General features: G+C 72.7%; 20 protein-coding genes and 1 pseudogene. 11 read left to right on the forward strand and 10 right to left on the reverse strand.

Annotated elements, in window-relative coordinates:
• From ACIBK6_RS38285 to ACIBK6_RS38300, 4 genes are all read right to left on the reverse strand, one after another.
• Positions 1–330 (reverse strand): hypothetical protein (locus ACIBK6_RS38285; RefSeq protein ID WP_399057451.1); only part of this gene is annotated, 330 nt, incomplete at its 3' end.
• Between the two features lie 433 nt (positions 331–763).
• Positions 764–922 (reverse strand): hypothetical protein, encoded by a 159-nt coding sequence (locus ACIBK6_RS38290; protein ID WP_399057453.1) that lies wholly within the window; start codon positions 920–922, stop codon positions 764–766.
• Between the two features lie 80 nt (positions 923–1,002).
• Complete coding sequence (locus tag ACIBK6_RS38295) at positions 1,003–1,392, reverse strand: hypothetical protein (protein ID WP_399057455.1); 390 nt, start codon at positions 1,390–1,392, stop codon at positions 1,003–1,005.
• Positions 1,393–3,028: 1,636 nt separating this feature from the next.
• Positions 3,029–3,286: a hypothetical protein gene (locus ACIBK6_RS38300; RefSeq protein WP_399057457.1), complete on the reverse strand. Its 258-nt coding sequence runs from the start codon at positions 3,284–3,286 to the stop codon at positions 3,029–3,031.
• 706 nt (positions 3,287–3,992) lie between these two features.
• Between ACIBK6_RS38300 and ACIBK6_RS38305 the strand changes: the two genes are divergently transcribed.
• A complete protein-coding gene (locus tag ACIBK6_RS38305) occupies positions 3,993–4,898 on the forward strand; it encodes an SAM-dependent methyltransferase (protein ID WP_399057459.1) in 906 nt (301 codons plus the stop codon).
• Positions 4,899–4,901: 3 nt separating this feature from the next.
• Positions 4,902–6,011 (forward strand): hypothetical protein, encoded by a 1,110-nt coding sequence (locus ACIBK6_RS38310; RefSeq protein WP_399057461.1) that lies wholly within the window; start codon positions 4,902–4,904, stop codon positions 6,009–6,011.
• 40 nt (positions 6,012–6,051) lie between these two features.
• On the opposite strand, the gene ACIBK6_RS38315 is transcribed toward ACIBK6_RS38310, so the two are convergent.
• The 5 genes from ACIBK6_RS38315 to ACIBK6_RS38335 are packed head-to-tail and all read right to left on the reverse strand — an operon-like array spanning position 6,052 to position 10,201.
• A complete protein-coding gene (locus tag ACIBK6_RS38315) occupies positions 6,052–7,404 on the reverse strand; it encodes a cytochrome P450 (protein WP_399057463.1) in 1,353 nt (450 codons plus the stop codon).
• Entirely contained in the window at positions 7,401–8,030 is a 630-nt protein-coding gene (locus ACIBK6_RS38320) for a GTP-binding protein (protein ID WP_399057465.1), read from the reverse strand. Before ACIBK6_RS38320 ends, ACIBK6_RS38315 begins: the two co-directional genes overlap by 4 nt.
• Positions 8,011–8,376 (reverse strand): DUF742 domain-containing protein, encoded by a 366-nt coding sequence (locus ACIBK6_RS38325; RefSeq protein ID WP_399057467.1) that lies wholly within the window; start codon positions 8,374–8,376, stop codon positions 8,011–8,013. The genes ACIBK6_RS38320 and ACIBK6_RS38325 overlap by 20 nt, the downstream gene beginning before the upstream one ends.
• A complete protein-coding gene (locus tag ACIBK6_RS38330; RefSeq protein ID WP_399057469.1) occupies positions 8,373–8,780 on the reverse strand; it encodes a roadblock/LC7 domain-containing protein in 408 nt (135 codons plus the stop codon). The genes ACIBK6_RS38325 and ACIBK6_RS38330 overlap by 4 nt, the downstream gene beginning before the upstream one ends.
• Complete coding sequence (locus tag ACIBK6_RS38335) at positions 8,777–10,201, reverse strand: ATP-binding protein (RefSeq protein WP_399057471.1); 1,425 nt, start codon at positions 10,199–10,201, stop codon at positions 8,777–8,779. The genes ACIBK6_RS38330 and ACIBK6_RS38335 overlap by 4 nt, the downstream gene beginning before the upstream one ends.
• A 1,194-nt stretch (positions 10,202–11,395) precedes the next feature.
• On the opposite strand from ACIBK6_RS38335, the gene ACIBK6_RS38340 reads away from it, so the two are divergent.
• The gene (locus ACIBK6_RS38340; protein ID WP_399057473.1) at positions 11,396–11,821 is read left to right on the forward strand and encodes a hypothetical protein; all 426 of its coding nucleotides are present in this window, start codon (positions 11,396–11,398) and stop codon (positions 11,819–11,821) included.
• 1,427 nt (positions 11,822–13,248) lie between these two features.
• On the opposite strand, the gene ACIBK6_RS38345 is transcribed toward ACIBK6_RS38340, so the two are convergent.
• Positions 13,249–14,058, reverse strand: coding sequence for a 4'-phosphopantetheinyl transferase family protein (locus tag ACIBK6_RS38345; RefSeq protein ID WP_399057475.1), 810 nt, complete (start codon positions 14,056–14,058; stop codon positions 13,249–13,251).
• A 366-nt stretch (positions 14,059–14,424) separates the two neighbouring features.
• Between ACIBK6_RS38345 and ACIBK6_RS38350 the strand changes: the two genes are divergently transcribed.
• The 8 genes and pseudogenes from ACIBK6_RS38350 to ACIBK6_RS38385 form a co-directional block, all read left to right on the forward strand.
• Positions 14,425–17,292: an AAA family ATPase gene (locus ACIBK6_RS38350; RefSeq protein WP_399057477.1), complete on the forward strand. Its 2,868-nt coding sequence runs from the start codon at positions 14,425–14,427 to the stop codon at positions 17,290–17,292.
• Positions 17,293–17,384: 92 nt separating this feature from the next.
• On the forward strand, positions 17,385–20,255 hold the full coding sequence (locus tag ACIBK6_RS38355; RefSeq protein ID WP_399057479.1) for an AAA family ATPase: 2,871 nt from the start codon (positions 17,385–17,387) through the stop codon (positions 20,253–20,255).
• Positions 20,252–23,032: an AAA family ATPase gene (locus ACIBK6_RS38360; RefSeq protein WP_399057481.1), complete on the forward strand. Its 2,781-nt coding sequence runs from the start codon at positions 20,252–20,254 to the stop codon at positions 23,030–23,032. Before ACIBK6_RS38355 ends, ACIBK6_RS38360 begins: the two co-directional genes overlap by 4 nt.
• A 289-nt stretch (positions 23,033–23,321) precedes the next feature.
• Positions 23,322–24,500 (forward strand): cytochrome P450, encoded by a 1,179-nt coding sequence (locus ACIBK6_RS38365; protein WP_399057483.1) that lies wholly within the window; start codon positions 23,322–23,324, stop codon positions 24,498–24,500.
• Positions 24,501–24,657: 157 nt separating this feature from the next.
• Positions 24,658–24,828, forward strand: a pseudogene (locus ACIBK6_RS38370) (transposase); the annotation flags it as partial.
• Positions 24,829–24,896: 68 nt separating this feature from the next.
• Entirely contained in the window at positions 24,897–26,498 is a 1,602-nt protein-coding gene (locus tag ACIBK6_RS38375; protein WP_399057489.1) for a GMC oxidoreductase, read from the forward strand.
• A gap of 152 nt (positions 26,499–26,650) precedes the next feature.
• Positions 26,651–49,804: a type I polyketide synthase gene (locus ACIBK6_RS38380; protein ID WP_399057485.1), complete on the forward strand. Its 23,154-nt coding sequence runs from the start codon at positions 26,651–26,653 to the stop codon at positions 49,802–49,804.
• 103 nt (positions 49,805–49,907) lie between these two features.
• Positions 49,908–52,222 (forward strand): type I polyketide synthase (locus ACIBK6_RS38385; RefSeq protein WP_399057487.1); only part of this gene is annotated, 2,315 nt, incomplete at its 3' end.

Genomic DNA, 52,222 nt, shown 5'->3' on the forward strand with positions numbered 1-52,222 from the left:
GGTGGTGCCGTTGCCGGTGAGGTTGCTGGTGGTGCCGGTGACGGTGCCGGTGAGGTTGCCGGTGGTGCCGTTGCCCGTGAGGCCACCGGTGGTGCCGGCGAGGTTGCCGGTGGTGCCGCTGCCGGTGATGCCGCTGACGGTGCCGCCGACGCAGCCGCAGCCGGTACCGCTCGTGGTCGAGCCCTGCGCGAGAGGGGTGGCGAGGACGCTCTGGAGCGCGTTGGCGGGGGTCTTGTGGGGCTGGGGCCCTGTGGTGGCCGAGGCGGGTGCGGCTACGGCCATCGTTGCGGCGGTGGCGAAGGCCGCCCCGGCGAGAACCTGCTTGATCACGTTGTGCTCCCATTCGGTGGATCGGTGAGGGGTGACAGGCCCGCCTTGTGAAACCTGCCGCTCCTTGAAACGAGGAACGTGCAGAACACGTCACAAAGTGCGCTCATTCGGACCAACACGTAGTGGGGGCTGGTGCGCCTGCTGTCCGCCGGTGGCCTCCCCGGGCCGCGGGCGCACCCGCAAACGCGAAGGGTGCGGCTCTTGTTGAGTGACCGTGATCACGCAGCCTGATCACGGTCACTCAAGAGGAGCCGCACCCGAAAGTGAATGTCTTGACCGTCGGTGCCACCGGCATGGACGCGTACATCCGGTGCCCCGGCCCGGCCGGCGGGGTCTTGAGTGTGCCGGGTCCCGGGGCCGTGTCCGGACCTCGGGACCCTTGGGGGCACTCTCCATCCTGATCCCCGGGTGCAACGACTCTCCGCAGCCCCGGTCACCCCGCTTCCCCCGCCCAGCCCAGCGCGCGCTCGGCGAGTTGCCCACTACTCAGCTTGTCGCAGCGGCTCTTCTGGTGGAACACCCGCACCCCGAGCCGTACGGCGTGGTCCTGGCCGTCCACAACGGTCTGTTGGGTGTGCCGGCACGGGATCACAGTGTGCTGCTCGGGCTGGACGTTACGGGCTGTGCGAGAGGCTGTGCTGCTTGTGGGGGGCGAGGTCGGTGGCCGAGGCGTCAGAGGAGCTTCTGCGGGCCCTGGTACTGGTTGACGGGTGCGATGTTGCAGGCGGCCTTGGGGCCGCCGAAGGCGTGTCCGCCGATGCCCTCGCCCTCGGGCAGCGGTACCGCGCAGCGGAGGTCGATGTTGATGAGCGGGGCGCCGTAGGTGTTGAGGATGCCGCCCGCGTCGCCCGCGATGGCGGTGTCGCCGTTGCGGGTCCCGAAGTCCGTGGCACCGGTGCCGCTCACGGTCGTGCCCGACGCGATACGGGCGGCGCGGATGGCTTCGTGCGCGTTGGTGGGGGTGGTCTGGGCCTGGGGCCCCGTGGTGGCCGAGGCGGGCGCGGCTACGGCCATCGTTGCGGCAGTGGCGAAAACCGCCCCGGCGAGAACCTGCTTGATCACGGTTGTGCTCCCATTCGGTGAATCGGCGAGGGCTGACAGGCCCGTCATGGGGAACACCTGCCGCCCCGAGGGGCAGGTGGACCACGGGCGGGGGCGCGGTGTCCGGCACGCCACCTCGCCGCGTTGCCGAACCGCCCCGACAGCTCCGCCATCAACGCGCTCCGACGCCTTGCGATGCGCCGCACCAGACACCGCGCCTGTCCAACCCTGATCCACCAGACACCCCCTGGAGCGATGAACATGCACAATACGTGATAAATAGTGCCCATTCGGGCCAATACTCACCTGGCGGGCCTGATAGTGGCCGCCTGCCCCGGCACTCTTCTCCTTGACAGCTCAGAGCCTGATGCGGAAGGCGTCTGCACGTAAGCCGTTGCCATCGGTGGTTGTTGCTCTGGCCATGGGTGACCGTTCGGTGATCCAGTCGTGACGCAAGGCGGCGCAGCCAGCCGCTGACGGGACCAGGCTGCGCCTCTCCTCTTCTCGCGATCCCTGGGTCTGCCTGGCGGACACGGAAGCAGCCAGTCGAAAACCGGCGCGCCCCGCAGCGACTGTGTGTGCCCCGTCAGGGCCGGACAGGAGGCGGGCCGTGGGTAGTGGCGGGGGCTGGTGTGCGTGCTGTCCGCCGACGGGTTCAGGGGCCGCAGGCGCATCCGCAGAAGCGAACGTCCTGACCACCGATGCCACCGGCACGGACGCGCATGTCCGGTGTCCCGGACCGGTCGGCGGGGTCGTGCGCGTGCGAGGTCCCGGGGGCTGGAATGGTCAGACCCCGGGACCCTTGTGCATCTCCGCCCGGCTCAACGACGCTCCGCGGACCCTGTCACCCCGCTTGCCCCGCCCAGCCCATCCCGAGCCCGGCGAGCTGCTGTTCGTTTCGGCTTGTCGCGCCGGGACAGGGCCCGGAAGCGCTGCGGCAGCTCGCAGAGGGCCGTACCCAGGGCAAGCACGCGCGATAGGGGAGACTGGGCGGGTGACCACAGACCCACGCAGTCCCCTGGACAGCGACGCCCCTTGCTTCAGTTCTCCCGAGCCGGTACGCCCGGGTTGGGCCCAGCCTCGCTCCGCGGTCGGCGCTCCGCCCGCCACTTTTCTTGAGCCCCGGCTTCGGCCGGACCCGTCGGCCGACGCAGCCATATCCTGATTACTCCGCAGGGCCGCCCGGCCCAACTCCGGCCTGTAGCACAGCAGCCGTTCCCCCGGGAAGGTTCCACCCTCACGGATGAGGGAACGCTGGCATCCGCCCACGTGACGGTGGCGCGGACCTGATGGTCGTGCATACCAAATAGCACGCGTCTGCTCCACCGCATGGCGCTCGTCCGGCGAAGCCTTTCCGAGGCGAGAGGAAGACGAACGCCGGGTGCCGCGGCCGAGGATCGGGGTTCGCGCCGGGCTGCGGTGGCCAAGTCGAGTCGGCCTGGGGCTCGTTCACCGCTGTGCGTGAGAACCGTGGTCACCACACCGGACGCCGCTGCTGTCGCCGCGCCGGTCCTGGGCCGGCCGTGCGCCCTCCCTGCGGCGACGCGCGGCGAGATCGCCGATGCCGCGACGACTGCCCTCGACGCCTCGCGCTACGGCGGCGCCGCCCCGAACTCCGACCCTGCCGACCTGGCGACAACACCACAGCTTGCGGGGCCTACGGACCGACGATCAACCAGGTGACGAGCACCGCATCCATGTCCCGGTGATACCGGTACAGCACCGAGACACCATGCCCCCGCGTCTGTTCGGTGGTGAGGCGTACGACCCGCTCCTCGACATCGGGGTCATAGCCGGGGCGGGGGTCACCCCTGTGCGGGTCCAGTTCCAACGACGCCCGGACATCCGCGACGGCCGCTCGCTCATCCCGGGTGAGTTCGGTGCGTACCTTCTCGGCCTCGTCGGAACAGTGCACGGGAATCAACGCCCGCCCCCGCGACCTTGCGGCGCAGCACGGCGGCGGACTCTGCGGAGGACATCGTCAGCGCGGCACGCAGCTCGGGCAGCGTGCGCCACACGGCACTCCGCATCCCCTGCCCGGCGAGGCGATAGCGGGCACGAAGGAGGCCGTTCATACCTGAATGTGCAGCCAGGCCGCCGACTGAGCTGATACTCCGTCAAGTAGCTGAAACAACACTAGCGTTGGGCGGCTTATGGGGGTGTCAGGGGGAAGGGGAGCCGCTGGCTACCCGGTGGAGCCCAGCCCGGCTGAACGCCCACCGCCGTACTTCCTGGTCGATACGGTGCGGCCGGTGTGTTTGAGGGCAGGTGTGGGTGGTCAGGCGGGCCCAGTCACGGAAGTTGGCGTGCGGGGTAGCAGCCGAGGACCGGGACGCGCTGCGTGGCATGCTCAGCGACGCACACGGTATCGGGGGCCGGCGGTGATGTCGTTGACGTGGATGGGTGGACGCCTGCCTCGCCGCGGTACGGCGTGGAGAGGAGGGGTCGGGGTGTCGCGTGCGCTGATGGCGCTGCGGCATGTCGTCGGCGTACGGGGCACAGGAGGGGGTTCCTCCGGATGTGACGCGTGACGGCAGAGACAGGGGTGACGGAAACGATCGGATTCGGGCAGAGTTGAGCCCGGCGTGACACCCCCCGCGGCCAGCATGACCGGAGAATTGATGGACAACAGAAGCCTCGTCGCCTTCGACGAGACACAAGTGCCCCTGTACTACTCGCGCAAGACGGCCGACATCCTCTACAAGTACGGTCCAGGTCCGCGCGTCCACTTCCACATGGGCCTGTTCGCCGCCGGTACCACCCCCAACACCACCGTCTCGCAGGGTGTCCTGAAACAGCGCATCGTGGCATCGCAGGAAGCCATCGTTGACTACGCTGCGCGCAGCTGGGGCGCCTACACCACCCCGCCCGCCAGCGTCCTCGACATAGGCTGCGGCATCGGCGGCGGCTCGCTCTACTGGGCACAGGAGCACGGCGCCACCGTCACCGGCCTGACCGTTGCGGCCGAACACCTTCCCCTCATCCGGGACTTCGCCCGCCTCGGCGGGGTCGGGGACCGGGTCACCCCGGTCCTCGCCGATGTGCACGACTACACCCCGGACCGGCGCTACGACGCCGCGTACGCCAATGAGTCCTCCGGCTACATGGACCGCGAACGCCTCTTCCAGGTCGTTGCCAACTCCCTCGAACCGGGTGGCTGGTTCGGGATCCAGGAGCACTTCATCCGCCGCCCCGACTGGACCGAATTCATCGACGGCTACTACAAGACCCGGCTCGGCACGCTCGGCGAGTACCTCCATGCCGCTGAGTCGGCCGGCTTCGCACTGGAGCGGGACGAGGACGTCACCGACCGGGTGGCCGAGTTCTGGGTGCAGTCCATGGCCTGGAACACCGCCGAACTCGACCGGATCGAACGCGGCGAACAGCGGACGGACCGCACTGCCTGGTCGCGCGAGCGGCTGATGGAATCGGCCGTCACCCACGGCAAGCTCTTCCGCATCTGGCGCGACCACGCGATGGAGACCCGGCTGCTGCTCTTCCGCCTCGGTGCGGCCGGGGGCCGGTGACTCATGCCTGCGGTGTACACGGCGAACAGCACGCCCTCCCGGATCGGCTGGCAACTGCCGCCGTTCTACTGCCCGTTCAACGAGCGGCTCATCCACCCCAAGGCCGCCGAACTGGAAGCCAGGGCCGTCGAGTGGATCGACACCTTCGGGATCTACCCCGATGCCACCGAGCGTGCCTGGGGCCTGGCCACGCACAGCGCGGAGTTCACCGCGCGCATCATCCCGTACGGAGATGTGGAGCCGGTGCTGCTCTTCACCGAGTGGAACTACTGGGCCAACGCGGTTGATGACTGGCAGGACTCCGGCTCCACCGCCACCAGCAGCGCGTCCATCGCCGACCACAGTGCCCGCCTCGTACGGTCCATCGAGGCACCCGGCTCCCGGATGCTGCCGCCCGGGCCGCTGACCCTCGCCCTCGACGATCTGGTGGCCCGTACGAGGGCGGTGCTCACCCCGTTCCAGCTGCGGCGGTTCACCGAGGGAACGCGGGACTGGCTGTTCGGGGCGGGATGGCAGACCGCCAACGCCGAGCGGGGCGTGATGCCGTCGCTTAACGAGTTCGCGGCGATGAGGATGTCGGTCAACGGCACCCGGTTCACGCTCACCTGGTGCGACGCGGCGAACGGCGTCCACGTACCGGCCGACGTGCTGTACTCACCGCAGGTGCAGGCGCTCACCGACGCGGCCGGGTTCATCGTCTCCTGCGACAACGACCTGTTCTCGTACAACAAGGAGGACCACCAGGACCCCTGGGAGCAGAACCTCCTCAACGTCGTCGCCCAGGAACGGGGTTGCACCCCGCGCGAGGCCCTGCCGCACGCGGTGGCACTGCGGGACCGGGTGATGACACTGTTCGTACGCCTGCGAGAACGCCTCCGCCGGTCCGGGGACCCGGAGCTGTGCCGCTACGTGGATTCGCTCGGCCACTATGTGAGCGGCTGCATCGAATGGCAGAACCTGGCGCCGCGATACACAAGCCCGCGCAACCGGAACCCGCTGCCGGTGGAGGGGTCGTCGTACGACATCACCTGGCGGGCGACCCCCTCCGACACCACCGTAGAGCCACCGCCGATCCCGGCAATCGCGTGGTGGTGGGACCAACTGGAGGTCTAGCCCCGCCCTTCCCGCCGCGGCGCCACCCGGCGGGAAGGGCTCAGCGGCCGCCGAACAGCCGTGCCCACAGGGACCGCTTCGGCGCCGAAGGCGCAACCGGGGCCGAGGCGGAGGCCGGAACGGTGACCGGGGGCTCGGTCTCGCGGGGGGCGGGGGTCGCGCCCGTGGTCGAGGGCCCCTTGGGTGTGAAGGTGACCGGCAGCGCGGTCAGATGACGGGACATCAGCGAGGTGTCCCACCGCAGCGCCGCCTCGTCCACCGCCAGGGCCACATCCGGCAGCCGGCTGAGCAGGGTGTCGATGCCGGTGTCCGCGATCGCCCGGCCGATGTCCTGGCCGGGGCACTCGTGCGGGCCGCCGCTGAAGGCCAGGTGCGAACGGTTGCCGTGCACCGGGACAGTGAGGTCCGGGCGGATGTCCGGGTCCAGGTTGCCCGCCGCGAGGCCGAGCAGCAGCATGTCGCCGGCCTTGATCTGCTGCCCGCCCAGGACCGTGTCACCGGTGGCCCAGCGGCCCAGGATCGTCGTCAACGGCGGTTCGTCCCACAGGACTTGTTCCAGCGCGTCGGGCAGCGTCATGTGACCGCCTGAAAGGCGCGCGCGGAAGCGGCTGTCCGTCAGGACCATCCGCAGTGTGTTGGAGATCAGGTTCGCGGTTGTCTCGAACGCCGCGATCAGCACCAGCCGTAGATGCTCGATGATCTCATCGTCCGTCAGGGGCGTGCCGTGCTCCAGGAGCCAGGAGGTGAAGTCGCGCCCGGGCGCGGCCCGTTTGCGTTCGAGGAGCTGGCGCAGCACCACGGTGACGTACTCATTGCTGGCGACGGCGGTCTCGGTGCCCTTGATCATGTCGCGGGCCGCCTCCACAAGGCGCGGCCCGTACTCGTCGGGCATGCCCACCAGCTGGGTCATCACCAGCATCGGCAGCGGCTCGGCGAAGTCCCGGACCAGATCGGCCCGGCCCTGCTCGGCGAAGGCGTCGATCAACTGGTTCGAGAACCGGGTGACATAGCGCCGGATGCCACGACGGTCGAAGCGTTCGAGGGACGCGGTGACCGCACCGCGCAGCCGCTCGTGGTCCGCCCCGTCGGCGAAGTTGCACACCGGTTGCCAGGCGGCGATCGGGGTCAGCGGATGGTCCGCCGGAACCCTGCCCTCCCGCATGTCCCGCCAGCGCCGCGAGTCGCGCGAGAAGCGGGACGGGGTGCGGGCCACATCCAGGTTCTCCCGGTGCCCCAGGACCAGCCAGGCCGGCAGGTCGCCCGGGACGAGCACCGGGGCCACGGCGCCGTGCTCGGCGCGCAGCTTCTCGTACAGGGTCGTCGGGTCGGCCTCGGCCTCGGGGCCGAAAAGGCGGTGGGCGGGGCAGCCCGGCGGCGGGGTGGGCGTGCTCATGACGCTCCCTGGGTGGTGGCGAGGGACTGGAGATAGCGCATCAGGGTCATCAGGACGTCCCGGCTGGACGCGCGCTGCCGGACGTCACACAGCACGATCGGTACGTCGTCGGGCAGGTCGAGCGCGCCCCGCAGCTCCTGGACGGGGTAACTCGGCGCCTGCGGAAAGGAGTTGACGGCCACCACGAAGGGCACGCCGCGCTCTTCCAGACGGCCGATGACGTCGAAGCTCACTTCGAGTCGGCGGGTGTCGACCAGGACCACCGCACCGAGGGCGCCCTCGAACAGCCCGCGCCACAGGAACCAGAACCGCTCCTGCCCGGGCGTGCCGAACAGGTAGAGCACCAGCTCCTCGTTGATGCTGATGCGCCCGAAGTCCATGGCGACCGTGGTGGAGGTCTTGCCCGCGAGGCCCCGGGTGTCATCGACCCCGGCACCGGCCTGGGTCATGGTCTCCTCGGTGGTCAGCGGCCTGATCTCGCTGACCGAGCCGACCAGGGTGGTCTTGCCGACTCCGAAGCCGCCCACGATCACCACCTTGACGGCAGCGGCGGCGGTCTGCGGCAGGGCGTCCTCGCTCCGCGGCCCGACGGCCACCGGGGCCTGCTCAGAGCTTCTGAAGTCCATCGATCACTGCCTCAATCAAAGCGCGGTCGGGGAGTTGGGCGGGGGGCACGGGGGCACGGGCGATCAGTCGGCCGTCGTCGATGAGATCGCCCAGCAGTACGGTGACGATGCTCACCGGCAGGCTCAGGTGTGCGGAGATCTCGGCGACCGACAGCGGCGCCTGGCAGATGTGCAGTATCGCCGCCTGTTCCGGCTGCATTCCGGGCCTGGGACCAGACCTGGCCACGATCAGTGTGACCAGGTCGAGTTCGCGGTCGGCGGTGCCGGATCCGCTGCGGCCGCCAGTGATCACGTACAGCCGCTCGGGACTGCTCTCCTGCCAGTCCCGGCCGCCGGGGTGGCTCACCTGTCCTGCCCCTCCTGACGCGGCGGGCTGCTCAGGTGTTCCCCGATGCGCAGGACGAGGTCGCGCATCCGCTGGCCCATCAGGCCGGCGTCCACGCCCTCGTCGGCGAGGACCGCGAGATAGGCCCTGGCGCCGGCCGCCATCAAGTAGAAGAAGCCGCCGTCCATCTCGATCACCACGAGCCTCATCTGCCCGTCGCTGTGCGGGAGTTCGGCGCCGACGGCACTGGCGAGGGACTGGAGTCCGGCACAGGCGGCGGCAAGCCGGTCGGCCGTGTCGGTATCGGTGCCGTACTGGGCCATGCGCAGACCGTCGGCGGAGAGCACGACGACATGCCTCGTCTGCGGCACGCTCTCCGCGAGGTCCTTGAGCATCCAGTCCATGTTGGCCTGTTGCTGGATCATGGCGTCGTGGTCCCCTTGTCTGTGGTCTCTCCGGACAGGCCGCTCTGGAACGCGGCCAGCCACATGCCTGGCTGCACCTGCGGTGCAGATGTGTCCGGCTTCGGCGTGGTCGGCGCCGGGTCATGGGTGGCGGCGGGCGCGGTGACGCGGGTCTTGCGGTGCCGTTGCGGCAGTCCGCCCGTGGTCCGCTCGGTGACCTGCAAGATGTCGTCCGCGACCGGCCCGGTTGCCGCGCGCGCAGGGCCCGCGGTGACGGCGGGGCGTGGACCGGAGGCGGCGCCGATGCCGTGCGCGAGGCCGGTGGCGGCGGCGCTGGTGGTGATCAGTTCCTGCGGTACGACCAGGACGGCGCGGACACCGCCGTACGCGGACGAGCGGAGCGAGACCTGGAAGCCATAGGCCTGGGAGAGGCGGCCGACCACAGCGAGCCCCAGGCGGGGCGTCTCGCCGAGGTCATTGAGGTCGATGCCCTCCTGGGCCTGGCGGAGCATGCGCTCGGCCCGGTTGCGGGCCTCCTCGCTCATGCTGACGCCGCCGTCCTCGATCTCGATGGCTATGCCCGACTGGACGTCCACGGCGGTCAGATGGACCTTGGTCTGCGGCGGCGAGTAGCGGGTGGCGTTGTCCAGAAGCTCGGCGAGCGTGTGGATCAGCGGTTCGACGGCGGGGCCGGTGACGGCGACCTCGGAGACCGAGTGGAGTTCGACCCGCTGGTAGTCGATGATCCGGGACATGGCGCCGCGCAGGACGCTGTACAGCGGTACGGCCTTGGACCACTGGCGGCCGGGGCGGGCACCGCCGAGCACCGCGATGGAGTCGGCGAGGCGGCCGATCAGGGCGGTGCCGTGGTCCAGCCGCAGCAGGTCGCCGAAGACATCCGGGGCCTTGCCGTGCCGGTCCTCCATCTCCCGTAGCTCCTGGGCCTGTTGGTGAACGATGGCCTGCACTCGGCGGGCGATGTTCACGAAGGCGCGCTGCGCGGACTCGCGCAGGTCCTCCTCGGCCACCACGGCATCCAGCACGGCGCCGACGACGGCACGGTGCTCGGACGGTGCGTCGAGGGAGGCGAGGACGTCCTCGGGGAACTCGCCCTTGCGCAGCCGCTCCACCACCTCGGGCAGCAGTACCCCCGCGAGGCGCGCGGTCTCGGCCTTCTGGCGGGCGAGTTCGGCGCGTTGCTCGTCGACGGTCCGCCGCAGCCCTGCGATCGCCCGGCCCCGCCGTCCTACCTCTGCGCCGATGAGCGCGACCACGATCACAGCGATCCCGCCGATCACGGCCACCGGGGTACGGGCCGCCCGGTCGACCAGGACGACAGCGACGCCGGATGCGGCCGCGGTCAGGAATGCGGGTGCCAGCCAGCCGAAAGAGGCCGCGGACCGCTTGCCTCCGCCTCCGGGTGACGATTCCTCTCGGACCATCAGGAGCCTCAAACCCATCGAGTACGAATGATCATCGGACGATGGACGTGAGCATAGCCCGGGCACCACAAAGGGGTTGACGGCGGCTCACCGCTGTGACAGGTCCTTAACACATCCCGCTCCGCAGCGAGCCGGGCCGCAACGGGCCCCGACGCCGATGCGGTTGACCGAGGTCGCCGCGGCTGTCAGCGAGGTCTTCGACCGCTTCTCCGGCACCTACGGGCTCACCACGCCCACCAGACGGAACTACCGCACGCATCAACCGGGTTGGCCATCAACTGCACCTCACGATCCACCACGGGCCATGCCGCATCTGGGGCATCCTGCTGCCGCCACAAAGGCCCTGCTGATCGCGCAGGAACGGTCGCGCTCTGGCGGCTCGGGGGCCCGAAGACGGCAGAGAGCCGGTACTCCTGACGCAGAAGTAGCCGCCCGCCGGCGGCTACTTGGGAAACCAGTAGCCGTGCCCGTGCTGGACGTCCAGGCGCAGTGCCCGGACGTCGGTGTAGCTGTTCGGGGCGGGAGATCCCCGCTGTGGGCTTGGCCGTCCAGTACGCCGGGCTGGAGCTGCCGTCGTCGGCCGGGGTGCCGGCGGAGTCGCTGGGGTAGCTGCCGTTGAGGTGGGGGCAGCCCGGGGGTCTGGAGCGGCTCAGCGGCGGCCTCGCCGGTAATTCGGGATCCCCGCCGGAGAGCCAGCCGAGTGCCGCCGCGCGTGCCTCGGCGGCCCCGCCATGGGCTGGGCGGGGGAAGCGGGGTGACCGGGGCTGCGGAGAGTCGTTGAACCCGGGGCAAGATCACGATGGAGAGTGCCCCCAAGGGTCCCGGGGTCTGACCAGTCGCCCCGGGACCCGGCACACCCACAACCCCGCCGGTCGGGCTGGGGCACCGGATAGGTGTGTCCGTGCCGGTGGCGTCGGCGGTCACAACAATGGCTCCTGCGGGTCCGCCCGCGGCACAGGCCGCGGGCGGACAGCGGGCCCACCACCGACAGCCCGGTCTCCCGCCCGGCCCCGGCGGGGCAGGCAGAGATGTCGCGGAGCGCCCGGGCCTTGTGACTGCTGCGTCGGCGAGTTGAGCGTTGGTCCGAATGGGCACAATTTGTGACGTGTTGTGCAGGTTCCTCGTTTCAGGGACGACGGGTTCCCATGACAGGCCTGTCACCCCTTCTCTGACCCACCGAACGGGAGCACCACCGTGATCAAGAAGATCCTCGCCGGGGCGGCCTTCGCCACCGCCGCAACGATGGCCGTCGCCATGCCCGCCTCTGCGCAGGCCCCGAAGCCCCAGGCCAACACCACCCCACTCCAGATCCCCACCAGCACACTCCAGACCCTCCTCGCCGCCGCTGCGCAGGGCGCGACCGCGAGCGGCACCGGCACCGGTGCCATGGGCGGCAACGGCGCCACGGACTTCGCAACCCGCAACGGCAACACCTCCATCGCGGGTGAGGCGGGCGGCATCGGCAACACCTACGGCGCCCCGCTCATCAACGCCGACCTGCGCTGCGCGGTACCGTTGCCCGAAGGCGAAGGCATCGGCGGACACGCCCTCGGCAGCCCCAAGGCCGCCTGCAACCTCGCACCCGTCGACCAGTACCAAGCCCCCCAGAAGCTCCTCTGACAGCGGCCGGCGTACGGGTCTCCCACCAAAGCCCCACACGGCAAATGAACGAACAACAGCCCGCAGAACGCGCAATGGGCTGGGTGGGGCAACCAGGGTGACCGGGGCTGCGGAGAGCCGTTGAGCCCGGGGCATTGGAGAGTGCACAAGGGTCCCGAGGTCCGGATGCGGCCCCGGGACCCTGCACCCTCCAGAGCCCCGCTCGTCGGGCCGGGGCGCCGGACATGCGGGTCCGTGCCGGTGGCACCGGCGGCCAAGAACGTTCGCTTTCGGGTGTGGCTGCGCCTGCGGCCCGGGCGGCCACCGACGGACCGCGGACGCACCTCGGCTGGAAGGAAATCGGGCGCTGGCCGGGAGCTCTCCGCTTCGGGCCCCCCTTGGGCACTGGCTATGCGCACGTAGAAGAGCGGGTTGTGGCTCTACGGTCATGACTCGCTCTTTGGCGTAGTAGGTGAGTTTCAGCCCGAGAGTTTCGTACAGGGCCCGTAGATTGTCCGGGGCGGCGGCCGCCGGGGCGCTGGGGATGTTCCCGAGCTGGGTGACGGTCCGTGGAGGTCGTGGGTGATCCCGCCGCCGGCTTCGTGAACTCCGCTCGGCCTGGACGATGGGTGCGGACACGGGATCGGGCACGAGCCGTTGCAGACGCTTGCCGTCGGCGGCTTTGGCGGGGTTGGGGTGGGGGCCTGCGTCGTCCAGCGTGTAGCCGTACGGTGGGCGTCCGCCTCTTGGCGCGGAGGAGTTGCCAGTTCTTTGAGGCTTCCGGGTCTTGGAGGTCTTCGGCCGAGCAGCGTCCGGCGAAAGCGAATCGGGTCACGTCGTGATGGTCGACGCCGCCGAGCCGCTCCCCGGCATCCGACCCGGACAGCACATGCCAGCCGCACCGTAACCCGCCTCGACGTCACCGTCCTTGAACCCGTGGATCAGTCGCCCGCGCCGCCGACCGCATCCCGGGACGACCGGCACGTTACCCCTGCCTCGCGGCGCCGACACCGCATCCTGGCACTGCTCCAGGAAGAGCCCACGTGTCTCTGGCAACCCCGCGACATCGCAGCCCACTTCGGCGATATCACCCTGGAGACCAAGTACAGGCAACTGAATTGATGGGCCGTCAGCAGCCTCGTTCACAAGCTCGGCCCCGGCCTCTACGCCGCAACATCCTGCTCTCCAGCCCCCACTTGCGGGACCTGCGAAAGCGTTGACTACCCGGCATTGGGCCGGGGCCCCGCACAGTCCACCCCTACGAGTTCAAACTCAATCCAGGGATCGGAGGGAGAACACGGCCTCCTTCCGAGGGAGTTCCGGAGCAGGCTCCGGGAGTTCATTCCGTTGCTGCCTAAACTTTCCGCCGGGACGGCTCGCTTGCACGGATTGCGTGAAGTCCGCTCCCCGGAACTCGTCCTGTACGGGCAAAACCCGAGGAGCCCCGGTCAGGAACTGGCCAATGCCAGGGCGGCGGCCCGGTCCAGCGATCCGAGGAAGTGGGTGCGCACCGCGACGTCGGGGCCGTCGGCCGACGCCCGTTGGAGGGCCAGTGCCGCCGCGTGTTCCGGTCCGACGGGTATGTCCTTGACCGTCCAGCCGGGCGGCCGGGCGGGGGCGCCGGGTGCCGGGTCGCCGAGGTAGTCCAGGTCCGGGCTTCGGCCGACACCGGTGCCGAGGCCTTTGAGGTACGCCTCCTTGCGCGCCCACAGCCGGGCGAAGACCGCGGGACGCAACGACGGCGGTGCGGCGTGGATCGCCCTCCGCTCGGCCGGGTGCAGCGCTTCGCTGACGGTGGTGGCCTTGTGCGGCGCCGGGAGCCCCTCCACGTCGACGCCGACGGGCTGCCCGGCCACCGCGATCAGCACCAGGCCACCGGTGTGGGACAGCGAGAAGTGCGGCGCGTCGTGGCCGGTCAGGGCGGGTCGGCCGTGCGGTTTGCCGCAGCAGGGGCAGGGTTCGCGCAGGAACCTCAGCTCCGCTGGGGCGACGCCCCGGTAGGCGGAGAGCACCCGGCGCAGCGTGAGGTGCGCGGCCGTGTAGCGGTCACGGTCGACGGGGTAGACGAAGGCGGAGACCCGGGCGCGTTCCTCCTCGTCCAGCGGGGACCGGTCCAGGACGACGGACCGCAGCCCGGCGTCGGGAACGTGCAACAGCCACAGATCCAGGGAGCCTTCGGCCGGCCGGGGCCGCGCCGCGGGCCAGGCCGAGGCGGCCCAGCCGGGCGGCGGGCAGGCGAGCTCCAGGGAGGACTGCACGGGACACTCCGGTCTGTCGGCGTCGGCGGACGGCTGCCCGGGCACGGTAGCGCAGCCGACAGGGAGGAAATTGATGGCCGAATATCGGCCGAGCCGGCCGTCCGGCGTGGTGATACTCCGGCCGTTTCTCCGGGTGCACCGGAATTCGGCGGAGCGGAACGGCCGAAATGAGGTGCACCCTTTACGGCGGCTGTCGAGGGGTGTGGGGCGAGCCTCGGCCAAGTGTCAGTGCATTCTGGCTCAAATGCGGTGGATCTCCTCCGAGTTCCCCCTCGGTATCGCTTACGATCTTGTTGTCACAGGGGGATTGCGGCGTTCGGGCACCGGACGCCGGGAGAGGTTTCACGGAGGAAGAGGGACAACGCTGTGGTGGTCACCGCCGGCGCCGTCCGGGCCCACGGCTCGACCCGCACCCTGGACACCCAAACCGCCGAGCTCGACGCCCTGCTGCGCCATGCCGCCCACGCCCGGGCGGGCGCGGCGCGCGCCGTCCTCGTCCGAGGGCCGGCCGGAATCGGCAGGACCCACCTGCTGAACGCCGCGAGCGAGCGCCTGGCGGCCGAGGGCATGACCGTACGACGTGCCACCGGCCTTCCCGACGGCGCCGCCGGGGTCCGTGCGGTCGATGCCCTCCTCGAACCGCCGCCTGAGCAGCCCCTCGCGACGTCACCCGGGACGACGCCCGCGCGGCCGACCGCCGCAGCCGGACCGCACGACAGGCACCGCGACTGGCAGCGGCTCCACCGGCACACCCTGGACCTGCTCGCCGGCGGCCCCACCGCGCTGGTGATCGACGACGCCCAGTGGTGCGACGAAGCCTCCCTGCGCTGCGCCGACTTCATCCTGCGCCGGTCCGCCGCCCAGCCCCTGCTCATCGTCCTCGCCCAGCGCACCGGTGCCCCGGGCCCCGGAACCCAGGTGCTCGCCGAGATCCTCGCCCAGGACCGCTGCGCCCTGCTGGAACTCGGGCCGCTGGACGAATCCGGCACCCAGCGCTTGATCACCCGCGTATTCGGCGGCCCGGCCGACCAGTTGTTCGTCCGGCGCTGCACGGAGATCACCGGCGGCAACCCGCTGCTCCTTGACAGACTGCTCAACACCCTGCGCACCGTGGGGATCCCGCCCGACGCCGACGCCCTGCACCAGCTGACCACCGTCCACCAGACCGTGCTGACCTCCCTGATCCCCGACTTCCTCGCTGCCGGGCCCCGCCCCGCCCGGCAGGTCGCCACCGCCCTCGCGGTACTCGGCCGCGCCGCCGTCGAGCCGCTCGCCGCGCTGAGCGGGCTGAGCGGTCGGCGGGTGGAGTCCGCGCTGAGCTGCCTGCGCCACATCGAGGCCGTACTGCCGGGCTCTCCGCCGCGGATGCGCGAGGGGATCCGTACGGCCGTCCTCGCCACCTTGGGCGGCCCCGAACTGCAGGAGCTGCGGGTCCGGGCCGCCCGGGTCCTCAGCGACGCCGGGCGTCCCGCGGCCGAAGTCTCCGAGCAACTCGCCCTGCTGGACCGGATCGACGAACCCTGGATGTTCGCGGTGCTGCGCGACGCCCTCGCCGAAGCCCCGACCCGTGCCACCGTCAGGGCCGCCGGCCGCTGGCTGCGCGGCGGCCCGGGTCGCCAACTCACGCCCACCGAACGCAGCGACCTGCACGTCGAACTGGCCCGCGCGGCCAGCCGTACCGTCGTCGCACCCGCGCACGCGCTGTGGCACCTCCGCCAGGCCCTCGCCGTGACGCCCGGCCCGCGCGAACAGGCCCCCGTCGCGGTGCAGTACGCCATGATGGCGCTCGGCACCCGCAGGGCTCCCGAGGCGCTCCGATTACTGGAGCGGGTGCTGGATGACCTGCGCGCCGCGGCGGGCGCCGACGCCGAGCCCGCCGACCGCGAGGTGCGGGTCACCGTCGAATCCGCCCTGCTGGCCACCGCGGTGAACGACCGGACCGCGCTGCCCGCCGCCCGCGTCCGGGCGGCCGCCATGCCCGTGCCGAGCGGACACAGCCCGGCCGACCGCCGGCTGCTCGCCGCCCTGAGCGCCTTCGCCGCACTGGACGGCGGATCCGCCCGCCGGGCGGCCGCGCTCGCCCGGCAGGCCCTGTGCGCTGATGAGCCCGGCACCGCGGGCTGGGGGGTGTTCTGCTCCTCCGCCGTCCTCGCACTCGCCGACTCCGTCGACGAAGCACTGGCCGCACTGGACCAGGCGCTGTCCCCGGCCGAGGCCCACCCCCCGCTGTGGCCGCGGCGCGCCGCGCTGGCCGGCCGGTCCCTGATCCTGCACGGCATCGGCGACGTACCCGCCGCCGCACGGGACGCCTGGGCCGCCGTCGAGGTCGTCGGACCGGCCGGCGCCCCGCCGATCGCCCACATCGCGCTGAGCTCCGTACTCCTCTCCCAGGGCGAGGCCCCGCAAGCGGGCGCCGTGCTCGACGCGCTCGCGCGCACCGCCCCTGACCTGGACCGGAGCGTATGGGAGTGGCACCACTACCTGTACACGAAGGGCCGGATCCTGCGGGAACTGGGCGACCTGGAAGGCGCCCTCGAACTGTGGCGGCGATGCGGCCGGAGCCAGCAGGAGGCCGGCATCGCCAACCCGGTGCTGGCCCCCTGGTGGCTGCCCACCGCGACCACGCTCGGCCGCCTGGGCCGGGGCGCCGAGGCCGCCGGGATCGTCGCGGCCGCCAGGGAACGCGCCCGGTGCTGGGGCACCGCGCGCGCCCTGGGCCTGGGCATGGTCGCGGCGGCCTCGGTCGTCGAAGGCCGCGGCCGTACGGCTCTGCTCGCCGAGGCCGTCAGCCTGCTGGCAGAATCCCCGGCCCGGCTGGAACTCGCCAAGGCCGAATACCAGTTGGGCCGTGAACTGCTCGCACTCGGGGACGCCCGCGGCGCGCGCGGTCATCTGCGCCGGGCCATCGGCCTCGCCACCCGCTGCGGCTATCACGTGCTCGCCGCCATCGCGCGCGACGCGCTGGTGACCGCGGGGGGCCGGATGCCGCAGCTCGCCGCCGTCCCCCTCGACTCCCTCACCCACAGCGAGCGCCGGATCGCGACGCTGGCCCAGCGCGGCCACAGCAACAAGAAGATCGCGGAAGCGCTGTTCATCACCCCGCGCACGGTGGAGATGCACCTGACCAACGTCTACCGGAAGCTCGACGTGCGCGGCCGCGCCGACCTGCCGCGCGGCCTCGACGGCCACCCCGGCGCGCCCAGACCGGCCGACGGCCTGTCAGCCACGTCCTGAGTCCTCGGGGAATGTCGCGGAGCCCGGGGGTGCGTCCCGGCAGCAGCCGGGGAGCCCCGATCGACAAGACACCCCCTGGAGGACGGACAGCCATGGCGCGGACGACAGCGGCGCACCCGGTTCGCCGGACGCAGCCGGGCAGCCCCGGGGAACCGGCGGCGCCCATCGGGCGGGACGCGGAGGACGGGCTGCTGCGCGGCCTGCTGGCGGACGTACGGGTGGGACGGCCCGCGCTCGTCGAGGTGAACGGGCCGCCCGGCATCGGGCGCAGCGCGCTGCTGCACCACGCGGCGGCCCTCGCCGAAGGAGCGGGGATGCGGGTAGCCGTCGCCCATGCGGTGCCGGAGGAGGCCGGACTGCCCTATGGCGTCGCCGCCCAGCTCCACGCGCGGCTCCTTCCCGCGCTCGCCCAGGCCGGCCCCACCACCCTGCGGGAAGGCCCCGCGCATCCAGGCGGCGCGTGGACCTGCCGTCCCGCGGACTTGTGCGCCGTCTTCATCGAGGCGGCCCGCAGCCGGCCCCTGCTGCTCGTCGTCGACGACACCCAATGGGCCGACTCGCAGTCACTGCGCTGGCTGCAGGCGCTGGCCCGCCGGCTGGCCGGGGCGCCGCTCATGCTTCTCACCTCCCGCAACAGCGCCGTACCGGCCACCGCGCACGACCGGATCGAGCCCTGCCCACTGGCCGGTGAGGACGCCGTGGCCCGGCACGCGCTGACGCTGGCCCCGCTGTCGGCCGACGCCGTCGCCGAGGCCCTCGCCAGGACCTGGCACACCCCGGTGGACGAGGCCTTCCTGGCCGGCGCCGTCCAGCACCTCGAAGGCAGCCCGGCCCTGTTGCGCTCGGTCGTCGGACGGTTCGTCCGGCACGGCTGGACGCCCGGCGCCGACCACCTCGGCCGGCTGGCCGAGAGCGCGGCCGAAGCGGTCCGCGAGCGCACCGTACGGACCCTCGCCCTGCTGCCCGACGAACTCCTCGGCGTCCTGCGCGCCATCGCCGTCGCCGGACCCGACTGCACGCCCGGCCTGATCGACGCGCTGGACGGCCCCCGCACCCTCGGCACCGCCCGGGCCCTGGCCCTGCTGTCCGGAACCGGGCTGCTCGCCCCGGGACCCCGGCCCGCGTTCCGGACCGCCGCAGCGGCCCGGGCCGTCCTCGCCGATCTCGGCACCGAACACCGCGAGGAACTGCACGCCCGGGCGGCCGAGTGGGCCCACCGCGCGGCCCTCCCGGACCGCGCGCTCGCCCGGATGCTGCTGGACGCCCGCCGGATCGGCGCGGCCTGGGCGGCCGAGGCCCTGCGCCGCGAAGCCGCCGAATGCCGGGCCACCGGCAGGCCCGCCCGGGCCGCCCGGCTGCTCGAACGGGCGCTGCGCGAGCCGGTGCCACCGGCGCTGCGGGTCCGGCTGCTCACCGACCTGAGCGCGGCCGTCCTGCCCACCGCGCCCGAGGCCGCGAGCCGCCACCTGTACCGCGCCCTGCACACCCCCGGCGACGGCTCCGGGGCCGCCACCGCCGACGCCGAGACGGGCCGCGCCCGGCTGCGCGCCGCGGAACTCCTCGTGGCCCGCGGCGACATCGTCACCCCCCGCTCCCGCATCGCCCGGGCCGCTGCCGACGCCCGCACGGGCACCGCCGAGCACTCCGGACTGCGTGCCCTGTACTGGATCACCGAGTACAGCCGGCCCGACCCGGCGGACGGCTGCGCGCCGCCCCTGCCCGACTCCTGCCCGCCGAAGCCGGAACAGGCCGCCGAGGCGGCCGTCGCCGCCTGGCGCACCGCGCAGCGCGGCCGGGACATCGCCCGGGCCCGCCGGCTCGCCCGTGCGGCGCTGGCCCCGCGGGCCCGCGAGCACGTCCCGCTCACCGTCCGGGCGGCGGCCGCACACGCACTCGTCCTCACCGGGGACACCGTGGAGGCGCGGGGCGCGCTCGACGAGATCCTGGTGTGCGCCGAACAGCGCGATGCCCGCGCGGTCGCCGGCCTCGCCCTGCTCGTCACCTGCCTCGCCGAACTGCGGGACGGCCGCGACACCGCCGCGGCCGAGTCCCTGGACCGGTGTGAGGAGATCATGCCGAGCCGCTGCTGGCACCCGCTGATGGCACCCGGACCCCTCGCACTCCGGGCCCTGGTCCACCTGCGGCGGGGCGACCGGAGCGCGGCCGAACGGGTCCTCGGGACGGAGCTGCCGCCCGGCGCCGAGGGCGGGCTGCCCTGGGCGTACCTGCTGTACGCCCGCGGCCGGGTCCGGCTCGCGGGCGGGCTGCGCGAGCCGGCGCTCGCCGACCTGCTGGAGTGCGGGCGGCAGCTGCTCGCCCGGCAGGCGGCCAACCCGGCCCTGCTGCCGTGGCGTTCGGCCGCCGCGCAGACCCGCGAGCCCGGAGATCCGGTGGCCGTGAGCCTGCTCGCCGAGGAGCGCCGGCGGGCTCTGCTGTGGGGTTCGCCCGCCGCCATGGCCGCGGCGCTGGGGGAGGGCCCCGGGCCCGGGGAGGCGGGGGCGACCTCCACTCCGGGCCCGGGGAGGCCGGCCAGCTGGCAGTACCGGCAGGCGCTGGTCGCCCTCGGCACGGCCCCGTATTCCGGCCACCTCACCGTCGACTCCCTGCTCGGCAGCGATCGGGTGGCGGCCCTGCGGCCCGCGGCCGCCGAGCCCCCGCCGCCGTCCGCGTCCGCGTCCGTGCCTACGCATGCGCCTGCATCCCCGTCCCCGGCCGTGCCGCCGTCCCAGGGCAGCGCGCCCCCGGGCCGGCCGGCGGCGGGCCCCGGGGCGCTGACCCGCGCCGAGCTGCGCGTCGCGGCACTCGCCGCCGACGGCCGGGCCAACCGGGCCATCGCCGAGGAACTGGCCGTCACCCCCCGCACCGTGGAGCTCCACCTGACCAAGGCCTACCGGAAGCTCGGCATTCAAGGACGCCCCCAGCTGGCCGCGGCGCTGGGGCGGACATCGAGGGAGAAACCATGAGGCCCCTGCTGCACCGACAGAAGGAACTCGACCTGATCACCGGCGCGTTGGACGCCGTACGCCACGGCGCCGGCGGCGGCTCGGTGGTGGTCGTCACCGGAGGCCTGGGGATGGGCAAGACGGCCCTGCTGCGAGCGCTGCCGGCGCTCGCCGAACGCCGTGGCATGCGCGTCGTCACCGCCAGCGGAGCCGTGCACGAACGCGACTTCGGCTTCGGGGTGCTCGGCCAGCTGCTCACCCCCGTGCTACCGGGCACCGCCATCGCGCCGCCCGGCGACTGCGCGGGCCCGTCGGCCGGATCCGAGCACGATGGCGAGCTTCTCGCCCTGGTCGCCGAGCACAGTGCGCGCACGCCGCTGCTCATGCTGGTCGACGACCTCCAGTGGGCCGACGCCCCCTCCCTGCGCTGGCTCGGCCGGCTGGCCGGCCGGGTGGCGGAGCTGCGCGTCACCCTGGTCGTCACGCTGCGCGAAGGCGACCCCGGCGAGGACGGACCCCAGCTCCATCAGCTCGCCGAACAGGCCTCCCGGGTCCTGCGGCTGCGCCCGCTGCCCCCCGAGGGCACCGCCGACCTGGTCGGCGCCCATGCGGGGCGCCCCGTCGACCCGGCGTACGCACAGGCCTGCCACGAGCTGACCGGGGGCCATCCGCTGCTGCTCACCGCCACCCTCGACGCGCTGGCCGGCGCCGGCGAAGGCGCCGCGGACGACATCCGAGCCATCCACGAGGCCCGGCCGGCGGCCCTGCACGAACGGTTCGCCGTCGTCCTGCGCGACCAGCCCATGCCGGTACGGGAGTTCGCCACCGCCCTCTCGGTCCTCGGCGACGGCGCCGACGAGGAGCTGACCGGCCGGCTCGCCGGCCTCGACGACACCGGCCGGACCGAGGCCGTCAGAGTGCTGCGCAGACTCGGCCTGCTCGCCGAAGGCCCCGTACCCCGGTTCGTCCACCCCGTGGTGGGCGACGCCGTCGAAGAGGCGATGACCCCCGGCGAGGCCGAGAGCATCCGGGTACACGCGGCTCTGCTGCTGCACCAGGGCGGCCACCCGGCGGAGCGGGCCGCCGCCCAACTGCTCGCCGCCGCCTCCTGCCACGAGGGCTGGACGCTCGACGTACTGCGGGCCGCGGCGAGCGCAGCCCAGCGGCGCTCGGCCCCGGACACCGCGGCCCGCTATCTGCGCCGCGCCCTGCTCGGCTGTTCGCCCGAAGGGCCCGACCGCGCCGAGCTGCTGGTCGAACTGGCCTCGATCGAGCGTGACTTTGCGCCCCGGGCCGCGTTACGGCACTTCGCCCAGGCCCTGCTCCTGTTCCCGGACACCGACCAGCGTGCCCTGGTGGCGGGCCGGATCCCGCCGTTCCTGCTCGACGGCTGCCCGCCCGCCACCATCGACACCGTGGTCAGGACGGCGGCGGAACTGGGTGACGCGGCAAGGCTCACCGGCACCGCCCGCAGGCACGCGCTGCGGCTGGAGGCGCGGCTGCGGCACGCGGCGTTGGCCGGTCCGGGAGAGCTGGCCGGCTGCGCCGACCGGCTGCGGGCCCTGGGCCCGGCCCCCTGCCTGGACACCGCCGCCGAACGCGAACTGGTCACCGTACTGCTGCACGGCGCCGCCATGGCCCAGCAGGTGACCGCCGCGGAGGCGGTACCGCTCGCCGAGCGCCTGCTTCAGCACGAGCCCGCCGCCCCCGGCCACGTGCACACCGCGCTGCCGCTGCTGACCGACATCCTGATCGCCTCCGACTCCCTCGGCGCCATCGGCCCCTGGCTGCACACCGCGTACGACCGGGCCGGCCGGGAGAACGCCGACGTACCGCGCGCCGTCATCGCCGTCGAACTCAGCCATCTCGCCCTGGCCCGCGGCGAACTGACAAAGGCACGGGCGTACGCCGGAGAGGCACTCGCCCTGGACATCACCGACTGGGCCACGCTCCAGACCCTGGCCGCCGTCGTGCTGGCCGCCCTGGAGGCCCGGGACACCGCGCTGTGCGAACGGCTGCTGTCCGGGACCCGGGAGGACACCGTCCAGGGCTACCGGCCCTCGCTGCGCAGGCTCATCCACGGCTCGGCCGCGGCACTGCGCGACGACCTGCCGACCGCCCTGGACTGCTTTCTCGACTGGGGCCGCACCGCCGAGCGCGCCCACTGGCGCAACCCGGCCATCGCGCCCTGGCGTTCGTGGGCGTCCGCGCTGCACTACCGGATGGGCAGGCCCGACCGGGCCCACGACCTGATGGACGAGGAGTACGCGCGCGCCCTGAGCTGGGGCAGCCCGGTGGCCATCGGCCGTGCCCAGCGGGGCAGGGGCGCCATCACCGAGGGCGCGCGGGGCATAGGGCTGCTGCGGGAGTCCGCGGCCACCCTGGAGCGGACGGTCAACGCCCTGGAACGGGCCCGTACCTCGCTGCTCCTCGGCCGGCGGCTGCTCGCCGCGGGACGGGAGAGAGAGGCCGAGCACCGGCTGACCCGGGCCCGCGAGGAAGGCCTTGCCTGCGGCGCGCCCTGGATCGCCGAACGAGCCGGCCGGGCGCTGCACGGCATCGCCGGTTCCCAGGGCGCGGACGCGGTGGCCGCGCTGACCCGTACGGAGCGCCGGGTGGCCGGCCTTGCCGCCCGCGGAGCCTCCAACAAGGCCATCGCCGAGCGGCTGGAGGTGAGTTCGCGCGCGGTCGAGAAACACCTCACGCACGCCTACCGCAAACTGCGCATCGACGGCCGCACCGGACTCGCGGCGATGGCCCGGCTGCTCTCCGACGAGACCGGCCCCGTCCGCCCGTAGCGCCCCGGGCGGCGGGGGACAACCGAACCGAACCGAAGCCCCTACGGTACCGCCGGTAACCGTACCTCCCGCCCCGCGCCCACAGGGTTAGCGCACCGGGGATTGATTTCGTTGACACTCTTCACCGCATCTTCATACCTTCATTTTGGCGGTGATCGAACTGCCTGGCCGAGGCCGTGTTGAGGCCGGATTCCGACGGAGCCTCAGCCGAACGCGCCTCGGTCGAAGACGCCGCAGTCAAAGAATGCGTGCCAGCCAGGAAAGGGCGGAAATGAGCCAGGGTGCACCGGTGACTTTTTCCACGGTCCGAGACGGATACTTCAATCCGCCGTCGATGACGCAGTCGCTGCGCCGGACCGAGCCGATTACCCGGATGGAATTCGCCGACGGACACCTCGGCTGGCTCGTCACCGGATATTCCGCCGCCCGAGCCGTCCTCGCCGACAACCGGTTCAGCGCCCGCGGGGAACTCAAGCACCCGCCGGTACCGCGTGCCGCCACCCTGGACGAGGCCCCGGCCGCGCCGCCCGGCATGTTCATCCAGCACGACGACCCCGAGCACATGCGGTACCGGAAGCTCCTCGTCGGGCAGTTCACCGTCCGCCGGATGCGGATGCTCACCGAATGGATCGAGCGGATCACCGCGGAGCGCCTCGACGCCATGGAGCGGCTCGGTTCCGCGGCCGACCTCTTCGAGCACTTCGCGCTGCCCATCCCGTCCCTGGTGATCTGCGAACTGCTCGGCGTGCCCTACGCCGACCGCGCCGGCTTCCAGCACGACACCCACGTCTGGAGCAGCTTCGGCGAGTCCACCGAGGTCGTGACCGCGGCCTTCATGTCGCTGGGGGCGTACCTGCAGGGCCTGGTGCAACTCAAGCGCGCCGAGCCCGCCGACGACATCCTCAGCGGCCTGATCGCCGCCGCCCCGGGCCTCACCGACGAGGAACTCACCTCGATCGCCTTCCTGTTGCTGGTCGCCGGCCACGAGACCACCGCCAACCAGCTCGCCCTCGGAACCTTCGCCCTGCTGCGCCACCCCGAACAGCTCGCCGCGCTGCGCGCCGACGCGTCCCTGATCGAGGGCGCCGTCGAGGAGACGCTGCGCTACCTCAGCATCGTCCACCACGGCCCCACCCGGGCCGCCCTGGAGGACGTCGAGATCGACGGCGTCCTCATCAAGGAGGGCGAGGTCGTGATGGTCTCCCTCGCCGCGGCCAACCGCGACCCCGACCGCTTCGACGACCCCGAGTCCTTCGACGTGACCCGGCGTGCCGCCGGTCACCTCGGCTTCGGACACGGCATCCACCAGTGCCTCGGCCAGCAGCTGGCCCGCATCGAGCTGCGTGTCGGCTTCACCGCCCTCCTGGAGCGCTTCCCCGCACTGCGCCTGGCCTGCCCGCCGGAGGAGATCAGGCTCCGCCACGACATGCAGGTCTACGGCGTGTACACGCTGCCCGTCGCCTGGTGACCCGCGGCCCATCGAGGGCCGACGTCGGCCGGCGGCCGTGCTGCGGCGAGGGCGTGTGCGCCCTGCTCGCCCCCGAGGTCTTCGGCCAGAGCGACCAGGGGGTCGTGCCGCTCACCGGGCCGGAAGGCGCCGGTAGATCGCTGACAGGGGCAGGAGCGCCGCCCGCACCATGCCCCACACGCTCCGCCCGATCGAGCTGACGGACGAGACCGTCGCCGAACTCCACATGATCGTCGGGTTCGACGACGACCCCGCAGGCGAAGTCACCCGGGTCGCCAACCGGCTGCGCGGCCTGCTCACCCAGATCCATCCCCAGCTGGAACGGGTTCACCACCGCTCGCACCACCTCTGGAAAGCCAGGTACACACAGTGGAACAGCACCTGTCACGCCGCCGCATGCTCGGACTCGCGGCCCTCGGCGCCGCCGCCCTGGCGGGCAGCCCCACCATCGGCGTCACCCGGGCGCTGGCCGCCGACCGCTCCGGCAGCCCGGCGTTCGTCCCCGCCGTCGTCATCGGGACGGGCTACGGCGCCGCCGTCACCGCCCTGCGCCTCGCCGAGGCCGGCGTCTCCACCGTCATGCTCGAAATGGGCCAGTTGTGGAACCAGCCGGGCCCCGACGGCAACGTCTTCTCGGGCATGCTCAAGCCGGACAAGCGCTCCAGCTGGTTCAAGACCCGTACCGAGGCACCGCTCGGCAGCTTCCTCTGGCTCGACCTGGCCAACCGGGACATCGACCCGTACGCCGGTGTCCTGGACCGGGTCAACTTCGACCAGATGTCCGTGTACGTGGGCCGCGGCGTCGGCGGCGGCTCCCTCGTCAACGGCGGCATGGCGGTGGCCCCGAAGCGCTCGTACTTCGAGGAAGTGCTCCCGCGCGTCGACTCCGCCGAGATGTACGCCCGCTACTTCCCGCGCGCCAACGCCATGCTCCGGGTCAACAACATCGACAACGGCTGGTTCGAGAGCACCGACTGGTACAAGTTCGCCCGGGTCTCCCGCGACCAGGCCCAGAAGGCCGGCCTGGGCACCGTGCACGTCCCCAACGTCTACGACTTCGACTACATGCGACGCGAGGCCAACGGCGAGGTCCCCAAGTCCGCGCTGGCCGCCGAGGTCATCTACGGCAACAACCACGGCAAGCAGAGCCTGGACAAGACCTATCTGGCCGCCGCCCTCGGCACCGGCAAGGTCACCATCGAGACGCTCCACCAGGCCAGGACCATCCGGCAGCAGAAGGACGGGACCTACCTGCTGACCGTCGAGCAGAAGGACGCCGACGGCAGGCTGCTCGCCACCAAGGAGATCTCCTGCCGCCACCTGTTCCTCGGCGCCGGCAGCCTCGGCTCCACCGAACTGCTGCTGCGCGCCCGGGAGACCGGCACGCTGCCCAACCTCAGCTCCGAGGTCGGCGCGGGCTGGGGCCCGAACGGCAACATCATGACCGCCCGCGCCAACCACGTGTGGAACCCCACCGGCGCCAGCCAGTCGTCCATCCCCGCGCTGGGCATCGACGACTGGGACAACCCCGCGGCCCCGGTCTTCGCCGAGATCGCCCCCATGCCGGCCGGTCTGGAGACCTGGGTCAGCCTCTACCTGGCGATCACCAAGAACCCCGAGCGCGGCACCTTCGTGTACGACGCGGCCAACGACCGGGCGAACCTGCGATGGACCCGCGACCAGAACACCCCCGCCGTCAACGCGGCGAAGTCGCTGTTCGACCGCGTGAACAAGGCGAACTTCACGATGTACCGGTACGACCTCTTCGGCAAGCAGCTGAAGGCCTTCTCCGACGACTTCTGCTACCACCCGCTCGGCGGCTGCGTCCTGGGCAGGGCGACCGACGACTACGGCCGGGTCTCCGGCTACAAGAACCTTTATGTGACGGACGGTTCCCTCATTCCCGGCTCCATCGGCGTGAACCCGTTCGTCACCATCACCGCACTCGCCGAGCGGAATATCGAGCGCGTCATCCAGCAGGACATCGCCGCGTCGTAAAGCGGCCGCCGGCACCGGTCCGGCCGGTCTTCCGGGCCGTCCGGGTCATCACATCGGGAATCAGCACGGGGTCCCCCCGGCATGCCCGCACGCCGAAATGCGCTGCGGAACCAGCAATTTGGCAGTAGTTCAACGGGTCGATGGAGCACATTATGCGCGAGTCTGTTTCGATGCCGGACGAATCCGGGATCAGCACACACGACGTGATCGTGGTGATCGGATCGGCGCACCGCCCGCCGGGCGGGACCGACGCGTCCCAGGCATTCGACGCGGAATTCGTCGCGGATTCCACCGGAGCCCCGTTGGACCACAGCCGAACCGGGGTGCTGCCGTACGGGCCCGCCGCGGCGGAGGCGTGGTGGCAGGCGCTGGAGGACGCCGGCGTCGTCCTGGCGGCGAAGCCGGGCGTGCGGATCGGCGCCTTCCTCGCCGTACCCGAAGGCGCGGAACTCCCGCAGGACGACGAGGCGGCCGCCGCCGTCAGCGCCGTCCTGCGGACCGCCCCCGGCGCCGTCCCGGTGATCCGGCGCGTCCCTTCCGGCGCACACGCGCTGCGGGCGGCCCACGACAGCCTCTGCCAGGGCGAGAGCGCCCTGGCCCTGGCCGCGGGCCCGGACGTCCTGCTGCCGGGTGCCGGGACCCCCGGGCCTGGGAGCAACGCGCCCGAGGCTACTGCGTCCGGCGGCTACGGCGCCGTCCTGCTCACGTCCCTCGCACGGGCCATCGCCGACGGCGACCGCGTACACGCCGTACTCTCCGCCGACGGACGGCTCACCGCCCCCGGGGCCGCCCTCGCGGCGGACGACGGCGACACCGGCCGGGCCGGGGACGGCGACACCGCCGTCGAACTCCCGCTGCCCTGGATCCTCTCCGCCGCCGGGCCCGAGGCTCTGCGCGCCCAGGCCCAGCGGCTGCACGACCACCTCACCGCACACCCCGGCCTCGACCCCGCCGCCGTGGGGCGGGCCCTCGCCGACACTCGGCACCGCTTCTCGCACCGCGCCGTCGTCCTCGGCGAGAACACCGGGCAGCTCCTCGACGCGCTGGCCACGGTGGCCGAGGGCGGTTTCGCAGCCGAGGTCGTCCGCGGTATCACCGGCCCCGCCGCCGACCGCCCCGCCGCCTTCGTCTTCCCCGGCATCGGCGCACAGTGGCCCGGCATGGCCGTCGAACTCCTCGACTCCTCACCGCAGTTCCGCGCCGCCGCGCTGGACTGCCAGGAAGCCCTGGCCCCGTTCACCGGCTGGCTGCTCACCGATGTGCTGCGCGGCGCCCCCGGCGCCCCGGGCCTCGACACCCCCGACGTCAGCATGCCCGCCACCTTCGCCGTCCAGGTCGCGCTCGCGCGGACCTGGCTGGCCTACGGCGCCCGGCCCGCCGCGTTCGCGGGGCACAGCATCGGGGACATCGCGGCCGCCCACCTGTCCGGGGCACTGACCCTGCAAGACGCCGCCCGGGTCATCACCTCCTGGGGTGACGGCCTGGCCGAACTCGCCGCACGTGGCGGCGACATGCTCGCGGTGACCCTGCCCGGCCACCGGATGGCCGACCGTCTGCGGCCCTGGGAGGGCAGGCTCGGCGTCGCCGCGTACAACGGCCCCGAGTCCGTCGTCGTCTCCGGCGACACCGACGCCGTACACGAACTGCGCGCCGCGCTGGAGGCGGAGGGAATCCGCTGCCGCCGCGTGGCCGTCGGAGCCGCCGCCCACTCGTCCCACGTCGACGGCGTCCGCGACCGGATGCTGGCCGAACTCGCCGCCGTCGCCCCGCGAGCCACCCACACCCCGCTCTACTCCTCGGCCACCGGCGGCATCGTCGACGGCCGCACCCTGGACGCCGGTTTCTGGTTCGAGGCCCTGCGCCGCCCGGTGCGCTTCGAGCAGACCACGCACGCGCTGCTCGCCGACGGGCACGAAGCCCTCATCGAGGTCAACCCCCACGCGTCGCTCACCGCCGCGATGCAGGAGACCGCCTCCGCCGCTGCCCTGCCCGCCGTCACCGTCAGCACCCTCCGCCGCGACCAGGGCGGGCCGCGCCGCTTCCGTACCGCACTCGCCGAGGCCTACGTACAGGGAGTGCACATCGACTGGGCGCAGGCATTCCCCGCCGGCCCGGCCGGCCGGGTGCCGCTGCCGACCTACCCCTTCCAGCGGCCCGGCGCCGTCGCGGACCGTCCGGCCCTGCGCGGCCGGCTCGCCGCCCTGCCCGACGCCGAACGCGAGCGCGCCGTCGCCGGACTCGTCCGCTCCGTCACCGCCGCGCTGCTGAGCCTGCCCGACCCGGCGGCGGTCGGCGCCGGGCAGGCCTTCCGGGACCTGGGCCTGGACTCCGTCACCGCCATCGAACTGCGCAACCGGCTGAACGAGGCCACCGGCCTCGCGTTGCCGCACACCGTCGTCTTCGACCACCCCACCCCGCGCTCGCTGACCGGCCGCATCATCGCCGAAGCCCTCGGCACCCACGACGAGACCGCCGACGACACCACCACGGCTGCCTGGGACGAACCCGTCGCCATCGTGGCCATGAGCTGTCGGCTGCCCGGCGGCATCGACACCCCCGAAGCCCTCTGGCAGTTGCTCGCCGAAGGCGGCGACGCCGTATCCGCCCTGCCCGGCGACCGCGGCTGGGACGTCGAAGGCCTCTACGACCCGGAGCCGGGACGCCCCGGCCGCTACTACCAGCGCGAAGCGGCCCTGCTCCACGAAGCCGCCGATTTCGACCCGGAGTTCTTCGGGATCTCCCCGCGCGAGGCCCTTGCCATGGATCCGCAGCAGCGGCTCCTCCTGGAGACCGGCTGGGAGGTGCTGGAGCGTGCGGGCATCGACCCCGGCACGCTGCGCGGCACCCGTACCGGCACGTTCGTCGGCGCCATGACCCAGGACTACGGGCCCCGGCTGTACGAGGCGCCCGAGGACGTCAGCGGCTACCTGCTGACCGGCAACACCGCCAGCGTCGCCTCCGGCCGCCTCGCCTACACCTTCGGGTTCGAGGGTCCCGCCGTCACCGTGGACACCGCCTGCTCGTCCTCGCTGGTCGCCCTGCACCTGGCCGCCCAGTCGCTGCGCACTGGTGAGTGCTCGCTGGCGCTGGCGGGCGGCGTCACCGTCCTGCCGTCGGCCGGCTCGTTCATCGAGTTCAGCAAGCAGCGCGCGCTGGCCCCGGACGGCCGCTCCAAGGCCTTCTCCGCCGACGCCGACGGATTCGGCCTCGCCGAGGGCACCGGCATGGTCCTGCTGGAGCGGCTCTCCGACGCCCGCCGCAACGGGCACCAGGTGCTGGCCGTCGTACGGGGCTCGGCGATCAACCAGGACGGCGCGTCGAACGGGCTCACCGCCCCGAACGGTCCGGCGCAGCAGCGGGTGATCCGGCAGGCGCTGGCCAACGCGGGCCTGTCCGCCTCCGAGGTCGACGTGGTGGAGGCGCACGGCACCGGCACCAAGCTCGGCGACCCGATCGAGGCGCAGGCGCTGCTCGCCACGTACGGCCAGGAGCGTGCGGAGGACCGGCCCCTGTGGCTCGGCTCGCTCAAGTCGAACATCGGCCACACCCAGGCCGCCGCCGGCATCGCGGGCGTCATGAAGATGGTGCTGGCCCTCCAGCACGGGCAACTCCCCAAGACCCTGCACGCCGATACGCCGTCCCCGCACGTCGACTGGGCCGGCGGGCACGTACGGCTGCTCAGCGAGGCAGCCGACTGGCCCGCGACCGGCCGCCCGCGCCGCTCCGGCGTGTCCTCGTTCGGGATCAGCGGCACCAACGCGCACGCCATCATCGAAGAGGCCCCCGCAGACCCCGAAACGGTCGTTGACGCCGCTGCCCCTGACGCCCCGGCCGATGAAACCGCAGGCCCGAGCGCCGTGCCGTGGCTGCTGTCGGCCCACACCGCCGAGGCGCTCACCGCCCAGGCCCGCGCCCTCCTCGCGCACACCGGGGCCCACCCGGGCGCGCACCCCGCCGACATCGGCCACTCGCTCGCCACCACCCGTGCGGCCTTCGAGCACCGCGCCGTCGTCGTCGGCACCACCGACGCGGAACTGACCGAAGGCCTGCGGGCGTTGGCGGAGGGCGGCTCGACGCCCCGCACCGTCCAGGGTGCCGCCGCCGACGACCGCCGCGTCGTCTTCGTCTTCCCCGGCCAGGGCTCCCAGTGGGCCGGTATGGCCGTCGAACTCCTCGACAGCTCCGCGGTCTTCCGCGAGCGGCTGCGCGCCTGCGGCGAGGCCTTGGCCCCGTACGTGGACTGGTCCCTGGAAGACGTGCTGCGCGGTGCACCCGGCGCGCCCGCCCTCGACAGCGCCGACGACGTCGTCCAGCCCGCACTGTGGGCCGTCATGGTCTCGATCGCCGAACTGTGGCGCTCCTTCGGCGTCCAGCCCTCGGCCGTTGTCGGCCACTCCCAGGGCGAGATCGCCGCAGCGGCCGTTTCGGGCGCTCTCGGCCTTGACGACGCGGCCCGCGTCGTCGCCCTCCGCAGCCGCCTGCTGGGCAGACTCGCGGGACTCGGCGGCATGGTGTCCGTGCCCGAGCCCCTCGCCGACGTCACCCGACGCCTGGAACAGTGGGGCGACCGGCTCGGCATCGCCGCGATCAACGGACCCCGCTCCATCGTCGTCTCCGGCGACGCGGACGCCCTCGACGAACTGCTCACCACCTGCACCGCCGACGGAGTCCGGGCCAAACGGGTCCCCGTCGACTACGCCTCGCACTCCGCCCACGTCGAGATCATCGAGAGCGAACTCGCCGAGGAGCTCGCCGGCATCACCCCGAAGCCCCCGCAGGTGCCCTTCTACTCCACCGTCACCGGCGAGACAGTCGAGTCCGCGGACCTCGGCGCCGCCTACTGGTACACCAACCTGCGCACCACCGTGCGGTTCGAGCCCGCCACCCGTCGGCTGATGGAGGACGGCCACCAGGTCTTCATCGAGTGCAGCCCGCACCCGGTGCTCGCCATCGGCCTCCAGGAGACCGCCGAGGCAGCCGGCGCCACCGTCGACGTCGTGCCCTCGCTGCGCCGTGGCGACGGCGGCTCCGCCCGCTTCCTGACCTCGCTCGCGGACGCGTACGTCCGCGGCGTGCCCGCCGACTGGTCCGCCGCGTTCGCCGGGCTGCGCCCCCGGATCGTCGCCCTGCCCACCTACCCCTTCCAGCGGCGCCGGTTCTGGCTCGACGCCACCGCCCCGGCCGCGCTCGCCGCCGGTGCCCACAGCGACGAAGAGGCCCGCTTCTGGGCAGCCGTCGAGAACGCCGACGTACAGGCCCTGACCAACTCGCTGGACCTGGCCCCCGACGCCTCCCTCGACAGCATGGTCACCCGGCTCGCCCACTGGCGGCGCCAGTCCACCGAGACCACGCTCATCGACAACTGGCGCTACCGCGTCACCTGGACGCCCACGGCCACCCAGGCCCAGCGCGGCAGCCGGTCCCCGCTGACCGGCACCTGGCTGCTCGTCACCGCCGCCGCCCACCGCGACAGCGCCGACACCACCGCCGTCCTTGACGCCCTCACCGCGCGCGGCGCCCGCGTCGAACACATCACCCTCGACCCGGCCACCGACAGCGACCGGAAGACCGTAGCCGGGCTCCTGACCGACAGCCTGAGCCAGTCCGGCCTGGAGAGCGACGCGGTCAGCGGAGTGCTCTCGCTGCTCGCCCAGAACCCCGAAGCCGCCGACAGCCCGCCCGGACACCGGGTCCTGCCCGCCCTCGCCGCCACCCTCGCCCTCGTCCAGGCCCTCGGCGACACCGGCATCGGCGCCCCCCTCTGGTGCGCCACCTCCGGCGCCGTCGCCACCGGACCCGCCGACCCGCCGCGCCACCCCGCGCAGGCCCAACTGTGGGGCCTCGGACGGGTAGTCGGCGCCGAATCCCCGCAGCGCTGGGGCGGCCTCGTCGACCTTCCCGAAACCCTGGACGAGCGCGCCCTCGACCACCTCACCGCGTTGCTCGCCGACTCCGACGGCGAGGACGAGATCGCCGTGCGCGCCACCGGCACCCTCGCCCGCCGCCTCGTACGGGCGGACCTGAACACGAGCGCGCCCACCCCCGAGTACGCCCTCGCACACCCGCACGGCACCGTCCTGATCACCGGCGGCACCGGCACGCTCGGCGCCCACGTCGCCCGCTGGCTCGCCCGGTCCGGAGCCGCGCACCTGGTCCTCACCAGCCGCAGCGGCCTCGCCGCCCAGGGCGCCGCCGAACTCCGCGACGAACTCACCGCACTCGGCAGCCGCACCACCATCGCCGCCTGCGACGTCACCGACCGGGACGACCTCAGCCGGCTCCTGGACTCGCTGCCCGGCGAACACCCCCTCACCGGCGTCATCCACGCCGCGGGCGTCCTCGACGACGGCGTCCTCGACGCCATGACCACCGAGCGCCTCGAACACGTCCTGCGCCCCAAGGTCGACGCCGCACTGCACCTGCACGACCTCACCGCCGGGCACGACCTGGACTTCTTCGTACTCTTCTCCTCCATCGCCGGTGTCGTCGGCAACGGCGGCCAGGGCGGCTACGCCGCCGGCAACGCCTTCCTCGACGCCCTCGCCCACCAGCGCCGCGCCCAGGGACTCCCCGCCACCGCCATCGCCTGGGGCTCCTGGGGCAGCGGCCGCATGATGGGAGACCTCGCCGAACAGCACCTCACCCGGCGTGGCATCCTCCCCATGCCCGCCGACCTCGGCATCGCGGCACTGCGCCGGGCCATCGAACACCACGACACGGCCGTCACACTCGCCGACATCGACTGGGACCGCTTCGTCCCCGCCTTCGCGATCAGCGGCGACTACCCGCTGCTGCGCCGGCTCCCCGAAGCTCAGCGCATCCTCGACGCCGTCGGCACCCCCGCCACCGCGGGTGGCCCCGCGCTGGCCCAGCGGCTGGCCGGACTGTCCGACACCGAACAGCTCCGGGCCGTCCTCGAACTCGTCCGCACCCAGGCCGCCACCGTGCTCGGGCACGGCGGCGCCGACGCCATCCAGCCCCAACGTGCCTTCCGGGACACCGGATTCGACTCCCTCACCGCGATCGAGCTGCGCAACCGGCTGGCCGGCGCCGCCGGGATGCGCCTGCCCACCACCGTCGTCTTCGACTACCCCAACCCGACAGAACTCGCCGGGTACCTCCACGCCCAGATATCGGGAAGCCCGCAGGCCGCCCACTCGGCCGCGCCGCTCGCCCGGCCCGCCGACGACGAGCCGATCGCCATCGTCGCGATGAGCTGCCGCTTCCCGGGCGGAGTGACCTCCCCCGAAGAGCTGTGGCAGATCCTCGCCGAGGGCAGGGACGTCCTCTCCGGATTCCCCGAGAACCGCGGCTGGCAGCTCGACTCCCTCTACCACCCCGACCCGGAACACCCCGGCACCACCTACTCGCGTGAAGGCGGCTTCCTCTACGACGCCGGCGACTTCGACGCCGGATTCTTCGGGATCTCCCCGCGCGAGGCCCTCGCCATGGACCCGCAGCAGCGGCTGCTGCTCGAAGTCACCTGGGAAGCCTTCGAACGCGCGGGCATCGACCCCGCCACCCTCAAGGGCACCCAGGCCGGAGTCTTCATCGGCTCCAACGGACAGGACTACGCGTCGGGTCTGCGCCAGGCACCCGAAGGCGTCGAGGGCTACCTGCTCACCGGCCGGGCTGCCAGCGTCGTGTCCGGCCGCCTCGCCTACACCTTCGGCCTGGAAGGCCCGGCGCTGACCGTCGACACGGCCTGCTCGTCGTCCCTGGTTGCGCTCCACCTGGCCGTCCAGTCGCTGCGCCTGGGCGAGTGCGAACTGGCCCTCGCGGGCGGTGTCACCGTCATGTCCAGCCCCGGCATCTTCGTCGAGTTCAGCCGCCAGCGCGGGCTGGCCGCCGACGGCCGCTGCAAGGCGTTCGCCGCGTCGGCCGACGGCACCGGCTGGGGCGAGGGCACCGGCATGGTGCTGCTGGAGCGGCTCTCCGATGCCCGCCGCAACGGGCATCAGGTGCTGGCGGTTGTTCGGGGCTCGGCGATCAACCAGGACGGTGCGTCGAACGGGCTGACCGCCCCGAACGGTCCGGCGCAGCAGCGGGTGATCCGGCAGGCGTTGGCGAACGCGGGCCTGTCGGCCGGTGATGTCGACGTGGTGGAGGCGCACGGTACGGGCACCAAGCTCGGTGACCCGATCGAGGCGCAGGCGCTGCTCGCCACGTACGGCCAGGAGCGTGCGGCGGACCGGCCCCTGTGGCTCGGCTCGCTCAAGTCGAACATCGGCCACACCCAGGCCGCCGCCGGCATCGCGGGCGTCATGAAGATGGTGCTGGCTTTCCAGCACGGCGAACTCCCCAAGACCCTGCACGTGGACGCGCCGACCCCGCACGTCGACTGGACGACGGGATCGGTCGAGCTCCTGACCGAGCCCGTGGCATGGCCCGACGGCCGCGAACACACCCGCCGGGGCGGCATTTCGGCCTTCGGCGTGAGCGGAACCAACGCCCACGTCATCGTCGAGCAAGCCCCCGAGCCGGAGCCCGACACCGTTGCCGACACCGCAGCCGCCCCGGCCGCACCGGTGACGGCCGTCCCCTGGCTCCTTTCCGCGAAGAACGCCACCGCACTGCGCGCGCAGGCCGACCGGCTGCGCTCCTACCTGGCCGACCACCAGGACGCTGCCCCGGCCGACATCGGCCTCTCCCTCGCCACGGGCAGGGCGGCCCTCGAACGGCGCGCCGCCATCGTCGGCACCGACCGAGACGAACTGCTCCGCGGGCTGGCGGCCCTCGCGGACGGACATCCCGCCGGTGCCTCGTCCCACATCATCACCGGAGGCACCGACTCCGGTGGCGGGAACGAGGCTGTGCGGACCGCGTTCTTGTTCTCGGGGCAGGGGAGTCAGCGGTTGGGGATGGGGCGTGAGTTGTACGCGGCGTTCCCGGTGTTCGCGGATGCCTTCGATGCGGTGTGTGCTCATGTGGACGGTCATCTGGAGCGTCCGTTGCGGGATGTCGTCTTCGGCGAGGACGCGGAGCTGCTGAACCAGACCACCTATACGCAGCCGGCGTTGTTTGCGGTCGAGGTGGCGTTGTTTCGGTTGGTGGAGTCGTGGGGGGTGCGGCCGGATCTGGTGGCGGGGCATTCGGTGGGTGAGTTCGCGGTTGCCCATGTGGCGGGTGTGTTCTCGCTGGAGGATGCGGCGCGGTTGGTGGCGGCTCGTGGGCGGTTGATGCAGGCACTCCCGGGTGGGGGTGTGATGGTGGCGGTGCAGGCCTCGGAGGATGAGGTGCTGGAGCTGCTGGCGGGGTACGAGGACCGTGCGGGTATCGCCGCGGTCAACGGGCCCTCGGCTGTGGTGGTTTCGGGCGCGGAGGAAGCCGTAACCGCAGTCGTCGGACGCCTGGAGGCTCAGGACCGTAAGACGAAGGCCCTCTCCGTCTCGCACGCGTTCCACTCGCCGTTGATGGACCCCATGCTGGCCGACTTCCGTAAGGTCGTGGAGACGGTGGCTTTCGACGCGCCGCGCGTGCCGGTCGTCTCCACCCTCACCGGTCGCCCGGTGTCTGCGGAGGAGTTCTGCTCGGCGGACTACTGGGTGCGGCATGTCCGTGAGGCGGTTCGTTTCGCTGATGCCGTTACCTCCCTCGCCGACGAGGGCGTGAGTGCGTTCCTGGAGATCGGCCCGGGCGGGGTGCTGACCGCTATGGCGCAGGACTTCCTGGACGAGCACGCGGTCACGGTTCCCCTGCTGCGTACGGACCGCGCCGAGGATGTGGCGGTCACCACCGCCCTCGCTCAACTCCACGTCCACGGAACGCCCGTCGACTGGACGGCCGTCCTCGCCGGACAGGGTGCCCGGCGCGTCGACCTGCCCACCTACGCCTTCCAGCGCGAGCACTACTGGCTCAACGTTCCCGCGAGCGCCGACGTCACAGCGATCGGTGTCGCCGATACCGAACACCCCATGCTGGGCGCCACTGTTGTGCTCCCGGACGGTGCCATCGTGCTGACGGGTCGGCTGTCGCTCGCCACACATCCCTGGATCGCGGACCACGCGGTGTCCGGAGTCGTCCTCGTCCCCGGCACGGCCTTCGTGGAGCTGGCACTGCGGGCCGGGCAGGAAGCCGGCTGCGAGCAGATCGAGGAGCTGACCCTGGAGGCGCCGCTCGTCCTGCCCGAGCACGGCGGGGTCCAGCTCCGCCTCACGGTCGGGCCACAGGACGCGTCCGGGCGCTGCGCAATGGAGCTGTACTCCCGGCCGGAGGACGCTTCCGGGGCGCAGGAGTGGACACGTCACGCGGCCGGCACGCTGTCCGCCGAGCCGCCGAAGCCCGCCTCGTCCGAACTCACCGTGTGGCCGCCGCAAGACGCCGTACGGGTCGCCACCGACGACCTGTACGACCTGCTCGACGACCTCGGTTTCGGCTACGGCCCGGTCTTCCGAGGCCTGAAGGAGGCCTGGCGCCAGGGCGACTCCCTGTACGCCGCCGCTTCCCTCCCCGAGGAGTCGGCGCCGGACGCCGGTGCGTACGGACTGCACCCGGCGCTCCTCGACGCCGGGCTCCACGCCTCCTGGCTCGGCCTGCTGTCCGGGTCCGAGACCGGCCAGGGCCTGCTGCCGTTCTCCTGGAGCGAGGTGCACCTGCGGGCCGCCGGTGCCCCCGCGGTACGGATCAAGCTGACCCCGGCCGGGACGGACGCGGTGTCGGTCCTCGTCGCCGACGGATCGGGGCAGCCGCTCGCGACGATCGGCGCGCTCGTCCTGCGCCCGGTCTCCGCCGACCAGCTGCGACGGGCGGCGAAGCCCCGCAACGATTCCCTCTTCCGCCTCGACTGGACCCCGGCCGAACGGCCGGCGGACGGACCCGTCCCCGAGTTCACCGTGGCTACACCGGGCCGGCCGGCCACCGAAGGAAGCGCGCAGGCGGACGACACGGCCGCCGAGGTACGGGCCACGAGCCACCGGACACTCCGGCTGATCCAGCAGTGGCTCGCCGAAGACCGGTCCGACGCGGCGCCGCTCGTACTGGTCACCCACCACGCAGTCGCGACGGACGCCGGCGAACGCGAGGCGCTCGACCCGGCCCAGGCCGCCGTCTGGGGCATGGTCCGCTCGGCGCAGTCGGAGAACCCGGGGCGCTTCGTCCTCCTCGACCTCGACCCGGACCTGGCTACGGACAGTGACCTCGGCCGCGCGACCGTACGCGCCGCCGTGAGCACGGGCGAACCGCAGCTCGCGGTGCGTGGCGGCGCGGTTCTGCTGCCCCGCCTGGTGCGGACGACGGGCGAAGCCGAAGGGCGCCCGGGCCAGACATTCCGGGCCGGAGGGACCGTCCTCGTCACGGGGGCGACCGGAACGCTGGGCCGCCTCGTCGCCCGGCACCTCGTCACGCGCCACGGCGTCCGGCACCTGGTGCTGACCGGACGCCGGGGTCTCACCGCCGAAGGCGCGGCCGAGTTCGAGGCCGAACTGGCCGGACTCGGCGCCCGGGTCGTCACCGCCGCCTGCGACGTGGCCGACCGTGAGGCACTCGCCGGGCTGCTCGCAGCGATACCCGCCGAGCACCCGCTGACCGGTGTGGTGCACGCGGCGGGCGTGACCGACGACGGGATCGTCTCCGCGCTCACCCCGGAGCGTGTCGACCACGTGCTCCGCCCCAAGGTGGACGCCGCACTGAACCTGCACGAACTCACGCGGGAGATGGACCTGTCCGCGTTCGTCCTCTTCTCCTCGGTGTCCGCCACCCTCGGCGGCGCCGGACAGGCCAACTACGCCGCCGCGAACTCCTTCCTGGACGCCCTCGCCCAGCAGCGCCGCGCGGCCGGGCTGCCCGCCGTGTCCATGGCCTGGGGGCTGTGGGCCGAGGGCAGCGGGATGACCGCCAAGCTGGACTCGGCCGACCTCGCGCGCATCCGCCGCATGGGCCTGGCCGCCATGGACTCGGCCACGGGCCTCGCCCTGTTCGACGCCGCGTGCGCGGCCGGAGGCGACGTCCTGTTCCCGGTTCCGCTGGACCACGCGGGGCTGCGGGTCCAGGCCGCCGACGACAAGGTGCCCGTACTGCTGCGCGGTCTCGTCAAGGCCCCGGTCCGCAGGGCCGGTGGCCCGCGCGACAACTCGGCCGTCGGGGCGGCCGACCGTGCCACGGCTCTGGCCCAGAGCCTGTACGGGCTCCCCGAGGCGGAGCAGGACCGCGTCCTCGCCGACCTGGTGCGGCTCCAGATCGCCACGGTGCTCGGCCACGCCTCACCGGACCAGGTCGAAGCGGAGCGCCCGTTCAAGGACCTCGGCTTCGACTCGCTCACCGCCGTCGAACTGCGCAACCTGCTCAACGCCGTCACCGGCATCCGGCTGCCCGCGACCCTGGTCTTCGACCACCCCACACCGCTGGCCCTCACCCGCTTCCTGCGCGCCGAGATCCTCGGGGACGGGCCCGGCGGTACCGGCATCCGTACGGTGACCCCGGCGAACCTGCTGCCCGGTGGCATCCCCGCCGCCGATGAGCCGATCGCGATCGTCGGGATGAGCTGCCGTTATCCGGGTGGGGTGCGGTCGCCGGAGGATCTGTGGCGGCTGGTCGCGGAGGGCGGTGACGCGGTCGGTGGCTTCCCGGTGGACCGTGGCTGGGCTGTCGATTCGCTGTATCACCCGGATCCGGATCACGCGGGGACGAGTTATGCGCGGGATGGCGGGTTCCTGTATGACGCGGCCGAGTTCGATGCCGGGTTCTTCGGGATTTCGCCGCGTGAGGCGCTTGCGATGGATCCGCAGCAGCGGTTGTTGCTGGAGACGTCGTGGGAGGCGTTCGAGCGGGCCGGGATCGATCCCGCCACGCTGCGTGGTTCCCGTACCGGTGTCTTCGCCGGGGTGATGTACCACGACTACGGCTCGCGGTTGTCCGTCGTACCCGAGGGGTTCGAGGGATACCTGGTCAACGGGAGCGCGGGCAGCATCGCCTCGGGCCGGGTGGCTTACACCTTCGGTCTGGAGGGGCCGGCGGTGACGGTGGACACCGCGTGCTCCTCGTCGCTGGTCGCCCTGCACCTGGCGGCGCAGGCCCTGCGCCAGGGCGAGTGCTCGATGGCTCTGGTCGGTGGTGTGACCGTCATGGCGACCCCGAACATCTTCGTTGAGTTCAGCCGCCAGCGTGGGCTGGCCGCCGACGGCCGCTGCAAGGCCTTCTCGGCCTCGGCCGATGGCACCGGCTGGGCCGAGGGCGCGGGCATGCTGCTCGTGGAGCGTCTGTCGGACGCCCGCCGCAACGGCCACCAGGTGCTGGCGGTCGTGCGGGGCTCGGCGATCAACCAGGACGGTGCGTCGAACGGCCTGACGGCTCCGAACGGCCCGGCGCAGCAGCGGGTCATCCGCCAAGCGCTGGCGCAGGCCGGCCTGTCCGCCACCGACGTCGACGTGGTGGAGGCGCACGGCACGGGCACCACGCTCGGCGACCCGATCGAGGCGCAGGCACTGCTCGCCACGTACGGCCAGGAGCGTGCGGAGGACCGGCCCCTGTGGCTCGGCTCGCTCAAGTCGAACATCGGTCATACGCAGGCGGCTGCGGGTGTGGCGGGTGTGATCAAGATGGTCGAGGCGATGCGTAGCGGTGTGCTGCCGAAGACGCTGCATGTGGATGAGCCGTCGCCGCACGTGGACTGGTCGGCGGGTGCGGTGCGGCTGCTGACCGAGCCGGTGGAGTGGGCGGAGTACGGGCGTCCGCGCCGGGCGGGAGTGTCCTCCTTCGGGGTCAGCGGCACCAACGCCCACGTCGTCATCGAGCAGTCGGCGGAGCATGAGCCGCCGAGCGACGATCAGGAGACCTCGCCGACGGCCGGCACGGCGGTCGCGTGGCCGCTGTCCGCCAAGGACCCGGCGGCCCTGCGCGAGCAGGCCGCCCGCCTGCTGGCGCACCTGACAGAACACCCGGACCTCGGCCTTGCCGATGTCGGCCTGTCCCTGGCGACCTCCAGGTCCGCACTCGACCTGCGGTCCGCAGTCGTCGGTACCACCCGCGAGGACCTGCTGAGCGGCCTGGACGCCCTCGCCGCAGGCCGACCGGCGGCCGGCGCGCTCCTGCGCGGTGAGACGCCGACCGGCGCGCCCGCAGGGGGGAACCGGACCGCGTTCCTGTTCTCGGGGCAGGGGAGTCAGCGGTTGGGGATGGGGCGTGAACTGTACGCGGCCTTCCCGGTGTTCGCGGATGCCTTCGACGCGGTCTGCTCCGCGCTGGACGCGCACCTCGAACAGCCGGTGAAGAGCGTGGTGTTCGGCGATGACGCGGCACTGCTGCACCAGACCGTCCATACGCAGCCGGCGTTGTTCGCCGTCGAAGTGGCGTTGTTCCGTCTCGTGGAGTCGTGGGGAGTTCGGCCGGACTTCCTGGCGGGCCATTCGGTGGGCGAGTTCGCCGCGGCCCATGTGGCGGGTGTGCTCTCGTTGGAGGATGCGGCGAAGCTCGTGGCCGCGCGCGGCCGACTGATGCAGGCGCTGCCGGTTGGGGGTGTGATGGTGGCGGTGCAGGCCTCGGAGGACGAGGTGCTGGATCTGCTGGCCGGGTTCGAGGACCGTGCGGGTATTGCGGCGGTCAACGGCCCCTCGGCCGTGGTGGTTTCGGGCGCCGAAGAGGCAGTGGCCGCGGTCGTCGGTCGGCTGGCTGCCCAAGGCCGCAAGACGAAGGCCCTCTCCGTCTCCCACGCCTTCCATTCCCCGCTGATGGAACCCATGCTGGCCGACTTCCGGGCCGTCGTGGAGAGCGCTTCCTTCGCAACCCCGAAGCTTCCGGTCGTCTCCACCCTCACCGGCCGTCTGGCATCTGCGGAAGAGCTCTGCTCCACCGACTACTGGGTCCGTCATGTCAGCGAGGCCGTGCGGTTCGCGGGTGCCGTGACCTCCCTCGCCGACGAGGGCGTCCGTACGTTCCTGGAGATCGGCCCGGGCGGGGTGCTGACCGCCATAGCGCAGGACTCCCTGGACGAGCACGCGGTCACGGTTCCCCTGCTGCGTGCGGACCGCGCCGAGGACCTGGCCGTCACCACCGCCCTCGCCCAACTCCACGTCCACGGCGTTTCCGTCGACTGGACGGCCGTCTTCGCCGGACACGGCGCCCGACGCGTCGACCTGCCCACCTACGCCTTCCAGTACGAGCACTACTGGCTCGAAGCGCCGACCGCCCCCGGCGATGTCGCCGCGGCCGGCCTGGCCACCGCCGGACACGCCCTGTTCGGAGCAGCAGCCCTGCTGCCGGACGACGCCGGATCGCTGCTGACCGGCCGGCTGTCACTGGCCACCCACCCCTGGCTGGCGGACCACGCCGTCTCCGACGTGACACTGCTGCCGGGAACCGCCTTCCTGGAGATGGCCGTCCGGGCCGGCGACGAGCTGGGCTGCGGTCGCGTCGACGAACTCACCCTCGCCGCGCCCCTGGTGCTCCCGGAGCACGGCGCGGTCCAGGTACGGGTGGTGGTCGGCGCGGCCGACGACACCACGGACCGGCGCACGGTGCGGATCTACTCGCGTGCCGACGCCGTGGACGAGACCGCTGCGGAGACCCCTTGGACCCGCCACGCCACGGGGTTCCTCGTACCGGACACCGAGGGGACGGCGGCGGTCGACGTCCCGGGCATGCCCGGGACGGGCGCTGCCTGGCCGCCGGCCGACGCCACCGCCGTCGACATCCACGACTGCTACGGGCAGCTGGCCGAGGCCGGGTTCGCGTACGGGCCCGTGTTCCAGGGCCTGCGCCGAGTATGGCGGCGGGGGGACGACGAGCTCTTCGCCGAGGTAGCTCTCCCCGACGACACCTCGGTCGCCGGATTCGCCGTGCACCCCGCCCTCCTCGACGCGGCGCTGCACGCCATGATCGTGGGCGAGTTCCTCACGGCGGGCCACGAAGGCCGGCTGCCGTTCGCCTGGAGCGGCGTGAGCGTGTACGCAACCGGCGCCGAGACGCTGCGGGTGCGCCTGACCCGTGCCGGGTCCGGGCCGGAGTCGGTGTCGCTGCAGCTCACCGACGGTCTGGGGCGGCCCGTGGCATCGGTGGAGTCACTGATGCTGCGGGCGGTGACTCCCGGGCAACTCGCCGAAGCGGGCAGCGGGCACGGCGCGTCGACGCTCCGGGACTCGCTGTTCCGGGTGGACTGGGAGCGGTGCGAGCCCGACCCGGGCGCGGAGCCCGTGGGTGTGGTGGTGTGCGAGAGCCTGTCGGCGCCGGAGCTGGGTCCGGACGGGGCTCCGGCTCCGGACGCCGTGGCCGTAGCGGTGCACGGGATACCCTGCGGCAGCGACGACGCGTCGGCCGCCTCGGCCGCGCAGCATGTGCTGGTACTGCTCCAGGAGTGGTTGCCGGAGGGCCGGTTCGACGCATCGCGCCTGGTCATCGTGACGCGAGGCGCCGTGAACGCCTCCACCGCCGACGCTGCCGATGCCGTCGACGTGGATGCGGCGCAGGCCGCGATATGGGGACTCGTGCGATCGGCGCAGTCGGAAAACCCCGGCCGGTTCGTGCTGGTGGACGCCGACGTCGACTCCGACGCCCTCGACACCGCCCAGCTGGCGGCCGCGGTGGCCTCGGGCGAGCCGCAGATGGCGATCCGGGACGGCGCGCTGCTCGTTCCGCGTCTGACGCGGATCGACGCCGTCTCCGCCGAACTCCCCGCCTTCTCGGCCGAAGGGACCGTACTGGTCACTGGTGCCTCCGGTGTGCTGGGGCGCCTCGTCGCACGCCACCTGGTCACCGCGTACGGGGTACGGCACCTGCTGCTGGCGAGCCGTCGCGGCCCGGACGCCGCGGGCGCGCCGGAGTTCGCCGAGGAACTGCGGACGCTGGGCGCCGACGTACGGACCGTCCGCTGCGACGTGGCGGACCGTACGGCGCTGGCCGATCTGCTGGCGGCGATTCCGGCCGACCAGCCGCTGACCGGTGTGGTGCACGCGGCGGGCGTGACCGACGACGGGATCGTCTCCGCGCTCACCCCCGAGCGCGTCGACCGCGTCTTCCGCCCCAAGGCCGACGCCGCCCTGAACCTCCACGAGCTGACCCGGGACGCCGACCTCACCGCCTTCGTCCTCTTCTCCTCCGCCGCCGGCACCCTCGGCAGCGCGGGACAGGCCAACTACGCAGCTGCGAACTCCTTCCTCGACGCCCTCGCCGAAACCCGCCGGGCCGCCGGGCTGCCCGCGGTGTCGATCGCCTGGGGCCTGTGGGCGCAGACCAGCGCGCTCACCGCCGACCTGGCCGCCGCGGACCGGCGCAGGATCAGCCGGTCCGGGCTGATCGCGCTGGAGGCGGAGGAGGGCCTGGCGCTGTTCGACGCCGCGTGCCGCTCCGCCCTCGCCACGGTGGTTCCGGTCCGGCTGGACACCGGCGTGCTCCAGGCACAGGCACGCGCCGGAGCCCTGCCCCCGCTGTTCCGGAAGCTGGTACGAGGCTCCGTACGGCGTGCGCTCAAGGATGCGACGCACCAGACCGCGACGGGGTCCTCGCTGGCCGAGCGGATCACCGCCCTGCCGGCCGCCGAGCGGTACGACGTCGTGCTCGACCTCGTCCGGACCCGGGCGGCGGCGGTGCTCGGTCACGAATCCGCCCGATCGGTGGCGGTGGACCGGCAGTTCAGGGACCTCGGCTTCGACTCGCTCACCGCCGTCGAACTCCGGAACTCCCTTAACACCGCCACCGGCCTGCGGCTGCCCGCGACCCTCGTCTTCGACCACCCCACCCCCGAGGCGCTCACCCGATCCCTGCTGACTGAACTTGTCGGTACGGCACCCGGCGCCGCGGAGCATGCTCCGGCACCGGTCCCCGCCGCCGATGAGCCGATCGCGATCGTCGGGATGAGCTGCCGTTATCCGGGTGGGGTGCGGTCGCCGGAGGATCTGTGGCGGCTGGTCGCGGAGGGCGGTGACGCGGTCGGTGGCTTCCCGGTGGATCGTGGCTGGGCTGTCGATTCGCTGTATCACCCGGATCCGGATCACGCGGGGACGAGTTATGCGCGGGATGGCGGGTTCCTGTATGACGCGGCCGAGTTCGATGCCGGGTTCTTCGGGATTTCGCCGCGTGAGGCGCTTGCGATGGATCCGCAGCAGCGGTTGTTGCTGGAGACGTCGTGGGAGGCGTTCGAGCGGGCCGGGATCGATCCCGCCACGCTGCGTGGTTCCCGTACCGGTGTCTTCGCCGGGGTGATGTACCACGACTACGGATCACAGCTCGGCGGAGCCGTACCCGAAGGACTCGAAGGTCACCTCGGCATGGGTACGTCCGGCAGCGTGGCCTCGGGACGGCTCTCCTACACCTTCGGTCTGGAGGGGCCGGCGGTGACGGTGGACACCGCGTGCTCCTCGTCCCTGGTCGCCCTGCACCTGGCGGCGCAGGCCCTGCGTCAGGGTGAGTGCTCGATGGCCCTGGTCGGTGGTGTGACGGTCATGGCGACCCCGAACACGTTCGTTGAGTTCAGCCGCCAGCGCGGGCTGGCCGCCGACGGCCGCTGCAAGGCCTTCTCGGCCTCGGCCGATGGCACCGGCTGGAGCGAGGGCGTCGGCATGCTGCTCGTGGAGCGCCTGTCGGACGCCCGCCGCAACGGCCACCAAGTGCTGGCGGTCGTACGGGGTTCCGCAGTGAACCAGGACGGCGCGTCGAACGGCCTGACGGCTCCGAACGGCCCGGCGCAGCAGCGGGTCATCCGCCAGGCGCTGGCGCAGGCCGGCCTGTCGGCCGGTGACGTCGACGTGGTCGAGGCGCACGGCACGGGCACCACGCTCGGCGACCCGATCGAAGCCCAGGCGCTGCTGGCGACGTACGGCCAGGACCGGCCCGGGGACCGGCCGCTGTGGCTCGGCTCGCTCAAGTCGAACATCGGGCACACCCAGGCCGCGGCCGGCGTCGCCGGCGTGATCAAGATGGTCGAGGCGATGCGGCACGGTGTGCTGCCCAAGACGCTGCACGCCGACGAGCCGTCGCCGCACGTCGACTGGTCGTCCGGTGCGGTGCGGTTGCTCACCGAACCGGTGGAATGGGCGGAGTACGGGCGGCCCCGGCGCTCGGCCGTATCGTCGTTCGGGGTCAGCGGCACCAACGCGCACGTCGTACTGGAACACGTGCCGAGCGCGGAGCCCGCGTCGGCTGCCGAGCACGCTCCGGCGCCCGGCGCCGTCCCGTGGATCCTCTCCGCCAAGGACGAAGTGTCCCTGCGCGCACAGGCACAGCGCCTCGCGTCCCATCTCGCCGGGCACCCGACCCTGGGCATCGGCGAGGTTGGACGGTCGCTCGCCACGTCGCGTGCGGCGATGGAGGTGCGCGCGGCGGTCGTCGGCACCCGGCGCGAGGATCTGCTGGAGGGCTTGACGGCTCTTGCCGCCGGCCGCCAGGCAGCCGGGGTCGTACGCGGTGAACTGGAGCCCGCTACGTCCGGCGCCGGAAACCGGACCGCGTTCTTGTTCTCGGGGCAGGGGAGTCAGCGGCTGGGGATGGGGCGTGAACTGTACGCGGCCTTCCCGGTGTTCGCTGATGCCTTCGACGGGGTGTGTGCGGTGTTGGACGTGCATCTCGAACGGCCTTTGCAGGGTGTGGTGTTCGGCGATGACGCGGAACTGCTGAACCAGACCACCTATACGCAGGCGGCGTTGTTCGCGGTCGAGGTGGCGTTGTACCGGCTGGTGGAGTCGTGGGGTGTTCGGCCGGACTTCCTAGCGGGGCATTCGGTGGGTGAGTTCGCGGCTGCCCATGTGGCGGGTGTGTTCTCGCTGGAGGATGCGGCGCGGTTGGTGGCTGCTCGTGGCCGCCTCATGCAGGCGCTCCCGGCCGGGGGTGTGATGGTGGCGGTGCAGGCCTCGGAGGACGAGGTGCTGGAACTGCTGGCGGGGTACGAGGATCGTGCGGGTATCGCTGCGGTCAACGGGCCCTCGTCCGTGGTGGTTTCGGGCGCCGAAGACGCAGTGGTCGCGGTCGTCGAGCGGCTGTCGGCTGACGGTCGTAAGACGAAGGCACTGTCCGTCTCCCACGCCTTCCACTCGCCGTTGATGGAGCCGATGCTGGCCGACTTCCGGGAGACCGTCGAAGAGGTCGCCTTCGGGGCTCCCAGGCTCCCCGTCATGTCGACGCTCACCGGGTGTCTGGTGTCTGCGGAGGAGTTCTGCTCCGTCGACTACTGGGTGCGGCATGTCCGCGAGGCGGTCCGTTTCGCGGATGCCGTCACCTCCCTTGCCGAGGAAGGCGTGAGTACGTTCCTGGAGATCGGGCCGGGCGGGGTGCTGACCGCTATGGCGCAGGACTCTCTGGACGAGCACGCGGTCACGGTTCCCCTGCTGCGTGCGGACCGCCCCGAGGAGGTGGCCGTCACCGCCGCCCTCGCTCAACTCCACGTCCACGGAACGGCCGTCGACTGGACGGCCGTGTTCGCCGGACAGGGCGCCCAGCACGTCGACCTCCCCACCTACGCCTTCCACCGTCGCCGCTACTGGCTCGCATCGGGTTCCCCTGCCGGTGACGTGGCGTCCGCGGGGCTCGTGGCGGCCGAGCACTCCCTGCTGGGTGCCGCCGTCGCCCTCGCGGACGGCGCCGGGGCGCTGCTGACCGGCAGGCTGTCGCTGGCCACGCACCCGTGGCTCGCCGACCACACCGTCATGGACGCGATCCTGCTGCCCGGCACCGCGCTGGTCGATCTCGCGCTGCGTGCCGCCGACGAGGTGGGCTGCGATCGCGTGGACGAGCTGACCCTCGGAGCCCCGCTCGTCCTGCGCGAGCAGGGGGCCGTACGGCTCCAGGCCGTCGTCGGAGGGCCGGACGCGACCGGGCACCGCACGGTCGACGTCTACTCCCGCCCCGAGAGCGCCGACGCCGTCGAGCCGTGGACCTGCCACGCGACCGGTGTCGTGTCCGTGGACGCGCGGCCACAAGGACAGGAAGAGCCGCCGCGCGACCTCGCCGACTGGCCCGCCCCCGGGGCCGAACGCCTGGAGACCGGCGGAGCCTACGAGCGGCTGGCCGGCCTCGGCTTCGGCTACGGACCGGTGTTCCAGGGCCTGCACGGCCTGTGGCGGCGCGGCGACGAGGTGTTCGCCGAGGTACGGCTGCCCGACGAGACGGAAGTCGGGGGCTTCGGGATCCACCCGGCCCTCCTCGACTCCGCACTGCACGCGATCGGCCTCGGCGGCCTGCTGCCCGACGCCGGACAGGGACGGATCCCGTTCGCCTGGAGCGGCGTGACCGTACAAGCCACCGGCGCGACGGCCCTGCGGGTCAGGCTCACTCCGGCCGGCGCCGACGCGGTGGCCCTGCTGGCAACCGACGAGGCAGGCCGGACCGTGGCCTCGGTCGACTCTCTGGTGCTGCGCCCCGTCTCGGCGGAGCAACTCGCCCAGGCGAGCCGCGAGCACGGGCAGCACGATTCCCTCTACCGCGTCGACTGGACCGCCCTTCCCCGCACCTCGGAGGCCCCCGTGAGCGAACCGGGCGAGCAGTGGACCCTCATCGGCGGCGACGACGGTCTGCGCGCCGCCCTGGAGGACTCCGGCATGACCGTCTCGTACCGCCCCGGTCTGGACGGCGCAACGGCACTGCCGGGGGTCGTGCTCGCGGCCGTCGACGTGCACCCGGACGGCGACCACCCGGTGGCGCACGTCCACGAGACCGCACACCGGACGCTGGAGCTGCTCCAGCGCTGGCTCGCCGAGGAACGGTACGCCGACACCCGGCTGGTCGTCCTGACCGCCAACGCCGTCGTCGCCAAGGACCGGGACCAGGAGGACCGCGACAAGGAGGTCGACCCGGCGCAGGCCGCGATCTGGGGCCTGGTGCGTTCGGCGCAGTCGGAGAACCCCGGCCGCTTCGTCCTGGTCGACCTGGACCGCGACGCGGCCTCCGTGCGGGCGCTGCCCGGACTGCTGGCCTCGGGCGAGGAGCAGTTCGCCGTACGCGGTGGGTCGGTACTGGTGCCGCGGCTGGCGCGGGCCGAGAACCCGGTCCCCCTCGGCGACACGAGCCCCGCGTTCACCGCCGCCGGTACGGTCCTGGTCACCGGCGCCTCGGGCCTGCTGGGGCGCCACGTCGCGCGGCACCTGGTCACCGAGCACGGCGTACGGAACCTGCTGCTCGTCAGCCGGACCGGCGGCCGGGCGGCAGGCATGGCCGAACTGGAGGCGGAACTCGCCGCACGGGGGGCCCGGGTCACCGTGGCCGCCTGCGACGTGGCCGACCGTGAGGCGCTGGCGCGGCTGTTGGCGGCGATACCCGCCGAGCACCCCCTGACCGGGGTGGTGCACGTGGCGGGGGTGACCGACGACGGCGTCGTCACCGGCCTCACCGCCGAGCGGATCGACCGGGTGTTCCGGCCCAAGGTCGATGCGGCCCTGCACCTGGACGAACTCACCCGCGACATGGAACTGTCCGCGTTCGTCCTCTTCTCCTCCGCCGCCGGCGTCTTCGGCGCGGCGGGCCAGGGCAACTACGCCGCCGCCAACTCCTTCCTGGACGCGCTCGCCCAGCAGCGCCGCGCGGCAGGCCTGCCCGCCGTATCGCTGGCCTGGGGGCTGTGGGCCGAAAGCAGCGGGATCACCGGCGAGCTGAGCGACGCGGACCGCGGCCGCATGGCCCGCAGCGGGGTGCTGCCCCTGGCCACCGACGAGGCCCTCGGTCTCTTCGACGCCGCGACGGCCCACCCCCAGAGCACTGTGGTTCCGATACGGCTGAACCAGGCGGAACTCCGCAGTCAGGCCGCGGCCGGCGCACTGCCCGCCCTGCTCACCTCGCTCGTCCGGGTTCCGGCCCGGCGGACGGCCGCGAGCGCGGCCGCGACCGGTGCAGGGGCGGAACTTGCGGGGCCCGAGGACCTGTCGGGGCGCCTGGCCGGTCTCACCGAGGCCGAACAGCGCAAGCTGCTGCTCGACCTGGTGTGCGAGCACGTCGCCGCAGTCCTCGACCTCGCGTCGCCCCAGGCGGTCCGGCCCGGTCAGGCCCTCCGCGACCTCGGGTTCGACTCCCTGACCGCCGTCGAGCTGCGCAACCGGCTGGGCCAGGACACCGGGCTGCGGCTGCCTCCCACGCTCGTCTTCGACTACCCGACCCCGGCCGAACTGGTCGAGTACCTCAAGGCCGAGGCGGCCCCGTCCGGCCCGGGCGTCACCGGGATGCTCGCCGAACTCGACCGGATCGAGACGGCGCTCCGGATCACGGCGGCGGCCGACGCGGAAGGCCGCGGCGCCATCACCTCGCGCCTCCGGGAACTGCTCGACCAGTGGGCCTCGGCCGTCAGCACGGGTGAAGGGGCCGCGGCGGTGACAGCGGAAGTCCCGGATGCCGCCGATGAACTCCAATCCGCCACCGACGACGAAATGTTCGACTTCATCGGCAAGGAATTCGGGATCTCCTGAACCACGGAGTTGGCGGCAACTCGCCACGCATCGCCCCTCTGCCGACTTCCGGCCCCCACAGGCTCAATGGCCCCCACAGGCTCAATGCAAAAGGTGACCTCAGGTGACTGACCTTCAGGCGAACAACAACGAGGAAAAGCTGCGCTACTTCCTCAAGCGGGTATCGGCCGATCTCCACGAGGCCCGCGAGCGGTTGCGGGACATCGACACGGCACAGCACGAGCCGATCGCCATCGTTGCGATGAGCTGCCGCTTCCCCGGCGGCATCACGTCACCCGAGGGCCTCTGGCAGTTCCTGACGGACGGCGGGGACGCCATCACGGAATTCCCCGCCGACCGGGGCTGGGACCTCGAAGCGCTCTACGACCCCGACCCCGACACCCGTGGCACCAGCCACGTCAGGGAAGGCGGATTCCTCGACGGAATCGACCTCTTCGACGCGGGCCTCTTCGAGATATCGCCCCGCGAGGCACTCACCATGGACCCCCAGCAGCGCATTCTGCTGGAGTCCTGCTGGGAGACGTTCGAACGGGCCGGAATCGACCCCACGACCCTCAAGGGCAGCCGCACCGGCGTGTTCACGGGCGTGATGTACCACGACCACACGTCGGTGCTCCAGCAGGCCGTGGAGGACGTCGACGGCTACATCGGCACGGGCAGCGCGGCAAGCGTCGTATCCGGGCGGGTGTCGTACACCTTCGGTCTGGAGGGGCCGGCGGTGACGGTCGACACGGCGTGCTCGTCGTCGCTCGTCGCCCTGCACCTCGCCGTACAGGCGCTCCGGCGGGGCGAGTGCGACCTGGCGCTCGCGGGCGGGGTGACCGCGATGCTCAACCCGACGTCCTTCGTCGACTTCAGCCGGCAGCGCGGGCTGGCCGCCGACGGCCGCTGCAAGCCCTTCGCGGCCGCCGCCGACGGCACGGGCTGGGGCGAGGGCGCGGGCATGCTGCTGGTGGAGCGGCTGTCGGACGCCCGGCGCAACGGGCACCAGGTGCTGGCGGTGGTGCGCGGATCTGCCGTGAACCAGGACGGCGCTTCGAACGGCCTGACCGCCCCCAACGGGCCGGCACAGCAGCGGGTGATCCGTCAGGCGCTCGCGGACGCCCGGCTGTCGACCGCCGACGTGGACGCGGTGGAGGCGCACGGCACGGGAACCACGCTGGGCGACCCGATCGAGGCGCAGGCGCTGCTGGCCACGTACGGGCAGGGGCGTTCCGAGGACCGGCCGCTGTGGCTGGGCTCGCTCAAGTCGAACATCGGGCACACCCAGGCCGCCGCCGGTGTCGGCGGGATCATCAAGATGGTCCAGGCGATGCGGCACGGCGTCCTCCCCAGGACCCTGCACGTGGACGCGCCGACCCCGCACGTCGACTGGTCGGCCGGAGACGTACGCCTCCTCACCGAGCCCGTCGCGTGGGCGGAACACGACCGCCCCCGGCGGGCGGCGGTCTCCTCGTTCGGCTTCAGCGGGACCAACGCCCACGTCGTCCTGGAGGAGTCCCCGCAGCCGGAGCCCGGGCCGGCCGACGACGAGAGCGCGCCAGTGCAACTCCCGGCGCGCGCGACGCCCGTACTGCTCTCCGGAAAGAACGGGGCCGCGCTGCGCGGCCAGGCCGCCCGGCTCCTCCTCCACACGGAGAACAACCCCGACGAGTCCCTGGCCGACCTCGGCCTGTCGACTGCGACGACCCGGGCCGCTCTGGACCACCGCGCCGCGATCGTGGCATCGGACCGCGAGGAGCTGCGCCGCGCGCTGGAGCTGCTCGCCCGGGACGAGGCGGGAGCCGACACCGGAGTCGACGCCGCGGGAGCGGGTGCGGTGACAGGGGTCGTCATGCCCCGGCAGACGCTGGCGTTCTTGTTCTCGGGGCAGGGGAGCCAGCGGCTGGGGATGGGGCGTGAGTTGTACGCGGCGTTCCCGGTGTTCGCCGAAGCGTTTGATGCGGTGTGTTCCGCACTGGATGGGCACCTCGAACAGCCCCTGAAAGGTGTGGTGTTCGGTGAGGACGCGGAGCTGTTGAACCGGACCACCTATACGCAGCCGGCGTTGTTCGCGGTTGAGGTGGCGTTGTTTCGGTTGGTGGAGTCGTGGGGGGTTCGGCCGGATCTGCTGGCGGGGCATTCGGTGGGCGAGTTCGCGGCTGCCCATGTGGCGGGTGTGTTCTCGCTGGAGGATGTGGCGCGGTTGGTGGCTGCGCGTGGCCGCCTCATGCAGGTACTCCCCGGTGGGGGTGTGATGGTGGCGGTGCAGGCCTCGGAGGACGAGGTGCTGGAACTGCTGGCCGGGTACGGGGACCGTGCGGGTATCGCTGCGGTCAACGGGCCCTCGTCCGTGGTGGTTTCGGGCGCCCAAGACGCAGTGGCCGCAGTCGTCGAGCGGCTGTCGGCTGACGGTCGTAAGACGAAGGCGTTGTCCGT

The organism is Streptomyces sp. NPDC050485, assembly GCF_044458185.1.
Taxonomy (GTDB): domain Bacteria; phylum Actinomycetota; class Actinomycetes; order Streptomycetales; family Streptomycetaceae; genus Streptomyces.

Bases quoted from the DNA above. Each gene is read 5' to 3' on its own strand.
- ACIBK6_RS38305 (WP_399057459.1), top strand. From the start codon at position 3,993: ATGGACAACAGAAGCCTCGTCGCCTTCGACGAGACACAAGTGCCCCTG.
- ACIBK6_RS38310 (WP_399057461.1), top strand. From the start codon at position 4,902: ATGCCTGCGGTGTACACGGCGAACAGCACGCCCTCCCGGATCGGCTGG.
- ACIBK6_RS38315 (WP_399057463.1), bottom strand. From the start codon at position 7,404: ATGAGCACGCCCACCCCGCCGCCGGGCTGCCCCGCCCACCGCCTTTTC.
- ACIBK6_RS38320 (WP_399057465.1), bottom strand. From the start codon at position 8,030: ATGGACTTCAGAAGCTCTGAGCAGGCCCCGGTGGCCGTCGGGCCGCGG.
- ACIBK6_RS38330 (WP_399057469.1), bottom strand. From the start codon at position 8,780: ATGATCCAGCAACAGGCCAACATGGACTGGATGCTCAAGGACCTCGCG.
- ACIBK6_RS38335 (WP_399057471.1), bottom strand. From the start codon at position 10,201: ATGGTCCGAGAGGAATCGTCACCCGGAGGCGGAGGCAAGCGGTCCGCG.
- ACIBK6_RS38355 (WP_399057479.1), top strand. From the start codon at position 17,385: ATGGCGCGGACGACAGCGGCGCACCCGGTTCGCCGGACGCAGCCGGGC.
- ACIBK6_RS38360 (WP_399057481.1), top strand. From the start codon at position 20,252: ATGAGGCCCCTGCTGCACCGACAGAAGGAACTCGACCTGATCACCGGC.
- ACIBK6_RS38375 (WP_399057489.1), top strand. From the start codon at position 24,897: ATGCTCGGACTCGCGGCCCTCGGCGCCGCCGCCCTGGCGGGCAGCCCC.
- ACIBK6_RS38380 (WP_399057485.1), top strand. From the start codon at position 26,651: ATGCGCGAGTCTGTTTCGATGCCGGACGAATCCGGGATCAGCACACAC.